This window comes from Nitratireductor sp. XY-223, from assembly GCF_004959855.1.
GTDB lineage: Bacteria > Pseudomonadota > Alphaproteobacteria > Rhizobiales > Rhizobiaceae > Hoeflea_A.
Window position 1 is genome coordinate 1 of record NZ_SPNT01000013.1, and the last position, 57671, is coordinate 57671.

The window sequence follows — 57671 nt, forward strand, 5'->3', positions numbered from 1 at the left end:
ACGGTCCGTCGTATCGCGGTCCGGGAGCATGAGGGCTCCCGGGCCGGCTCTGCCCTGGTCCGGCTGGCGCCGGGAGCCTCGCGTTGAACGGCGCCGGTTTCGTCCCGGCGCCGGCCGCGCAGACCGCAATCCCGTTCAATACAGGCGTGCCGGCGGCTTGATTCACACCCGGTTCGGCCCGCCATACGATGCCAGCGGGCTTTCAGCCTTCCAAAATATGCGCGGGGGAAACGCCCTCGCCCATCCGGTCGTTGCGCGCCATTGCCAGGGAAGTCCGTGGAGTTTCCGGCCGACTCGACCAACGAGCGAATGAACCGGGCTGACATCCACGTCGAACGCTCCGATCTGACCTGTGGATGCAACGGCGCTGTGGTTCGTCGATCCCAGATCCATGTAGCGGTACTCCAAACCGAAAATGGCCTGGCCCCGTGCATATTCGACGCCGGCTCCTACCGTGTAACCGTTGTGCCAGGCGCTGTTGCTCCAGGTTCCTGTATTGGGCGCGATATTGTCAACGACGCTCATGTCGATCTGGCTGCCGGCCCAGCCGCCGTTGGCGTAAAGCAGCCAGTTATCGGACGCATAACCAACCCGCGCGACCGCTGTCACAAGCAGATCGAGGCTCGTCGTAATGTTGTCATCCGCGGCGCCCTGGGTCGATACCGAACGCCCATCGACATCGCCACCCGCGATGGTGACTTCCGGCCCGAGTACGATATTGCCGTTCTGGAAGTTATAGCCGAGCTGGCCGCCGCCCAGAAAACCGTCCATATCGTGGCTGTCCGATTGGCCGACCGCGTAATCGAAGAAGGGCGGACTGCTGTTGGTGTTTGTCCAAATCGTATCACCGTTGAACGCATAGCCCGCATGGCCACCGATATAAAGACCCGTCCAGTCATACGATCGGATCAGCGCATCGACGGGTTCGACAATTGCGTCCGCGGAGTGAGCCGCCGTGAATGAAAGGGCGCCTGCCAGAATTGTAGGCCCGGCGCTGCGTCGTCTCCAATTAGAGCGAGTTGTGACCAGGTTGAATCATTTGACCGCGGCGATTTTGGTCTCTGGCTAGGTGGGTTGCGCGCCGTGGTGCCAACCCACCACAAGCGCAAGCCAACGACGCCAGGGGTCAAAATCGCCCGGCCCATTCAACGTTGGTTTTCAACATCATCTTCCTTTTCCAGGGTGGCGGCAAATCGGCCCATCGGCGTCGTTGCGCCGCTTGCCCGATGCCCCACATCGCGCTGCGCGACGCGCCTAGCCGAGTGGACCGATTTTCCGCCATCAAATGCTTCAAGCTGGCCACAACTCGCTCCAATGCCCGGTGTTGCCGGTCTCGACGTTCTCCCGGTGAAGCGTGAGGCGGTCGGGCGGAGCGGTGGCCGCCCTGGCGTCACCGCCGGCGTCCGGACATTCGCCAAAGGCCAGGTTCGTGGTGACGATGATCAAGGTGCGCTAGCAGGGCCTGCTGATGCTGAACGCGGTATAATATGCGGCGCTGCGCTTCACCTGTCCGTCAGTCTGATTGAAACGATAGTTCTCATTGTTTGTGGCGCGTGCCATGATGCGGTGGCGTTACGCGGATCGAAAGCAGTTCCACTTGTTGTAGGGTCTTGCCCTATTGTGAAAGTAACCACATAGCCTGTGTGTACTTCTTCAGATGCATGATCCGTTGTATCGCGGTCCGGGAGCCTTGTGCTCCTGGATCTCTTTTTTGGTGTTTCGGCTGGCCGGTTTACCCCGCACTTGTCCGCAGCTTGGCATTGTGTATGGATTGTCGTTCGGCACCCTTTTGCCCTTCCTGATGCCTTTTGTAAACACTATCGGCACAAATCCCGTGCAAGTCCACAGTTGAAGGAACAAACAAAACCGCGCCCGCCCTTGAAAATAAACACGATCACATCCAATCGAATCTACGGGTTCAGGAAAACCGACAGGTAAAACCGATCAGATCGACGAGAGAACATCCCCTGCCCCGCGGGGTTTCAGGCGTCCGTTTCAAACGGGTTTTCCAGCGCCACCCCTATCGGCGCGAAATCATCCACGTTGCGGGTGACCACCGTCGCCCCATGGTGCAGCGCCGTCGCGGCGATCATCAGATCCGCCCCTGTGTGGCCAATCTCGGCGCTCAGACGTCCCCAGATCCGCGCGTCTTTCGCACCAAACTCCAGAATCCGGTCACCAAAGACCAGAATGGTGTGATCGAGCCAGAGCTGCAAATCGCGCGTAAATCCGGGATCGCGCCGTTTTTGCTGTTGGATGCCCCGTTCGATCTCGCCCAGAGTGATCGCGCTCAGAAAGAGCGAGGTCTCCGGCTTGCCCTGAAGCCAGGCAGCGACCTGCGGCGCCCGCTCTGGTCGACGCGTGGCCGAAAGCACGTTGGTGTCGATTACATACATTCAGAAGTCCGCGTCACGCGGTTTGACCAGCGCGCGCTCCACCTTTAGTCCGGGAAAGGCCAACAGGTGTTCGGCAAAGCTCTCTCTGGTCTCAACCGCGCTCTGCACAAGTTGTTGGTAATCGGCGGCGCTGAGCACCACAACCGCCGGCTTGCCGCGGCGGCTGACCTCTTGTGGTGTGCCGGCCAATGCCGCATCCACCACGGCAGAGAACTTGTTCTTGGCATCCTGAAGCGTCCAGACCATATCTGACTCCTGCATTCATCTAGCTATATAACTAGCCAGCTACGGGAGTTCAAGTGATGGCGGCCCCCTCACCCCCTGCCCCGCCGTCCCTGGACGTCGAGGATCGGGAGGAACTGGGTGATGGCGCGTTTATTTGGCGCGCAGGTATTGCCAGACGTTTCCCATTGGGTGAGTTCCGGTGCATGGGGCGGCAGCTTAAGGGGCGTGATGTTATCCGGTAGCCTCAGGGTTTTTGCGCCATGCCATCACGCCCCGTCCACGATCAACAGGGCATGCGCACCTGTGGTCACGGTCCTGTCGGTCTCGGTACCTGTCGGCTTCAGGGACCGCATGGTGTTCACCCTGGGAGCGGCGACAAGATGTGGGGCTATGGCGGCGACGACACCATGAACGGCGGCAAGGGCAACGACACGATGCGCGGCGGCAGGGGTGACGACACCATGGACGGCTCGTGGGGCAACGACACGCTGCGCGGCGGAAGGGGCGAAGACAGGCTGATCGGCGGTCGCGGCGACGACACGCTGACTGGCGGTGCTTGGGATGCGGATACCTTCGTGTTCGGCGGCAACAGCAATGGCCACGACACGATCACGGACTTCGGGTCTATGAACATTTACGACATAAATAATGGGAACATTATCGAGACCGATCGCGACAAGATCGAGATCAGGGGCGGCACGACGTTCTCCGATTTGACCATCACGAACAACGCGGAGGGCGATGCGGTGATCACCGGCTACGCGGATGACAGCAGCATCACGCTGGAGGACGTGTCCGCGTCGGAACTGACCGAATCCGACTTCATCTTCGTTGCCTGAGAGGGCGATTCAGGCTCGGGAAAAGTCGATTCCGGGGGCACGCGTGCCCGGCCTTTGCTCAGCCTCTATCAAAGGAAGCGGTCAAGCCCCTGTCTTATAACTGCGTTGTTCGAGATCCGTCCGGGCATGCGCAAGAACGACCCGAACTGTTACACCTGTTGCCCGAACGCGGTACAATCAGTTTCTCATTGTAGCCGGCAGGTACAATGACAATTGGGGCAGTGCGACGACAATGATCAGGCAGATCAGCATTGCCAGCCAGAATGGCATGATACCCTGATAGATTTCATTCAGGGGAATATCCGAAACGCCTTTGACGACAAACACGTTCATGCCCACCGGCGGGCTGATCAGCGCCATTTCCAGAATGATCACCATGACCACGCCGAACCAGATTTTCAGATCCGAACCGCCCGTGATGCCCAGCGTCTCGCCGAGCCCGGATTGCTCGATGATCGGCAACACGATCGGCAGCACCAGAACCATCATGGCAAAGCCGTCGAGAAAGGTGCCGAGCAATATGAAGACGGCCAGTACCAGGAAAAGCAGAAGCAGAGGGTTGAGCTGCATCGCCTCCAAATGCCCCGCCAGGGCCGATGGCACTTGCGTCAATGCCAGAAAGGGAGAAAAGACGCTGGCGCCGATGATGATGAAATAGATCATCACCGTGGTGGAAACCGTCTTGAGCAACGCTTCGCGAAACCCGGCCAGCGTAAACCCTTTGCGCGGCAGGGCGAACAGGAATGCCAGCACCGCGCCGACGGCCGCGGCTTCCACCGGCGTGAAGATGCCCGCATAGATGCCGCCGATGGCAATGATAATGATGGCCAGAATTGCAGTGCTCCTGGCCAGGAACCGCAGGCGTTCGGCCAGATTGAACCGTTGACCGGCCGGACCGATTTGCGGGCGAAGCATGGTCAGCAACCAGATCGCCAGCATGAAACAGGCCGACAGCAGCAAACCCGGCACGACGCCGGCAAGAAACAGCCGGCCGACCGATTCCTCCGTCAGGATCGCATAGATGATGAAGCCGGTGGACGGGGGAATGAGAATGCCCAAGGTACCGCCTGCGGCGACGGAACCGGCAGCAAACCTCGAATCGTAGCCGAAGCGCCTCATCTCCGGCAGCGCGACCCGCCCAAGGGTCAGGGCCGAGGCGACGGAGGAGCCGGACAGCGCCGCAAACCCGGTGCATCCGAGGATTGTCGCGTGGGCAAGCCCGCCGCGAAAATGGCCGATCCAGGCATAGGCGGTATTGTACAGATCGCGGCTCATGCCGGAGGCTCCGGCAATGTTTCCCATCAGAACGAACAGCGGAATCACGGTCAGTTCGACATAGGTCAGTGTGCCCCATGTTTCGGTAAACAGCGTTGAAAAGGCCGCCGGCCAGGAATTCAGCAGCCCGATACCGATGACCCCGGCAATCATCATTGCGAAGGCGACCGGCATCCGCAGCGCCATGAGCGCAAGCAGAATCGCCAGGCCGAGAAATCCGGTCAAAGCGGGGCTCATTTCGACCCGCCCTTATCGTCTGAGGGCGAGGGATCAAGGAAGTATTCAAGGACAATCAACACGGCATGCAGCGCCGCCATTGCCATAATCGCCAGAATGAACGGCCGATGGGCGATGGCGATCATGTTGGTCGCCTCGTTGAACAGCGCGGCATCTTCGGCTGCCAGCCAGGCGCGCCACGCGATCAGGCAAAATACGCCCGCGACTGAAATTCTCATCAGCAATTCCCGGGCGCGCTCCAACGCAGGGAACGCCAATCCGGAGTAGAGATCCACGCTGATATGTCCGCCGATACGCCAGGTGTAGGGAGCGGCGAGCAGCACCGAAAGCACCATACCCATTTCAACGATATCCTGCCGGCCGCGAAGCGGATCGGAAAGAAAATAGCGCAGGATAACGTCCGTGAATGTAAGAACGACGAGCCCGGCCAAGACCAGCCCCGCCGCGATCGCCATCAACGCGGCCAATCTGTCCATCTGCCGCATCATTGGTCGATCCTCGGTGATGTGCCGTTACTGCTTCATGGCCGCGACCACTTCAAAGGCCGGCAGGCCGTCGCCATCGAGCTTCTTGAGCAGGCCATCGACGGCTTCGGCCGCCTTTGCGTCAAAGGCCGCGCGCGCCTCACCCGACAGGACGATGGTTTCGTTGCCGTCAATTTCGGCGAATTTGCCAAGCGCAATCTGACCGAATTTGGCCAGTCCCGCCGCGGAACGCTGCGAGATATCAAGGCCTGTCAGGTTGTCGAGCGCCTTGCGTTCGTCGTCGGAAAGCTCGTTATAGGCTTCCTCGTTGGCGACGAGGAAAATGGTCGTCGGCATTTCCGGGAGATTTGTGGTCACGTATTTCGTCGTCTCGATCAGTTTGAAGATCAGAAGCGAATCCGAACCCATCAGCGCACCATCCACGACTCCGGTATTCATTGCGGTGTAAACCTTATTGGCGGGCATGGGGACAGGGGTCGCGCCGTAGGCTTCAATTACCGCAGCCGCGGAAGAGGACGACACCCGGATCTTCAGACCGGCGAGATCTGCGAGGCTGCGGACCGGCTTGTCCCGCATCATAAGCACCGCCGGCGGCGTCACGAACAGGGCAAGCGGCACGGTTTTCTTGAATTCATCCCGCAGATGCTCGTCCATGACTTTCCACAATTTCGCGGTGGCGTCCTCGTGCCCGGCCGTCACACCCGGAAGTTCGATCAACAGCGTCTTCGGAAATACCGAAGACGTATAGCCCGGCAGGCCGTAGGAGATTTCCGCAATCCTGCTGACGGCCCGCTTGTACTGTTCAACCGGCCCCTTTCCGAGCTCGCCCGAGGGATAGATGTCGATCTTGACCGACCCGTCGGTCGCCGCTTCCAGATCGTTCGCCAGTTTCACGAAGATCGGCTCATGCAAAATGTATATGGGCGGAACGAAACTCGCCAGCTTCAATGTCCTTTCCGCCGCAATGCCCATGGCAGGTGTGGTGACCGCAAACAGCGCCGCAGCTCCGGCAACAAGGGTTCTACGCAAAATGTGCATGAATTGGATCCTCCAGATGGCGCCCTTTTGGTGAGCCAAAAACTATTCCATATTCTGGGACTATGCAATATATATTGGGATATGAGTGATCGATCGACTGAAATCCCGCAGACGGCCGGCGTCGGGCTTGTCCAGAAAACACTGCAGGTCCTCGATCTGTTTCAGCTCGACAGGCCGAACTGGTCGCAAAGCGAGCTGATGCAGGCGACCGGCATGCCAAGATCAACCATCAATCGGCTGGTCCGCTACCTTACCGATCGCGGATATCTTGCACTTCCGGAGGGCAGGAACAGGTATACCCTGGGACCGGCGGCCATCGATCTCGGAAGGCGTGCCTCGGCATTGTTCGATTTTCGCGAAATCTGCCAGCCGGCACTGGAACAGCTGGCGCGCCAAACCAAGGAGACCGTGCTGCTGACGTCTGTCGTGAGCGCCGGCAATGCGGTGCGGTGCGTCGATCAGATCGAAAGCACGCGCGAGGGTCTGCGTGTGTTCGAGCAGATCGGAGCCGTGTTTCCGCTGCATGCCGGCGCGGCGCCGAAAGCGGTTCTGGCGTTTTTGCCGGAAGAAGACCGCAAACGCTATCTGTCACGTCCCATGTCGGCGATCACCGGCGCAACCATCATCGATCCGGATCTTCTCGAGCGCGATCTGCGCAGCACGCGAAACCGGGGGTATTCGGTCTCCCGCGAGGAAACCTATGAAGGTGTCGCCGGTGTCGGGGCGCCGTTTTTCTGGAGCGATGGCCGGCCGGCCGGCAGCATGGCCGTGGCAATGCCCATTCAGCGGGCATCGGGCGAGGCCATCGCGTGGTGCGGAGATCTGTTGCAGCAGGTCTGCAGCAAGGTCGACGAACTGCACTCCACCCAGTGGCGCGGGCCGGAACGGAAAGCGGCGTCAAGATGAAGGCATGGATGTCCGGAAAAACGCCCGGTGTCGACGCTCTCGAGATGGCCGAGACAGGCAACCCGGAACCGGGTGACGGTGAACTTCTGGTCCGGGTCTGTCACGCCGCGCTCAACTTTTCCGATCTTCTGATGATCGATGAAAGGTACCAGGTACGTCCGCCACGGCCGTTCATTCCAGGCCAGGAAATCGCCGGGATTGTCGAGGAAGCCCCGTCCGGCGTTCCGTTTTCGGCGGGCGACCGGATCGCTAGCAAGGTGCTTTGGGGCGGCTTTGCGGATTATGTCTGCGCGCGCGCGGACATGGCGATCAAGGTTCCTGCCGGATTCAGCCTTTCGCATGCCGTGGCGCTGCCGGTCTCCTATGTGACCGCCCTTGTGGCGCTCGATCACTGCGCGCGGGTCAGGCCGGGCGATACGGTCCTGGTTCACGCCGCCGCTGGAGGGATCGGCCTGGCGGCCGTTGAAGTCGCGGCCGCGCGGGGCGCAAATGTCATCGCCACGGCGAGCGCGCCGGACCGGCTGGCGGTCGCGCAAGCGCATGGCGCCAGCCATTGCATAAATTATACGCAAGAAGGCTGGTACCGGCAGGTCAGGGACCTGACGGAGGGCGTCGGCGCCAATATCATAGTCGACCCTGTCGGAGGGCGCGTCGGCGAGGACAGCTTGCGCTGCATCGCGGTGGACGGATGCCTGCTGGTGGTGGGCTTCTCTTCAGGGACCATGCCGCAACTGGCGGCCAATCGCCTGCTTCTGAAACGGGCCTCGGCAAAGGGCGTTTACTGGAACCACGATACCGATGCGGATCTGTTGAAACAGGTTTATGCGGATCTCTTCGATCTTGTTTCATCCGGGAAGATCGATCCGGTGGTCGACACCGACCGCCAATTTGACGAACTGCCTGCGGCGCTTGGCGACCTCGCGAGCCGCAAGGTCACGGGCAAGATGGCGCTTCGCATCAGCGACGAGGGAGAAAGCCGATGAACGCGATGACAGCACGCGCGGGATTGCTTGAGGGCATTCGGGTGCTGGATCTGTCGCGCGTCATGTCCGGTCCGTTCTGCACGTCCATGCTCGCCGATCTGGGGGCCGAGGTCATCAAGGTCGAAATGCCCGGATCCGGTGACGAGGGGCGGTCGTTCGGGCCGTTTGTCGAGGGCGAGAGCAGCTATTTCATGCTGCTCAACCGCAACAAGAAGAGTGTCACCGTCGACATGAAATCCGAGGATGGCCGGGCGGTCATCCGGGCGCTGATCCCCAAATGCGACATATTGGTGGAGAACTTCCGTCCCGGTGTCATGGCCCGCCTGGGCCTGGATGAACCAACGGTCCGCCAGATCAATCCCGGCATCATCTATACAAGCATTTCCGGCTTTGGCCAGGACAGCCCCCTCAAGGCCTGGCCGGCCTTCGACCTTGTCATTCAGGCGATGAGCGGTCTGATGAGCCTGACCGGGCCGAGGGGCGGCCCGGCCACGGCGGTCGGCGAGTCCGTTGCCGATGTTTGCACCGGCATGTTTGCGGCGTTCGGGACGTTGGCCGCCCTGTTCGACCGTGAGCGCAGCGGCAGGGGACGGCATGTCGATGTCGCTATGCTGGACTCGATGATGGCAATGCAGCTTACCGGACTGGCGCGCCGGCTTTATATGAACGATACTCCGAAGCCGGCAGGCAACAGGCATCCGGTCACCTATCCGGTCGATTCCTTTGCGACCACAACCGGCGACGTCGTCATGGTGTGTTTTTCGGACAAGGCCTTTTCGGCGCTGGCCGAACTGATGGGTGAACCGGAATTGGCCGGCGATCCGAGGTTTTCGACAAACTCCGCCAGAAACGATCATGAAGACCTGCTGCGTTGCAGGATCGCGGCGTGGACCGGTGGTTTGACGCAGGATGCGGTCACAAAATCCCTGCTCGACGCCGGAATTCCGGCAGCTCCGGTCTGGGACATGAACCAGCTTGTCGGGTCGGACCATGTGGCACAACGCGGACTGGTCGAAACCGGACATCACCGCACGCTGGGCGACGTTCCCCTTGTTCCCCAGCCGGTCAGGTTTTCCGGTGACGATCCCCAGGATGCGCCGACCACACCCGAGCTCGGCGAGCATACGGAAGCGGTCCTGCGCGATGTGGCGGGTGCGGACGACACAATGATCAACCGCCTGAGGGACAACGGGACAATCTGAACATGTCTGCAAAATTCACCCGGACAAACAACCGGATTGTCCGCGCACCCACCGGCACGGAGCTGAGTGCAAAGAGCTGGCAGACCGAAGCGCCCTTGCGGCTGATGATGAACAACCTGGATCCCGATGTGGCGGAGCGGCCGGAGGAACTTGTCGTCTATGGCGGCATCGGCCGGGCCGCGCGCAACTGGGAATGTTTCGACGCGCTGGTCGATTCATTGCGGCAATTGGAGGATGATGAAACGATGCTCGTCCAGTCGGGCAAACCGGTCGGTATATTCAAGACCCACCGGATGGCGCCGCGTGTCCTGATCGCCAATGCCAACCTGGTGCCGAACTGGGCAAATTGGGAAAAATTCAACGAGCTCGACCGCCTCGGCCTGACAATGTACGGCCAGATGACCGCCGGTTCCTGGATCTATATCGGATCGCAGGGGATCGTCCAGGGAACCTATGAGACCTTCTCCGAGATCTGCCGGCGGCATTTCGACGGCCGCCCCGAGGGCAAACTGGTGGTCACCGGAGGCCTCGGCGGCATGGGCGGCGCGCAGCCGCTTGCCGCCACCATGGCCGGACTGAATGCCCTCGTGGTGGAGTGCCAGCGGGAAAAAACCGAATTCCGGATTCGCACCGGCTACCTCGACGGCGTGGCCGATGATCTTGATGAGGCCCTGGCGCGGATAGACCAAGCCAACAAGTCCGGCAAACCGGTTTCGGTCGGCCTGGTCGGCAATGTGGTGGATGTTCTGTGTGAACTCGACAGGCGCGGGATCGTGCCTGACGTGCTGACGGACCAGACTTCGGCGCACGATCCGGTCAATGGCTATCTGCCGGCAGGCTGGGATCTTGGCAAATGGGAAGAGCTGCGCGAGCGGGATCCCGCACAGGTCTCGTTGGCCGCGAAACAGACCATGGCACGGCATGTTGAACGGATGCTTGGCTTCAAGGAGCGCGGCGCCATTGTCCTCGAATACGGAAACAACTTGCGGGCGATGGCCGAAGAAGCCGGCGCACAAAACGCGTTCGGATTTCCCGGCTTCGTCGAGGCCTATGTCCGGCCCCTGTTTTGCCTGGGCAAGGGACCGTTCCGCTGGGTGGCGCTGTCCGGCGACCCAGAGGATATCTACAAAACCGATGCCAAGGTGCGCGAGCTGATGCCGGACGATGCATTCCTGCACCAATGGCTCGACAAGGCGCGCAAACATGTCAGGTTTCAGGGACTTCCCGCACGCATCTGCTGGGTCGGCCTCGGTGACCGACACCGGCTTGGACTGGCATTCAATGAAATGGTGCGAACGGGTGAGCTTCAGGCTCCCGTGGTGATCGGTCGCGATCACATGGATTCCGGATCCGTCGCCAGCCCCAATCGCGAGACCGAAGGCATGAAGGACGGTTCGGATGCCGTTTCGGATTGGCCGATCCTCAATGCAATGCTGAATTCGGCGAATGGCGCGACATGGGTTTCCTTTCACCATGGCGGCGGTATGGGCATGGGCTTTTCCCAGCACGCCGGCATTGCGATCCTCGCCGACGGGTCCCGGCAAGCGGACGAGATCATCGCACGCACACTCTGGAACGATCCGGCCACCGGCGTTATGCGTCATGCCGATGCCGGATATTCCAGTGCGCGCAAATGCGCATGGCGAAACGGCCTCAAATTGCCGATGGCGGAACAGCAACAACCATGATTGCCCGCGAAATTTGTCATGTCAGCGTCGCCATATGGCCGACCCGCAGAGACCCGACCGAACTTGGGTGTCGATGAAATCCGCAACGCGGTCGTCTAGCGACATTGAGTTGAAGCGCGGATTCCGGACGCAGCGCACCGTTTTGTGGATTGCGGAAGGAATTTTGTGCTGCTTCCGAGGGTCAATAACGGTTGCGCCATTAAGTTCGTTCGAGCGGTACGCAGGCGCCATTGCCCACATTCTCAAAGTGGTTTTTGACGTCATGGATTTGGCTTTGTCGAAAATGATCAGCGCCCGCCGGAGCGAGCGCCTTATCTGGTGCATATCTCTGTTCAGAGATCGCAGGCCAACCGCAACATGTGTCCCATGACAGCACCGTCCCGATCTTGTCTGTGCCCTTCATTCTGGACGCAGACACATTCGAAAGGTGATCTCCGGATTCTGTGCCCTTAATTGCTGGACATCCACAGGATGCTGGCGGGTCGTTTTAATGTCGCTTCTGCACACCTAAAGTAGATCACCACTGTCTGCAGTTTCACCAAGTTGATTGATCGCTTGCCTTGCCGCTGCGAGATATTCAGGCTGAGATGGGTTCGCCCCGAGCAGTGGTTGGCACGCGCAAGGCGAGCGATCCAACTCGACAACAGCTCATCATGAAACGGGGCCGGACGCCTCGGCGGGGGTCGGGTGCACCGCGCCCATGGTCGTCCCGGCCAGACGCTCGATATGGCCGCCATAGCGAACACGACCCGGCGGCCCATACTCGACCAAAATATCCTACTCCGCACAGGCCGCCTGGAAGGTATGGCTGCGGAAATCTCGCCCGTTGTCGACGTGAATGGCATGCGGGATTCCCGCCGACGGCCAATACAGCTCTTCCAGTGACTCTGGCATTCGGATCGACTTCGGCCGAACACAATGATCCAAACACAGGCCAATGGACAGAACCGATGGCGCGTCAAAGCTAACGTAGGCGCCCAGGACAACCCGGGTCACGACATCAATTGCAAGCGTCAGCCACGGCCGGGCCAAAGGTTTGCGCTCAACCTGATCGACCAGAATGATATCTGCAAAAGTGTGATCGATCTGGATTACCTCCAATGGGCGTTCCACGCCTAAACCTCCTGCCCTCGCCTCGAAACCTGCCTCGCCGCCTTCGACCCTTTCCGCAACCTATGCACCTCGCGCTGGTCCATTGCATCAAGACGGGCCTTGATCGTACGACGGGTTGGAAGTCGAAAACCTCGGGTGATGCACTCTGCCCGAATCTCGCCAACGACTCTCAGAAAACTTGGAGGTTCCGGCACCAGATTATGCTGGCGCAAACCCGCTCGATGATGCTCTCCAAAGCAACGGCAATGGCGCGCCTTCACCGACATGGTCGCGATCGATCCGGGAACTCTGGTGCCGGTTCTTGAGGACCTGTCCGCCTTTTTGATGCCGCATGCCCATCTCGCAGAGGAATTGAATCCATAGCGGCCAGGCCATGACAAACGTGTAGAATACTTCCGTGGTAGCCTGAGCGTGCATGGTTTCGAGCAGCCTGCGTTGTTCGATATCGAGGACGTTTGAGCTATGCGCCGGCCGACGGTGCTGGCAGTGAGTTGCGGTTGGAACGGCATGAGAATAGCAGCGATTGCGGCGGCCCTGCTGGCCGCCACGCCCGTGTGGAGCGAAGACAAACCCGAAGAAACCTGCGACTACGCCAACTATTCAGACTATTCAGAGCTATCCTTTCCCTTGGGCAGTTTGGTTCTTGTTAAGGCACGGCTTTGCGGCGATACCCGCTACAGCTATCTGGAAAAGAAAATGATCGCGTTGGGCGGCTGGCGGGAATGGCGCTGTAAAGATATCCTTAGCCTGGGCAAAGTCGACGATCATAACCTGATCCTTAAAAGCCTGGGCAAAACCGGGTTGGCTGAGATAACTGGGCAGAAGCGAAAAATTGTTGCGATATACCTTGAAGAGGGCCTGTCCCATCTATTCGGGTGGGATCTAACGGAAAAAGGCTACGTAAATTACTCTCTCAAAATTTATCCTGATCAGTCCGTCTATTACAGCAGTTACAAAAACGCACCGATAGACGAAGAAACCAAAACACGAACGTCCCAATCACAACAGCTGCTCGGCACTTGCGCACTGGTGAAGGGCGGGGACTGAGAAGCTGTGTGAGCGGATTGGAAGACCTGAAACCTGGGGCCCGCGTGAGCGGTATAGCACCAGGCTCTCCTGTCGAAATCGTTTCCGTTGACCCGATCGGAGAGCAGGCGGTGAATGTTGTCTACCGTTCGCCTGCCGGCGAACCGGCGGAAACGACCCTGTACCGGGACGACGAATACCGGCTCAAGGTCGAAGAGCCCGGCAGGATGTGGTCGTTCGACGCCGACGGGGCGATGCTCCGGCTGGTCACCGAAGCCAACCGGATAAGGCTGGCGCACTGTTTCGATCCCTATCTCGCCATCCATACCAGCCTGGTCGACCCGCTGCCGCATCAGATTTCCGCGGTGTACGGGGAAATGCTGCCGCGCCAGCCGCTTCGCTTCCTGCTCGCCGACGATCCGGGTGCCGGCAAAACTATCATGGCCGGGCTCCTGATCAAGGAACTGATGGCGAGAAGCGATCTTGACCGGTGTCTGGTGGTCGCACCGGGAAGCCTTGTCGAGCAATGGCAGGACGAGCTTGGCGAGAAATTCTCGCTGGAGTTCGACATTCTGACCCGGGACATGATCGAAACCTCGCGGTCGGGCAATGCCTTCAACGATCGCAATCGCCTGATCGCCCGTCTCGATGTGCTGGCGAGGAATGAAGACCTTCAGGAAAAGCTCGCCTCTTCCACCGAGTGGGATTTGATCATCTGCGACGAAGCCCACAGGATGTCGGCCGGCTATTTCGGCGGCGAAGTCAGATACACCCGGCGCTATCAGCTCGGTCAGGCGCTCGGGCGTCTGTGCCGTCATTTTCTCCTGATGACCGCGACGCCACACAATGGCAAGGAGGAAGACTTCCAGCTGTTCATGGCGCTTCTGGACGGCGACCGCTTCGAAGGCCGTTTCAGGGACGGCGTCCACTTCGCCGACAGCGCCGATATGATGCGGCGCCTGACAAAGGAAGAGCTTCTCAGGTTCGATGGCCGTCCGCTGTTCCCGGAGCGCCGCGCCTATACCGTCAAATATGAACTCTCGCCCGGGGAAGCCGCGCTTTACGGCGCCGTCACCGGATATGTCCGCAACGAGATGAACCGCGTCCAGCGGTTTGCCGAGGCGGACGGCAGGAAGAGGAACAATGTCGGCTTCGCGCTTCAGATCCTGCAACGGCGCCTCGCATCGTCGCCGGCCGCGATCCATCAATCGCTCAAGCGTCGGCGCGAGCGTCTCGACAACGATCTTGCAGAGGCGCGGCTCGCACGCAGGGGCGCTCGCGCGGGACCCGGTCCGCACGACGTCACGGATGAAGTGCTCAACAACATCGAGGAACTCGGCCAGGACGAAATCGATGAACTCGAAGACCGGATCTCCACGGGCGCCACGACGGCGGAAACGATCGAGCAACTCGAACGCGAAGTCGCAACGCTCAAGGATCTTGAATCCATGGCGCTTGGAGTTCTGCGGTCAGGCAAGGACACCAAGTGGACACAGCTCGACCGCATCCTCGACGACGCATTGATGATCGACAGCGACGGCAATCGCCGCAAGCTGATCATATTCACCGAGCCGAAGGACACGCTTTCCTATCTGGCGCAAAAGGTCCGCGCCCGTCTTGGACGCCAGGATGCGGTCGAGGTGATCCATGGCGGGGTCACCCGTGAAGAGCGCCGCAAGGTGGTCGAGCGGTTCATGCAGGACCGTGACATGCTTGTGCTGATTGCCAATGACGCGGCCGGCGAAGGCGTCAACCTGCAGCGCGGGCACCTGATGGTCAATTACGACCTGCCCTGGAACCCGAACAGGATCGAACAGCGGTTCGGCCGGATACACCGGATCGGGCAGATGGAAGTCTGTCACCTCTGGAACCTCGTTGCGGCGGACACGCGAGAGGGCGAAGTCTATGCCCGCCTCCTCGACAAGCTTGAAGCCGCGCGCGAGGCGCTCGGCGGAAGGGTCTATGACGTTCTGGGCGAGCTGTTCGAGGGCACCGCGCTGCGCGATCTCCTTTTCGAGGCGATCCGCTACGGCGAGCAGGACGATGTCAGAGCCAGGCTGTTCGAGGCCGTCGATGGAGCGGTTGACCAGCAGCATCTCATGGATCTGCTGCGGGAACGGCAACTGACCGAAGATACGATGCCTGCCGCGAAAGTTCAGGAATTGCGGCTGGAAATGGAACGGGCGGAGGCCCAGCGGCTTCAGCCCCATCACGTTCAGAGCTTCTTCGTCGCGGCGTTCGGGGAACTCGGCGGGCGGATCAGGAAGCGCGAGGAAAGCCGTTACGAGATCACCCACGTGCCCATGCGTATTCGCGAGCGCGACCGGCAGATCGGAGCCGGTACGCCGGTCCAGAAAAAATACGAACGCATCTGTTTCGACAAAAGACACATCAATCAGCAGCCCGTGGCGGCATTCGTCTGTCCAGGTCACCCGCTTCTGGATGCCGTCATCAGTCTCGTCCGGGAACGCTTCGACCACCTCATGAAACAGGGCGCCGTTCTTGTCGACGATACCGATCCCGGCGACGAGACCGGCGCGCTGTTCCTGCTTGAACACAGCGTGCGGGACGGGCGCACCACTGCAACGGGCAAGGCGCATGTCATCTCCGAGCGGATGCAGTTCACGTTTATCGACCGGAGCGGCCGGGCCGTGAATGCCGGCATCGCGCCGCATCTCGATCTTCGCCCGGCGGAAGCGGCGGAGATCGACGCGGTTCGCGACCTTCTCGACGAAGACTGGCTGCGCGGCGACCTGGAAAGGACCGCGATCGAATTCGCGACGATGGAACTCGCCCAGGCTCATGTCGGCGAGGTCCGGGCGCGCCGTCTGCCCGAGATCGACAAGGTGGAACGGGAAGTCAAGGCACGCCTCGGCAAGGAAATCAATTACTGGGATGCCCGCGCATTTGAACTGAAAGAGGAAGAACGCGCCGGCAGGAAGACCCGTTTGAATTGGCAGAATGCCGGGCGCCGGGCCGAGGATCTCGCCGAACGCCTGAAGCGCCGCATGATCGTGCTGGAACAGGAACGGTTCATTTCCGCCCGGCCGCCTCGCGTGCGCGGCGGCATGATCGTCATCCCGCGCGGCCTGCTGGAGACCCGCACGCCAGCAGCAGGCCAGGGCAAACCGTCCGGCTTTGCCGAAGACCCGGTTGCCCGGCGCGGGATCGAATGCAAGGCCATGGACGCCGTCATGGCCGCCGAACGCGCACTCGGCAACACGCCGACGGACGTATCTGCCCGGAAGGTCGGCTATGACATCGCGTCCTATGATCCGAAGACAGGGCACTTGCGCTTCATCGAGGTGAAGGGCCGCATCGACAGCGCCGACACGGTGATGGTGACGCGCCAGGAAGTGATCACCGCGCTGCACGAACCGGACAAGTTCATCCTCGCCATCGTGCAGGTCGAAGACGGTTTTGCCCGCGAACCGCGTTATGTCCGCCGCCCCTTCGGCCAGGAACCGGAGTTCGGCGTCACGGCCATTCAGATCCGATTGAAGAGTCTTCTCGAAAGAGCGGAGGCGCCGGCATGAAATTTCCAAACGAACCCTCCGGACAAGCCGATTTCGAGAACAGGATCTTTGTCTGGCTTTCCTCGCAAGTCTCTTTGGAGGTGAGCGGAGAGAATATTTTCCGAACGCTTCAGGAGCGCATTCTGAAATGGGCTTTCGATCCGCAGCGAAACCTGAAGGGGATTCCCGACGGCGCATGGGAAGGAAAATCGTTCGAGATCGATGCGGACAACTCTGAAGGGGCTGCCGCGGTCGCTCTGGACGACCTAAAATATTATGCGTTCAGATTGCGCGAACGGCTAAAGGACCGGAACCGGATTTGGACAACGGAGGTGGGTCTTGCCGAGCGTTCGGCGGATGAAGCGATCTTTGGATGCCGCCTGATCTGCTCCCAGCGTGGTGACTCGGAGCCGGCTCCGCGGTCAATACCGCGTTTCGTCCGGGGAATGGCGTTCAAGCAAAACGCTCGACTCGATGGGCGTCGGACGTCGCCGGATCCCTGGATCGTCAATCGCGAAAACGACGTAAGCGAACTGATTTCATTCCTGGAATCGCCTCGGCGCAAGCACCCGGTCGTGGTCTTCGCGCTTCCGGAGGAGAGTGGTGACGTCGACCAGACGATCGTTCCGGTAAGACCATTCATTCGGCGCACGGTCGGGTTCGTGCACACGGCCGTTCTGACCTCGGAAGCGTCCTTCGCCTTGACGGATAAGCTGGGGCGCGAATTCTCCGTCTTTCGTCAGGCCGTTCGAACCTACAATCCGGGATTTGACCCGGAAAGCGGCCTCTTTTCCGACCACCCAATGGCGACTGCGGCCAGAGTCCGGGAATGGGAGAACACGGAAGAAGGCGCTTTTGTCGAGTTTCTGGTGCATCAGACGCTGCGCCTCATGCGACCAAGGTCCGACCTGGAACGGGAACATCCGCCTTTTCAGCAGGTCAAGCGCTTGTCAGTGGAAAGAGCGAGACGTGCCGCCAAGGCAGCGGGCCAAAGCGATACCGAATTGCTCGCTCTTGCGGAAGAGGAAGTCAGCACTGCAAGAGCGGAAGCTCAGGAGAGTTTGGATCTCGCAGTTAACGCCGTCGCCGAAAAAGAACAGGCACTCACCGATCTTCGGGAAATGAAAGCCAGATACATGGCGCTCCAGTCTCGTGTCGATGCCCTGCAGGCGCAAAGCGCCGGCGGCAATCGCCAGGAGACGGAAATTCCCGACAGCCTGGATGAACTCCAGGTCTGGGCCGAAAACAACCTCTCCGGTTCCGTGGAACTCCATAGCCGCGCCCTTCGGGGCGCCAAAGACGCCGAGTATGAAGACGTTTCCCTCATCTACAAGGCGCTTCTACTGCTCAGGGATTTCTATGTTCCGATGCGTCGCAATGGCGGCGCCGAATTGAAGTCGGCTTTCGATAACCGTTGCCGGGAACTCGGCATTGAAGAACAGCCCGCTTTCGCAGGCACGCGCGCCGCAGAACAGGGTGACGCATATTTTGTTCGTTTCGGTCAGCGACGCATTGAACTGGACCGGCACCTCAAAAAGGGGACCAGCCGCGAACCGCGTCATTGTTTCCGATTGTACTTTTTCTGGGATGAAACAACGAGACAGGCCGTTGTCGGCTGGCTTCCATCTCACCTTGCGACGAGAGCCAGTTGAGACCCATGCCCATCCCCCGCAAGAAGAAACTCATCGAAGTCGCCCTGCCGCTGGAGGCGATCAATGCTGCGTCGGCGCGGGAGAAGTCGATCCGGCACGGGCACCCGTCGACGCTGCACCTTTGGTGGGCGCGGCGGCCGCTGGCGGCGTGCCGGGCGGTGCTGTTCGCGCAACTGGTGGACGATCCGTCGGGTTATGTCGAAACGCTGCTGAAAAACCCCGAGTTCCGGAAACCGGCCGAGGAAGAGCTGGAAGGGAAGCTTGCATCTCATGAAGACCGGCTGGGCGAACGCGGGGCCGATTCCGGGACGGCGCCCATGCCGACCCTGGAGGGCTGCGCCGCCGATCTGGAGCGCAAACGCCTGTTCGCGATCATCGAGGACCTGGTAAGGTGGGAGAACTCGACCAATGAAGAGGTGCTGGAATGCGCGCGGGTCGAAATCCGCAAGAGCTGCGCCCGCCGGCCCGACGGCTCTCTGCCTCAGGGCGACCTGAAAGACGTCGAATTGCCGCCGGTCTACGACCCGTTCTCGGGCGGCGGGTCGATCCCGCTGGAGGCGCAGCGCCTCGGCCTGCCGGCTCACGGCTCGGACCTCAATCCCGTGGCGGTGATGATCGGCAAGGCCATGATCGAGATACCGCCGAAGTTCAGGGACATGGAACCGATCCATCCCGAAGGAAAGCAACGCGCCTTTTACCGCAATGCGGAAGGCCTGGCCGAGGATGTGAAGCATTACGGTGAATGGATGCTCGACCGCGCCGCCGAACAGATCGGGCATCTCTATCCGAAGGTCGATCTTCCGAAAGAGTATGTAAGAAGCATGGATCAGAAACAGGCAACCGTGATTGCCTGGATCTGGGCGCGGACTGTCCCCAGCCCGGACCCGGCTTTTGCGGACGTGCAGGTGCCGATCGCGTCAAGCTTTCTGTTGAGTTCGAAGGCCGCGAGGACGGCGTGGGTTGAACCGCTTGTCGACCGACAAGCCAGAACGATCACCTATCGCATCAGGCATGGCGGGACGACCGAGGAAATTGCAATGGCGCGACAGGGCACAAAGGCAGGGCGCGGCGCGAATTTCCGTTGTATTCTTTCCGATACTGCCATCACACCGGATTACGTAAAGCGGATGGGCCGCAATGGGGAGATGGGCCAGACTCTTATTGCAATCGTTGCCGAAGGTAAGCGCGGCAGAGTTTATTCTGCGCCATCGGAACACCATGCTCAAGCCGCTATGACTGCTGTGCCAGAATGGAAACCGGAAACGGATTTACCAAATGATCCTCGGAATTTTTGGACAGTAGACTACGGCCTGACCACCTTCGGCGATTTGTTCACCGACCGCCAGCTTGTAGCGCTGAACACGTTTTCGGGTTTGGTTCACGAGGCGCGGGCGCAGATCGAGCAGAACGCTCTGGCGGCAGGTATGAGCGGCGATGAAACCCCGCTTCGCAAGGGCGGAATTGGCGCCAAAGCCTACGCCGAAGCCGTGAGCGTGTATCTGGCGTTTGCGATTAATAGATCCGTTGATCGAGGATCGTCTATTTGCACTTGGGATTCTTCTCCCAAGATGCAGGCCCTCCGAAATACGTTTTCTCGTCAGGCCATCCCGATGACGTGGGATTTTGCAGAAGGTAACCCATTTTCTTCAGCAAGTGGAAATATACTAAACAATGTAGATTGGGTAGCAAAAGCTGTTGGCCTTTTTGTACCCGTTGGCAAAGGCCAAGAAAAAAACCGCGACGCTCAAACGGTCGATTACCCGGATCGAACCGTCATTTCCACCGATCCGCCCTACTACGACAATATCGGCTATGCGGACCTGTCAGACTTCTTCTTCACATGGATGAAACCTGCCATTCGACCGGTTTACCCGGAGCTTTTTGGCGTTCTGGCAACCCCGAAGGCCGAGGAACTGGTCGCCACACCCTATCGGCATGGAGGCCGTGAGGCGGCTGAAGAGTTCTTTATGACCGGAATGAGCCGCGCGGTTGCAAACATGGCGGATCAGTCGTCGCCGGACTTTCCGGCCACGATCTACTATGCGTTCAAGCAGTCCGAGATCGATCAGGACGGGATCAGTTCGACCGGCTGGGCCACTTTCCTGCAAGCGGTCATCGAAGCCGGATACGCGGTGGTGGGCACCTGGCCGATGCGAACCGAGATGGCGAACCGCATGATTGCATCCGGCACCAACGCCCTCGCAAACTCGGTGGTTCTTGTCTGCCGCAAGAAGGAAACCGACGCCGACACCATCACCCGCGCCGAGTTCATCCGTGCCCTGAAACGCGAACTGCCCCCGGCCATCGCCGAACTCCAGGCCGCCAACGTCTCCCCCGCCGACATGCCGCAATCGGCCATCGGCCCCGGCATGGGCGTGTTCTCGCGCCATGCGGCGGTGCTCGAATCCGATGACAGCCCGATGAGCGTGAAGACCGCCCTGCAACTCATCAACAAGGAGCTCGATGCATTCCTCAACGATGTGCAGGGCGAGTTCGACGCCGACACGCGTTTCGCCATCACCTGGTACGAACAGAACGGCATGAAGCCCGGCGATTATGGCATCGCCGACAGCCTCGCCCGCGCCCGCGGCATCTCGGTCGAGAGCGTCAAGCATGCGGGCATCGTCGAGAGCGCGGCGGGCAAGGTGCGCATCCTCAGGCGCGACGAACTCGATGCCGGCTGGACGCCGGAAACCGACAGGCACCTCACCGTCTGGGAAATGCTGCAATACCTCATCCGCCAGCATGAGGGAAGCGGCCTCGGCGAGGACGCCGCGGCGCTGCTCAAGCGCTATGGCGCGCAGGCCGGTGCGGTGAAGGACCTTGCCTATTGCCTTTATGACATCGCCGCCAACAAGCGCCGCGAGGCGGGCGAAGCAACGCCTTACAATGCGCTGATCGCGGACTGGACCGAGCTCAGCCGCATGGCCGCCAGCGTCTCGACCGGCAATGCCGGCCGTCAACTCGGATTGGAACTCTAGGGGGAAAGATCATGGCGAAAAGTACACGCCAGCACATCTTTGACGGCATGGAACTGCTCCCCGAGGGACTGACGCCGTTCGTGGAAAAGCGGCTTGAAAGCGCACTGAAAGGCCATTGGCAGGTTGAGTTGGCGGATCGGGTTCAGGGCCTGCGCGCCACGGCGGATGGCGGCATCAACTGGGATCAGCAGGGCTTGCTGAAGACCATGATGTTTCTGTGGAAGGAGGCTTTCGGCACTGCGCTCGGACATCAGGAACGCTCCTATGTGTCGGAACTGCTGGAGGTCCGTAACCGCCTTTCGCACAACGAGACATTCACCTATGACGATGCCGAGCGCGCGCTCGACACGATGCGTCGGCTCCTGGAGGCGGTCAGCGCAAGGGAGATTGCGGAAAGGATCGGCCATGCCCGCGATACGGTTCTGCGCGTCAAGTATGCGGAACTTGCCCGCAATGAGGAGCGTCGAAAGACGCAGCGCTCGGACATCAATGTCGAAACCGTGTCCGGCCTGCTGCCCTGGCGGGATGTCGTCGAGCCGCACCAGGATGTCGCCACCGGCGAGTTCCGGCAGGCCGAGTTCGCCGCCGACCTCGCCAAGGTGCACAACGGCAGCGCGCCGTCGGAGTACAGGAACCCGACGGAGTTCTTCGCTCGCACCTATCTGACGGAGGGGCTGAGCAACCTTCTCGTCAGCGCGGCCAGGCGCCTGAATGACAGCGGCGGCGATCCCGTCGTCGAGTTGCAGACCAATTTCGGCGGCGGCAAGACCCACTCCATGCTGGCCCTCTATCACATGGCAAGCGACACGCCGGTGCAGGACTTGCCGGGTCTCGACCAGTTGCTCTCCCGGCACGAACTGAGCGTGCCTGAAAGGATCAACCGCGCCGTGCTGGTGGGCACCTCGCGCGGGCCGCTGGATGTCATCGAACTCGAAGGCGGGCGGAGCATCCGCACGACCTGGGGCGAGCTTGCCTGGCAACTGGGCGGCACGGCCGGTCTTGAGATGGTTGCCGAGAACGATGCGAACGGCATCGCGCCCGGTTCGAACCTCCTCGAAGCACTGTTCGGGAAATTCTCGCCAACGCTGATCCTGATCGATGAATGGGTCGCCTATCTGCGGCAAATCTACAAGGTGGACGGCCTGCCGTCGGGATCGTTCGATGCGAACCTTTCCTTCGTGCAATCGCTGACCGAAGCGGTAAAGGCGAGCCCCGGCACGCTGCTTGTCGCATCTCTCCCCGCGTCGCAGATCGAAGTGGGCGGCGAAGGCGGCCAGGAGGCGCTCGCCAGGCTGAAACAGACCTTCAGCCGCGTGGAATCCTCGTGGCGGCCGGCGAGCCAGGAAGAGAGCTACGAGATCGTCCGGCGCCGCCTCTTCAAGGACATTCCGGGCGACAGGTTCCGTCACCGCGACAATACGCTGAAACAGTTCGTCAGGCTCTACCGGGAAAACGCCGATGATTTCCCGCGGGGCTGTTCGGACGAGGAATACCGCCGCAAGCTGGAAAGGGCGTATCCGGTGCATCCCGAACTGTTCGATCAGCTCTATACAAGTTGGGGATCGCTCGAAAAATTCCAGCGCACGCGCGGCGTGCTGCGCCTGATGGCGCAGGTCATCCATGAACTGTGGATGGGCGGCGACCCGTCCGTGATGATCATGCCGGCAAGCGTGACGGTCGGTTCGGCGCGGGTCGAACCGGAACTCCTGCATTATCTCGACGCGAACTGGCAGTCGATCATCGCCGGCGACGTGGATGGCGTCACCTCGACACCCTACAAGGTCGATCAGTCCGCCCCGAACCTGAACCGCTACTCCGCCGCGCGGCGTGTGGCGCGCGCCGTCTTCATGGGAACGGCGCCGACGCATGGCCAGGAGAACAGGGGCCTTGATGACAAGCAGATCAATCTCGGCGTCGTCCAGCCCGGTGAAAGGCCGGCTATCTTCGGAGATGCGCTGCGCAGGCTGACCAACCAGGCCAGGTTCATGCACAGCGATCTCGGCCGCTACTGGTATTCGACATCGGCCAGCCTCAACCGGATCGCGGCGGATCGCGCCGGACAGTTCGAGGAAGCGCTTGTTCTGATGGAAATCGACAAGGCATTGTCGGCCTACATCAACGGGCTTGCCGACCGCGGGCACTTTGACGCCGTGCAGGTTGCGCCGGGAAGTTCGTCCGATGTGCCGGACGAGCCCGGCGGCGTTCGCGCCGTGGTGCTGGGTGTCGCACACCCGCATACCGGGCGGGACGGATCCGAAGCGCTGACCGAAGCCGCGGACATCCTGATGCGGCGCGGAACAACCCCCCGTGTCTACCGCAACATGATGGTCTTCCTCGCCGCCGAGCAAAGACAGCTTGACGATCTCAAGGCCGCGCAGCGCTCGGTGCTGGCCTGGACCGAGATTGTGGCGCACACGGACAGGCTCGATCTCAAGCAAAGCGACATCGCCCTTGCCGGAGCCAGGTCGAGAGAATCGATGGATACTCTGAACACCCGGCTCCGGGAAAGCTGGTGCCATCTGCTCTATCCTGTCCAGGAGACAGCGCAGTCGGACCTTGAATGGATGTGGTCCAGGGTGCCGGCCCAGAACGGGTTGCTGTCGCGAGCGAGCAAGGAGCTGGTGAGCGATGAGGAATTGTTGCCGGAACTCGGGCCATCGCGTCTGGACAGGGAACTGCAGAAATACATCTGGAACGGGAAACCGCATCTGAGCCTCAGGGACCTGTGGGAGTTCCTGAACAGATTCACCTATCTGCCGCGCCTGAAGAACAGATCCGTACTGACCCGATCGGTGCATTCGGCCATAAGCGGCATGTTGCCGGGGCCGTTTGCCTATGCCGAAGGCTGGGATGAAGCCAAGGAGGCTTATCAGGGGCTGGTGGTTTCAGGGGGCATGAGCGCGAACGTCGTTATCGACGGCAATTCCCTGATCGTGAAGCCTGACATAGCTGCGGCGCATACGTCTGAAGCGGACGTTCCGGAGACGGAAAACCGGCTCACCGGAGAAACCGCCGGCGCGGAGAAGGCAACGCAGGCAACCGGTACTGGCGATCCCGGAACCGGGGAAGGCAAGAATCCCACCAGGTTTCAAGGGGCCGTGATGATCTCGGCCGACCGTCCTGCGCGGGAAATCCATAAGGTTGTCGAAGCCGTCGTCGAACAGTTGACGACGCTTCCGGGCGCCGATGTATCCCTGAAACTCGAAATCGATGCGGAAGTCTCCGGCGGGCTGGACAGCGGCAAAGTGCGCACGCTGATGGAAAATGCGGCAACGCTCGGGTTCATAGACAAGAAGATCGAATAGTTCCGGAATCCGCACTGTCAGCCGGTATGGCGTTGCATGACCGCTTGCGCCGCCTTTGGGCGCTGCTGTCATGGTAACGTTATTCGCCGGACTGCTTCGTTTTGGAGGCATCCTTTGTGTGTTTGGTAACGCTCTTCATGAGACATCCACAGGCTGTTGCCGGACGGATTTCAGGATGGTTTCGGCGCATTGTAGCAGTTCACCGCGGTCCGCGGTTGCGCCAAGTTGATTGATCGCTTTCCTTGCCGCCGCGAGATATTCGAGCTGAGGTGTAGTTATACTGGTTGTGCGCTGCCTCCGTGACCGATCCGTGCGCTTCCCTCCGTTCCCTTTTCCAAGGCATGGCAAATCGCCAGCAACGCTGGCCAGCCGATCCAGCAGTTTCCGTTTGTGTGGAAAGGCCAAACGAAGCCGTGTTTCGGCAGCAGGATATCCTCCCAAAGCCACTGCCAAGGCGAGTAAAGGTCGCGTCATCCCCGGCGGCAAGCATGAAATACCGGTCGTGGAGGTTCTGCGAGTAGAACGCCCCATGACGGTGTTCTGGCTCGAGAACCCCAGCATGACAAAGTCCACGCGCCGACCGGCATGATGGTTCCCTACACGGTAGGCCTGCTTCAACTGCCCTGCCCCTGGGCAGCGCGGTTAAGAAGCCGAGAAGGAAGCTGACTACTTGCCTTTGGATCAGACCGCAAGGGCAACAGCAGATCTCACAGAGAATGGACCACGCGTATCGCCAATGGCGCAATGTGCCGGCCAAGGCCGCCGGGCGGAATCGTTGCGCGGACACGTACTGGAAAGGCCCGTTCATCGAGCTTCCTTTGTGGCGTTGATCGTCGAACCATCGTAAGCATTCGCGGAAGGCCGCCTTGTTGCACCGTTTTATTTGATGTCTGACTGGCTCATGGAACTCGATGGCATCAATCAAGCGGAACCCTTCGGGGCGGCGCGCGTATCAGCGAAGCCGCGCAGGCGTTCCCGGCAGTGGACGGAAGCTGAGAAACTGGCAATCGTTGAAGAAAGTTATTCGTCTTCCGGCCCGGTTACGGCAACGGCGCGGCGTCACGGGGTTTCGACCTCGGCGCTTTCCAGATGGCGCCAGGCCTATCGTGAAAGCCAATTCGGCGGGGATCAGGCTTCAGCAGGTTTCGTGCCTGCGGAGGTCGTTGCTGATGTGTCCGAGACTTTCGGTCGCATGGAGATCGTGAGTGCGAACGGCCGTCGTGTTCTGGTTGGGAATGACTTTGACGCCGCGGCTTTGTCGCGCCTTCTGAACACCAAACCGTGTCGCCGCGCCAGATCCGTACGTGCCCGATTAAGGCATACGGCTCCTACCGCTGGTGTTTGACGAGAAAGCGTTGTTCCGGCCATGGGTGCATCACGCGCGGCATCGGCAACCACCTTTTGGCAATCACGTTCATGCGTCGCCATTTGAACCGGCGGCCGCGTTGGCTGCGTCTGCATAGAGACAGATACCAACGCACCTTGATCGCATGGCGAACGTTACGAACTGCGCTGATGTTGGTCGGTACCGCAAAGTAGGCATAATGCCCCTGCAGTACCCTGGCCAACCATCGGCCCTGATCGTCAATCGGCTGGTGCCGCATGCTTTCAGTTCCCGCGTGACCTTGTTGATGAAGGTCTGCTTGGCGTGCCGCCGCGTCTTGCGATGAAGTTGGAAACCACGTCCGTTGCGCTTGACGCCACAAATGTGGGTGAAGCCAAGGAAGTCGAACGTCTGCGGCCTCTTCTCTCCCCGCCGCTTGCGCCCTTCGGCCACAAAACGGCCAAAGGCGATGAGACGGGTCTTCTCACCATTCAACGACAGCCCGAACCGGGCAAGACGCTCGTCAAGCGCGCGCCGGAACCGATCAGCCTCGTCCTTGTGCTGGAAACCGACTACCGTATCGTCGGCATAGCGCACGACAATCATGGCGCCGGTGGCGTGATGCTTGCGCCACGCCTCAACCCACAGATCATACACATAGTGAAGGGTAATGTTCGCAAGCAATGGCGAAATCACCGCGCCTTGCGGCGTGCCCTTCAGTGTCTCGACCCGTGTGCCGTTTCGAAACGGATCAGCCAGTCATGGCTGATTGTGTCGAAGAATGCACGGATATCGGCATCCAGGATCCAGGCGATACTGCGTGATTTGAGTCCGTACCCAAGGGCGTCCAGCGCATCGTGCTGACCGCGCCCCGGCCGGAACCCATAGCTGAAACCCAGGAACTGCGCCTCGTAGACAGGCGTCAGAACCATGACCACCGCCATCTGGACGATCTTGTCCTCAATGGCTGCAATGCCGAGCGGCCGTTGCCTGCCGTCCGGCTTCGGGATCATCACCCGCCGTGATGGCAACGCCCGATACGCTCCCCGGTGCAGGCGGGCATGCAGGTCGTGAAGCCGGGGCTCCATGTCCCGTGCATAATCCGCCCACACCTCATCATCAATGCCCGCGGCGGCCCGCTTCTTCAGTGCGAAGAACGCACCGCGCAAAACATCGACGCCGGGATGATGGAAAAGCGCCGTCATTCGTTCCTGTTTGTTCCTGTTGACTGCTTCTCGTATGCGGTGCTGCGCCTGTGACACGGCTGCCCGGCTCTGCGTCCGGACCGTGCTTTGCATCACCGCATTCCCTTCGGTCCGGCCCCTTTCCTCCATCGGCTCCGCAGAAGAATAGTCCGCCTTGTTCGCCGGTTTCACGGGTAATATGGGCCGGTCTGACTTCTCTATCCCGTGCATCATGGTCGACGGCTCCCAGCCTTCACCATGCGGCCCGCATTACGGCGATTGCGGACAGGACAGAGATCTCTTGCTTCCCGAGGAGAGACGTACGCACATGCCAGGGTCTAACGACGGCGCGGGGCCGGACCGGCACTTGCATAGCGCACCGCTCCGTATTGCCTTCTGCAGACTGGAAAGCATCGGCACCCCGAATTTGAAGTCTTTCGCCACTCAATGGCTGGCCTATGCGCATCCCTGTCAACGCTTCACGAATGGCCTCGCGGCCAGCCGCGCATGACTCGGGGCCGGTGTGGTTTGCCAAACCTTCACCGTAAAGGACTTCCACCTTCTGTCTCCTCCTCAGTTAGAGCAACGCACCCAGTCAAGACCCTCGAACAACGCCGAGAACTGCGCCGGCGACAGTCCGATCACCCCGTCCGAGGGGCGCGGCCACTGGAAGCCGCCGCCCTCCAGGCGCTTGTAGACCATCACCAGCCCGGTGCGGTCCCAGACCAGGATCTTCATCCTGTCGCCTCGCCTGGAGCGGAAGGCGAAGACCGCGCCGCTATAGGGGTCGTGACCCAGCACCGTCTGCACCACCGCCGACAGCCCGTCATGTCCCTTGCGGAAGTCGACGGGGCGGGTCGCCAGCCAGACCCGGATCTTCTCCCCGGTCCGCCGATGATGACATCGACCCGTCATTAACGAGTCGACGCTTCCCGCCATTGGCTTTCTCGGCAGTCGTAAGCGGACGTGAAGTCGCGATGGTCTTGACGACCCTGTTGTTGCGGACAAGAACGGATGTCATTTACTCTCTTTCATCCCATTACCCGACAAAAATGAAATCAGACGCGGTCAGTTCCGATGCATCCACGCCTTCCAGTGTGACGCTGCTACGGAGTTCGATGAACTGACCCCCGATAACTTCGCTAATGTCGCCATAGCCGGTTATCACCGCATGGCCGTCCGCGTTGTTCTTGATGGTGAGGTCCTCGAACGTCGTAGTGCCTACTTTACTCCCTAAAAGGGTAAAGTAGTGGAACTCCAGTTTGTCTTTCCCCACCTCGAAGTCCGTAATGATGTCATCACCTTCATTACCAAGAAAGGGGTTGACAGTGGTCCTGAACATAAACTTGTCCCTACCCGCTCCTCCGGTCATGGTGTCATCGCCGAAGCTGCCCCAGATGTAGTCATCCCCTCTTCCCCCATAGAGAACGTCATCACCAGTCCAGGCGTTCAGATTGTCATCTCCGTGGCCTCCACGCAGAACGTCATTGCCGCTGTCACCGCAGAGTATGTCGTCACCTTTACCACCATAGAGCTCATCATCTCCGGCGTGACTCCAAAGGTAGTCATTACCATCACCACCATAGAGCTTGTCATCACCCTTGCCACCGTAGAGACGATCGTCTCCCTTGTTTCCATGGAGCGTGTCATCACCGTCCCCGGCGACAAGCCAGTCATCACCCTTCTTGCCTGAAATAGTGATGGGGTCGGACCCCTTGTCAATAATTACATCATTGCCATTGCCGCCATTTACTTCACCCTCGTCTGGATTGTAAATCAGTTTACCCTTCTGTTCGATAATGACAGAACGGTAAAAGGAGTCCTCATCTATTGAGGAGGCATCGGTGTCAGGCAGAATTTTACGGTAGAGGTCATTATTAACCGGGTGGTAATAATAAATGTGCGTATCGTTATCGACTTGAAAGATGCGTACTACGCCGTCTTGAACAATACGTATTACACTGCTCATCTTTTATCCCCTATTATTTTTTCCTCATGCAGCTGATTTTGCGAATGACGAGGGGTGGCGGAAGCGCGGAAGCTGGCGATCTGAATGAAGCGCATGAGCCGCCGTCGCCGCCCCAAATCCTGTCGTTGCCGTCGCCGCCGTGAATGGTATCGCCGCCGCCGCGACCGGTTATGTGATCAACGCCGGGCAGGCCATTCGGGTTCCCCCACGGAAGCGTGTCGTCGCCTTCGGTGCCCCATGTCTGACGTATTGTCATGTTATACTCCCCCCGGGGTGGATGTGGCTATGGAATGAATAGGCAAACGCGCCGGACCGGACCCGCGAAAGGGCGGAACGAAAGCGGCCGCACGGCAACGCAAGACGCGCCCTGCTGTGCTGCACGGCGCTGCTGTCGCTCGACCTCGCCGCCTGCAACACCACCGGCGGCGGCCAGGGCGGAACCGGCAATGGCGGCGCGCCCGCGACAACCGAGCTCGGCACTGCGCAGGCGGCCGCGAAGACGGCCCATGAGACGGCGCAGGCGGCATCGGCCAGGGCGGCGGCCGCGACCACGGCCACGACGGCGGTGGAGCAGCGCCTGGCGGCCGAGGCGGCACTGGAGACGGCGCAGGCCCAGGCGAAGATCGCCGAGGAGAAGGCCGCCGCGGCGGTGGAGGCGGCCGGGCTGGAGGTGAAGGTCGCCTACGACGAGGACGGCAAGGCGACCTACAGGGTCGGCGACGTGACGATCGTTGCGGCCGCGCCGAAGATGGAGAAGACCGAGGACGGCAAGGAGGTCGTGACCGGGCGGCTCGGGGACTTCATCACGGTCGGGAACACCGGCCGGGCGGCCGTCGCCTACCGCGAGACCCCGGAGCGCCTGGCCCAGCCGGCGTTTGCGGCGCGCAGCATTGGCATCGGCAGCTTCACCGACTCCGCCGATGACAGCGCGCGCCTGTTACTCGTCGACAAGTACGTGACCCCCGACACCGACACGACGGCCGGGATCTACACGATCGCAGACACTCCTGCGGAAGATATTGCGGGAGAGTCCGTGATAACCGACACCACGCCCTACGGCACGGTGAGCCGGGGAGGCGGCAACTTTGTGATCAGGCGGGCGCAGGGCGTGTTCTACCTGGCGACCGGCCCCGATCTGGCCCTGCAAGCGAAGCCCGGCAACTCTCGATCGGCGAACGCCAACCGGTTCACCATCGCGGGCAATGTGCGCGCCGCGGCCGCGGACGGCGATGGCGCGGTCGCGGCCTGGTCGAATACCATGACGGCAACGGCCGACTTCGAAGACAACACCCTCACGACCACGCTGACCGGCCTGGCCACGCTGGAGGGCGATATCGACGGCAACGGGTTCTCGGGCACCGATGTCAGCGGCGTCGGCACCACAGGCGGGCTGACCGGCGGCGACCGGTACACCGGCAACTTCTTCGGCCCGGAGTTCGAGGAGGTCGAGGCCGAGGCGGCGTTTGCATGATGCGTCAGTTGCCGGTGAGGTTGTCACCTGTCACCGACGAACTCCTGTCGTCCTGGATAATCCGTCATGCCGCGTTCTACGCGGTGCCACCGTTGGCCATGCTGCGGCATTGTCTGCCGGAGGCATCCTCATTACGGACAACCGACCTCCTTCTGAGCGATGATCAGGAAAGTCGTCTTGCCAGCATGTTCGCTATCGAGCCGGCCATCGTGCATCGAATGACCTTCGCAAATGTCGCGCAATCATCGCATCGGCTCATTGCCACGCGTCCGATACAGGTCTGCACGAACTGCCGCAAAGGACATACGGAGCCGACGCCTATATTGCGAAGCCAACTGCTGGGGTGGTACATCACGTGCCCTCTATGCGGGAACCAACTCAGCGACGTCGACGGTCGCAAACTCCCCTCTCCCTTCCGGCAGTATCGCGGCGCCGCTCTGCGCGATGAAAAGCTGCTCGACGATGAAGCCAAATGTGGTATCGGAAGCTAGACATCGCCAACCGATATTGCTCGGCTTCTGCTGATGCGACGCATTCCAAGACCTATACTGCACGAACACGACCTCTGGCTCTTCCGGGTTCTCGGCGCCATCATCCCGGATATCGACAGTGTCGTTGCCGCGCAACAGGAGAACCTGCCCACGCCTGCAAAGCAGATCATGCCACTTTACATGAGATCCGCCCTGCTGGCGGGGATCGCAATAGTCTAGCGCGCTGGACCGGAGATGCTCCGAATGCTTCGTGGTCACATGATGAGTGAAAACAAGGTCCGGTTCACTGACGCAGCCGAGAGTATGATAGCCCGATCTCGTAGGTCGAAGGCTTCCGCGCAAATGCACTTAATTTGAGAAACAGATCATAATTGTTCTCAAATAAACTGCCCAATCGAACCTAAAGCCGCGCATTATTGCATTTAACTGCCAAGCGACAATTGGCGATGACGGTGGCGTCGCCGAGGCGTAGATCCTGGCGGGTGAAGCGGCCGACGAACTGGATGGTGACGGCGATGCTCTTGTGCGGATCGTGCAGGGCGGCGATCTTCAGTTCCGGCAGATCGAACCCTTCGCCGAGCATGTCCACGCAGATGATGATCCGGCTCTCGAAGCGCCGAAGAGCGGCGAGGTTTGGGCGGCGTTCACGGATCGACTGCTGGCTATGGACGATGACCGGACGAAGTTCCGGGTACAGCTCGCTGTAAAGCTGGTGGAGGGTTCTGGCGCGGTCGATAGTCTGGCAGCGCGCCATGGCGAGATGGTTGAGGCCGGCGTCCAAATCACCCTGGAGGACTTCGCCGAGCTTCTCCGCGATCGCGAGATCGGCGTCCGCCTGATCGAGCCCGAAGACGGCCTCGAAGCGGATCGGTTTGAAACGGTGTGGCGGTGAACTGGACGATCGTAAGCGGCGGCTCGCGATCGACGAAGAGGCCCCGAAAGCGCGCCCAGGTCGGGGCGCCGATGTGATGAGCCTCGTCGATAAACAGCGCCGAGGCACGTGCTGCCATCTGCTCACGGACCGCTGCTTCGGCGCGGCTGGCGATCTGCATTGTGGTGACGATGACATTGGCGCTGTCGAAGATCTCGGCCACCTCGGCTACGGTCGTCGGAATGTGCGAAAGGCGCATCACCACGGGAAATGCTGCCTTGTCTTCCAGGCCTTGCTGTTGCCTCAGCGCGCCGAAGGTCTCGAACTTGCCCGCGATCTGCTCGCGCTGGGCGTCTGTCGGCACCACTACCGGTAGTCTCTCGAAGCGCTGGTGGGCGTTGAGCGCGAGCATGGTTTCCGTCTTGCCGGTGCCCGTCGGCATGACGATGGTAGCCGGATCGGTTGATCGCGTCGCATGAGCCAAAGCCGCATACAACGCGCCGATTTGAGGACGTCGCAGTCCGGGCCGGGCTGGCCGCTCGTTTTCGGCTGCTCGTCCCTCCCGGAGATGAAAGGCGCCCGACCAGGATGCCGAAACCGTTGCCAGCCGTTCGACCCGCGCCTGGCGGTTCAACGTGTCGACGTGGATCGGCAACGCAGTCATCCACCGGCCTTCACCGGCATCGCGCGCTTCGACGATCTGCGCCGGCTCCCGTGCGCCGGGAACCAGCAGAATGAGATCTCTGCCTCCAGCGACGTGGCGGCCTTCGCACTGATGATCCTGAGTGTCTCGCCGGACGGCAGCGTGGTTTCATGCCCCGTCACACGGCGGACCGAAAAGGGCCGCAACCGGCAACGCACGCGCAGCGTCGGAACCGCCAACTGGCGTATCGGACTTCCCAGGACCTTCCCCTCGACCGCAAGCTTGCCGGCAGCAGCAGTTCGACCTCCGGATTGAAGAGATCGTCCCGGGCGGGTTCGGTGCGCTTGCGGGAGGCCGGTCGCGTCCTCGGCTACGCCACAATCGTCTGGGGCGAAGGCGGGACGGTGATCACCGTCCCGCTCGTCATCAGAACGATCAGGCCCCGTTCGGCGCCGGTCATATCGAGATAGGCACGCACCTGAGCCCGATAGTGATCGAGTGTCTCCCGGGTGGGATTCACGTCGCTCTTCCAGTCGATCACGACGGCTGGCCGACCTTCCGGATCAACCGTAAGCGCGTCCGCGATGCCGGCCGTCGCAACCAGCTCGGCATCCCCTTGTTGAAGGGCATAGACCGGAAATTCAGCGAGCAATGAGGGACGCAAGGCCGCCACCTCCGACAAGGCCAGCGTTCGCGTCACGCAACCGGCCAGTTCCTCAGGCGAAAGCCCGTTCGCCGGATCGGAGGAGGGCTCCTCGCCGAGCGCACGGATGAGGTCAGCGGCGCGCGCGGTGAGCGCCTCGCCGGCCTCGTCGCATTCCCCTGTCAGAATTTCTTCCATGAGCTTGTGAAGGATCAGTCCACGCTCGCGCCCGCCCTGGACAGAGGCGGACGCTTCGGCGTCTGGTGACGGACCGTCATCCGACCCGGCCCAGATGTCCGGTTCTTCTTCCTGAAAGACCGAACCGGTCGCCGTCTCGTCGCGGCTCGGCGCAAGCCAGGTCAGGTGCATCAGCCTTTCGGCAATCGTTCCTGCCTCAGCGGCGAAACTCTCCCGTGTCTGGTCGTTTGCGGTATCGCCGGTCACCGCGATCGGATCGAGCGGAAGATGCGACACGTCAAGGACAGGAAGACCGGTGAGCGACAGGTCCACAAGGCCGATCCAGGCCGACGTCGAAGGCGTTACGTCGAGCCGCGGCAAGACCAAGAGCTCCCGGGCGCGGGTTGCCGCGACATACCAGAGCCGGACACGCTCGCGGTCCAGTTCATCCTTCTCGGCCTGACGCGCCGCGTCGTAACCGGCCGGAGGGACGCCCAGAACCGGGCAGTAGATGGTATCGGTCTGCCGATCGGTCACGGCGCTATCGGGCGCCATCACCCCTGTCATGGTGTTGATGGGGATAACGACCGGCCATTCAAGACCCTTCGCGGCATGCATCGTGTATAGGGCGACGGCTTCTTCCTGCGCATCGGGCCGGCCTTCCACCGCACGGGCCTCATCGGTCCATGCCGCCGTCATAGTCTCGGAAAAGGCCCGCAGGCCGCGTACTGCATAGCCGGTGGCGAGGCTGAGATAGAGATCGACATTGGCGAGCGCACGTTCTGCCTGACCGCGATGCCGCTCCAGAAGAACCGGGCGTACCCGAAGGACATCGACGGCCTGCGAAAGAAGGTCGTGCGGTGTCGTGCTGTTGGAGCGTTTCTGGAGCGCCTGCAGCCGCTCAATAACATCGCGCGCCAGCGGATGCATTATTGCCGCCGGGTCGATACCAAGGTCGAGCCGTGGGATCCGGTCGGATTCCTCTTCCGAACGCGGAAGCGCCCAGACGATGTCCAGGAGTTCCTCTTCGCTGAGCCCGACAAGCGGCCCGCGCAGCAATGCGCCGAGCGCCAGCGTATCACGACGATCGGCGAGAACCCGCGTGATCGCGATGAGGTCCTGCACTTCCTGCCGGCGAAACAGCCCTTTGCCGGCCTGGGTTGCGACCGGAATGCCCAGGCGCTCAAGGGCCTCTTCATAACACCAGAGCTCCGCGCCGGTCGGTGCAAGTAAGGCGATGTCGCCCGGCTGGCAGGGGCGTTGTGCACCGGCTTTGCGATCCTGGACCGGATGGCTGCCGATCAAGCGGGCGCAAAGTTCAGCCACCGCTTCGGCTTCCGCGTCGCGTCGCTGTTCGGCGCTGGCCTTGCCGTTCTCATCAGCGACCGCGATATCGATTGCGGCGACGCAGACGCCGTCGTCCGGATCGTCGTGGAAGGGATTGAGCGCAGTGAATCCGGGTTGCCCATCAGCCGACAGAACAGCCTCGAACCGTTCGTTGACGAAAGTGAGGATCGAGGCACAGGAACGGAAATTGGTCGAGATCGAGACGAGGCCATCCGCGGCCTGCGTCGAGAAGGCGGCGCGGGCCTGGACATAAGCGCCGACATCCGCGCCGCGGAAACGATAGATTGCCTGCTTGGGGTCGCCAACCAAGAAGAGTGCGCCCGGCCGAATCCGGAAGCTCGTCCAGTCCTTCGGGTCATCACCGGGATCACCGCATAGACGCCAGAAGATTTCGGCCTGGAGCGGGTCGGTATCCTGAAACTCGTCGACGAGGACCTTTGAATACCGTTGGCCGAGCGCCTGTCGCACGGATTCATGATCGCGCAACAGGTCGCGCGCGGCGTAAATGAGATCGCCGAAATCGAGGTGAGCGCTGGCGCGCTTGCTCTCGCGATAGCGCGCAAGGATTGTGCGTGCTTCGTCCATCAATGTCGTAAGGACCTGGCCGGAAACCGCCTGGCGCAGCGCGGTCCACGCGACGCAGCACGCCTCGTACAGGCAGCTGGCCGTATCGTTCAGTCTGTCGCCGTCTGCCCTGGAGAGCCCTGCCTGCTTGGCCGCCGCCGCCCATTTGCCCTTCTTGCGGTAGGCGGAAAAGCGGCCCGTCCCGGTCGTAAGATCGGGATGCGGGCGCGCAACCAGCAGCCCGACGAGCCCGGCGGGCGTGGAACCATCCGCAACCGATGGCAGGGCGGCCGCCATTTCAGTAAGACGCATGGTGATGACCTCCGTTTCCGGCTCATCGACGCCGACGCCCTGCATAAAGGCCGAAAGTTCGTCGGCCGCCTGCCGGAAGGCTTGCAGGTGACCTGCAAAAGGCATCGCGTTCGGTGCGACCAGATTCCTGGACCGCCTGAGGGCTTCGGCGATCTTGTGCATCAGAGCGACGGTCTCTCCCGGGCCGTGCAGCACCATCTCGGCCAGGACACCGCCTTGATCGCCCGACAGGCGCTCGCGCAGCCAGCCATCGACGATTTCGAGGAAATTGAGATCGGCCTGATTGCGATCAATGACCGCTGCGCCCGGATCGATATCTGCTTCAGCCGGGTACGGCTTGATCAATCTCTGGCAGAAGCCGTGGATCGTCGAGCAGGTGATTTCGTCGATCGCCGTGCTGGCCGAAATCAGATTGTCGCGCTGAGCCGCAGATAGTCCCTCCGGCAGTCCGGCACGGAGCTCCGGTGCGATATGGCCGGCGGCGAGATCTTCGACGAAATCCCGGACGCGCAGGAGGAGCTCGCTGGCCGCCAGTTCGGTAAACGTGACCGCCGCGATGGAACTTGGCGCGACACCCTGTGCCAGCATGACAGCGATTCTGCCGGCCATGACGGCGGTCTTGCCCGATCCCGCGCCGGCCTCAACCAGGATGGACCGGTCGTGACGGCTGATAGCGTCATGCCGGGCACCATCATCCTTGAGAACTCTCGCGCTGCTCATCATTCCGCCTCCCAGATCGGCGCGACATTGCTGAGCCGCTCGGCCGCGGCGGCTTGCTTGCGTTTGCAGTAGGTGGCGCCTGCGTTTGCCGGCAGGGCGAGGGCGAGATCGTCATAGTCGCCTCCCGTATCCGGTCCGGGCAGTGCTGCGCCGCTGGCCAACGCGGTTCTCGCTGCCTGCAGATATGCCTTGATCTCCGCCAGGACGGTGTCCGGATCGTCGAGTTGGAGGTCCATCGGCTCACGCGGGTAGAGCAGCGAGGCGCTGATCGCGATGTGGTCGCCCAGGAGCGCCCTGACGGCGAAGGCATAGAGACAACGCTGAAGCTCGCGGCCGCCGTTCACGCGGATGTCGCCTTTGGGCGGCTTGCCGGTTTTATAGTCGCGCACGAGCGCACGGCTTCTGTCATCAGCGATGTCGAGCCGGTCGATATAGCCGGCAATCTGAAATCCGGTGTCCGGGATGATCACCGGCACACTGGGGTCCCAGGGCAATGCCGCCTCCGACTTGGGCTCGGACCCGCCGAACGGGACTTCGCCAAAGGATCGGCTGCCCGGCAAATGATCATTGCCATAGGCAAGCGCCTGTCCGGCAAGGGCGCGCGCATCCCCGAGCGTGCGGCCCCAGATAACAGCGGGCGGAACGGACCGCTCGCTTTCCCATTCGGCAGCCACCGCACCGGCAGCTTCGTTCACCGCAGCCTGAATGGCAGCCTCGTCGGCCGACGCCAGACCGCCCTCCGCTTCGAGGATTCGGAGGGCGCGGTCGAGCACGAGATGGACAAGGTCGCCGGTTTGCAGGGCGTCAAGCACGAGCGGCTCGGCACTGCCTTGCGGGGATTTCCAACCGAGAGCATAGCGCCAGAGGAAGTTGAGGGGGCTGCGCAGCAGTGTTTTGAGCGAACTCGCCGACTGGATCCGCGCAAGGATCGCGAGAACCAAAGGATGATCGGACCTGATCAGACCATCGTGAGCTGTCACATCGGCCAGACGCCAATCGCGCCAGCAGGAACGCGCACTCAATGCCTGGGGACCGGCGGCGAATTCCTGCGGTCGTGCCATCAGCCGGTCGGTTTCACTGAAGGCATGGGCGGGAACGGCGTTGCGCCGCAGATAGGCTTCCTCGTCATAGGTGGCGAGGAGGGGGCTGCGACCCGGCAGCCGGCCGTCGCTGTCGCGTCGGGCGCGGGAGAGGACAACTTCGCTGCCCGTGGTGGCGAGGATCGTATCAAAGTCGCGGCGATCTGCCAGATTGACGGGAAGCGGGTCGAGGTCGTCAGTCGGAATGATGTGGTCCGGAATCAGCCGATCTTCGGCGATCCCACGTGGCCAGCGGGAGGAATTGAGACCGATCAGCCGAGCGAAGCGTCGCGGGGACGCGGCCAGGGCACTGGCCGGCATCCAGGCCACGGAGACGCAGGCCTCGAGTCCGTCATCCTGTTTCAGTGATTCCAGCGTGCTGTCGATCGCACCGGCGGGCCCTGCCAGAAGGGCTTTGCGCCAGATGGACAATGCCCGGCCCTTAAGGAAGGCTTCACCGATCTCTTGTGCCGCGTGCGGTCCCTTTGCCAGCAGGTCGACCGCAGCACGCAGTACCGCGGCGTGATCCATGCTGTCGGGCCAGTCGTCCGGCGCGAGGCGCGCCAGCAGTTTGTTCCAGGCGGACGGTGTCGACAAGGGTGCATCGCTTGGAAGGACGCGCATCCAGCCATCGGGAAGGGACGCCAGGGGCGCGGAATCCCGGCAAAGGGCGACGAGACGGCGCAGGCGCGACTGTGAGAGCCCGCGCACGACGATGTCGGCGAGTGCCGCTGCCGCTTGTCCGTCACGTGTGGTGACGGCCGGGACGCCATGAACGAAATGCAGATCGATATTGGCATCGGCGCGCAGCGCGAGAAAGTTATCGTCGTAATCGGCCGGCGACGCCGTGGCGATGGCGATGTCGGCGGGCGATACGCCGGACGCGAGTAGCGACCGCACCCAACGCAGCGTCTCGATTGCCTCATGGTAAGCCGTCGCGGCGCTGACGGAGCGGATTGCCGGCGCCTCGGCATCGCCTCGAGCGACAGCGACGCCGCTTTCCCTGAGCCAGGCCGGGACAGGGCGAGGGCCTGACGTCCATTGCATGGATATGCGCTGGGCGAGCGCTTTTACCAGAGGCCGCCAGCAGGGGGACAGTTCGGTCAGTCCGGAGATTTCCATCGAGCCGAATATGGCTGGCGCATGCGCGATCCGGCTGATGGCTGCGGCAACAATATCGACCGGACGCATCATTCCGCCCGGGAGTTCGGCGAGGACAGCGGCCTCCAAGCGAGCGATGGCTTCAAGCCTTGGATGATCAGCTGACCGGGAGGCGAGATCGACACCGGCCCGCCACGCCTTGTGCAGTGTGTCGGCGGCCGCGCCGATCATGCCCGGCAGCATCTTGATATCTTCCAGTTCGCCCATCGGTGTTTCGGGGAGGACCGTCTGGATCGCCGAGCGCAGGCTTTCTTCATCGATCGCGCGGGTGAAGCCGCCCGCGAGCCGCACCGCGGCTTGTTCGAATGACATGATCTGGAGACCATGTTGACCGTTGCGGGCCGCCGCAAGGCGGGCCTCCCGCATTGCCAGGCGACCATACACGACAAGGGTGGATCGCTTCGCGGCCGTCATCGCTGCCCCCTTTCCGGGTTACTTCTTGCTCGGACGCTGGGTGAGCGCCGACGCTGCCGCGCTCTTGGCGGCCTTGCTGCTCTTCGGGTCCCGCAAGACTTTCGCGGATGCGCTCGCCGCCTTCTTGCTGGTTACCTTACGATTTGTACGACGCTTCGGCATTTCGCCTTTCCTCCGAATCCCCCTATCGCCAGTGCGCCCCTGCGGGTGGACACTTAGGGTCTTGGGATTTCCCCCATCCGGGGCCTTCGTTAAGGAGGCCCCATGAGTAAGAGACATCGACGCCACAGCATAGCCAAGAAGCGGGGAATCGTGGAAGCGTATCTGAACGGAGAGCCAACCGGTCCACATGCCTTTGCTGTATCTGCGCAGCAGTGAGCGAAGTTGATTCCGCCGTCCACTTTCCTTGTGAATGTACGTATTCTCACGAAGGCAAATGTAAATGGAACATTGTTTTCATGAGGAATTCCAACCCTTTATTACCGATGAACTCTCGGCCGGCAAGCAAAACCTCAATGGATGAAACACCAAACACGCGGAGATACCGATGTACCACCACATCTTCATCAAGGCGGATATGCTGGAATAAGCGTTGCAGGCGACGGTAGTTGGAGGCGTGGAGCGCCGTGCCCGGGAACTGGCTCGCCAGATGACTGAGGTTCACAGTTCTGGCATTCGCCAACCCGACCACACTTGTCGTTCGGCATGTTCATTCCATCTGGTCCAAGAGAGCTGCGGAGACACGTTTTGCCATCCCCTCAAGATCCCACTCGAAGTCACTCCTTAAAAGAGCAGAGATGTCCGCATTGAAATCCGGGTCCTCCAGTTTTGCGGTCAGGTTGTCTTGAAGCTGCTGTCGCGTGACCGCATGACCGCCATGATCCATATAGGCCCTGAAGGCCGCTATGATCTCTTGCGAGTTGGCATCTTTGTGCTGGAGCGCAACATCAAGATCGAATAGATCACGACCCTTCTTTCTTTGATAGAGCGCACGAAGCTTCGTTCCTAACAACTCATTGAGCCCATAGCTCGGAATATCGCACCCACCTTCGAACCAACGAGATTGGACCCCAAAGGGGATCAAACGGGTGCCATAAACAGAGAAGTGCTCTCGCGTGTTGATCTCCACCTTCAGCTTCAATTGTACGGGCGGGGTTTCCTCTGATCCAAATCGGTATGTAAAGGTAACGCGCCCTTCCGTTTGCTTGTAGCGCGGTTTTCCGAGCCAGGGATCGAGGACAGCATGAAAGCGATCCATGAGATCACCTGCGGGATCTGCCTCAATCTGCACGAGATCGATGTCTTCGGAGTATCGTGCGGCTGGCCTGAGGAAGAGCTTGTAGAGGGCAGTGCCCCCACGAAATGCAAGCTGGCTGCGCAGAAGTTCGTCAGAGAATATCTCGACCAGGGCGCGGCTAATGACCAGATCCTGCTCGACTTGACGGTCGTCGATCCATGGCGCTTCAACTCGCCACTCAGTGATAAAATCGCGTGGGATCATTCATCGATCTCCACCGAGGCGTTCACATAGATCTTCCAGCGGTCATCTTTGGCCGAGCTTTCATGCGATCGACTCGGCGCAAGTGGCGTGTAATCACGCGCTTTCTCCGCGACGATGACCAACAGAGGCTGCGAAACATCGAATTGATCGACATGATCGAGCAAGTGCCCCAGTCGCTGCACTCTAGAGATCGGTGCGGCCCAAGAGAGACGTGCAAGCTCATCGGGTTCCACTTCTTCAGCCAGACCGGCGATTACAGTGGCGATCATATCCAGCCCACCCGCTCTTCCACTGTACTCGATGAGATCGAGCAAAGTTGCTTCTGGCGTGGATACTTTGAGTGTGCCCCGCGGCGTGTTGAAAAGGCGCGTCGGGACTGTATCGACTGACTTGTTTGCTATGAATGTGACCTTGACGCTACCGCACTTGATGTCTTTGCGCGACTTTCCAACGACGACCTGGAATGCTTGTGGTCTTTGGTGTGCGGCTCCGTAGTATTGTGCGGCCGTCAGAAGGCCAGCGTAGTAGGGTTCCGCCTTTCGATCAAAGAGTGCGGGAATAAACTGCTCTGCCGGGAGACATCCAAGCGAGCGGTATTCCGGCGGCACGATGACGTAGAAGCCTTTTGCCGGGGATGCTATCAAGCCTTGATGCGCTAGTCGCGACAGCGCGTTGTTGGTTGAAGCTGCCGAGACCCCTAGGCTTTGACGCATGTCGGACGCATCGAAATGATAGCGCCCGCGCGCGGCGCGGTCGTCGATGAAGTCTTTGGGTCTTCGCTGTTTGTTTTCCGACATTGCGGTCAGAAAATAACACTTTTCGTTAGATAAGAGAAGTGACCTCGGATTTCTTCGACCAACTGAAACTCAGCGGGCGACCGATTGAAAGGGCATACGCTCTACAGCGAGCAATGACCAAAGCCAGATTCAAACCCCAAAAAATCGCCCGTTCAGCGGGAAAAAAGCGTCAAACCCGCAGGGTTTTGCAAGAGGCTCGAAGAGGTGCCGAGAAGGCGCAGGAAGCCGCAAACGCGCTGGATGCCGCCTGCAAGATCGCGCGGGATGTCGGGCAAAAAGCCCTTGACGCGGAAAAGGCTGGGCGTAAGGCCCTTGATTCCGTTGATCCGTTGGACATGTCGAATGATGCCTGGAATGCCGTGTATGAAGCCGAGGACGCGGCTGCGTTGGCCGCTGTCGCTGCGTTAGACGAAGCGCTGGTCCTTTTTCCGCGAAGCGGTGGCACAATAACCATGAGCGTACACGACTTCGAGATCATCAACTAAACCCGCACCAGGGCGGCCACCGTTCCTCTCAGCCCTACATCGGGTGTAACGGCATAAAGGTACCGAATCCACCGTAGGACTTTAGTATCCTGTTGAAACGGCGTCTGCATCATCGATTAAGCCGAAAACGCTGTTCCCGGCTCGCAGATGCGGCCCACCGGGCCTTCCGGCTCGGGAACAGGGCGCGCGCAGCTGCACCAGCTGGCCATGCGGGCCGGACCCGACGGCAACGGGGCGACCTGCCATGAAGGAGGAGAGGCGGGAGGGTCGTGATGCTTTGATAGTGGGCTTGATGTAGCGTCCTTTGCGAGCTTACCAAGATCGGCTTGTACCTGTCCCAACATCAACTCTGTGGCGCATTTTCCTTCGCTGGTCTGGACTAGGGACGAATTTGGCGCTGATTGGTTCAAAAGGGCAGAGATACGTTCCAATTCAGCATCGGATGCGAGGTCTTGTTTGTTTAGAACGATCAAATCGGTCGCTGCGGCGTCGTCAATGATCGTTTCAGTGTCTTCAAAATCAACTCTGTGGAACTGATCCGCATCGACGAGATAGATACGATTGTCGAACCTGACGGCATCGGTCAAGCGCACGAGTATCTGCTATGCCGCTGGCTTCAATGACAAGTGCATCCGGCCTTTCATCCTCATCCAAGAAGCTCTTCAGATCCGTTATTGGGCCCATGTGTCGGGCATGGCGGTCCGGTCCGGCGCGTTTGCCTATTCATTCCATAGCCACATTCCCCGAGGGGGGGGTACACTTCCCGGGACGCGAGCGCGGCGCTGCCGTCGCTCGGCCTTGCCGCCTGCAACAGCACGGGCACGCTGAAGTCGGAAGGCGGACGATCCCGGACGGGTGCTTTACAGGGCGATAGATATGGCAGGTTTCCTTCGCCAATGCCGTCCGCCGGGCGGCTTCGATAACGGATAGGAGGAAGAATCATGGCTGCGATCAATGGTGATGACGGCAACAACACCCGGCACGGAGGCTCCGCCACGAACGTGATGTACGGACGCGGCGGCGACGACACGATGTACGGACACGGCGGTGCCGACTGGATGTCCGGCGGCGACGGCGAAGACACGCTGGACGGCGGCGACGGCGACGACACGATGTACGGAGACAAGCATCACGACAAGATGTACGGTGGTGACGGCAACGACACGATGAAGGGAAACGGGGGGCAGGACTGGATGTATGGCGGGCGCGGCGACGACACCATGTGGGGCGGCGACGGCGACGACACGATGTACGGCCAGGACGGCATCGACACGATGGTAGGCGGCGCCGGCAACGACACGCTGACTGGTGGCGCGGGCGACGACACGCTTTACGGCGGCACGGGCCTAGACAAGATGTTGGGCGGCGGCGGCGTTGACACGATGCACGGCGGCGACGACGACGACGAGATGTGGGGCGGCGGCGGAAACGACAAGATGTGGGGTGACGCTGGCGATGACAAGATATGGGGCGAGGCCGACAATGACTCTCTGTATGGCGGTTTCGGCAATGACAAACTATACGGCGGCGCCGGCACCGACACGCTGCACGGCGGCGCCGGCGACGACACGCTGACTGGAGGCGATGACGTGGACTATTTCGTTTTCGACAAGGACGTGCCCAATGGCCATGACACGATCACGGACTTTAATCTCGGCACGGACAAGATAGTGATAAGGATCAATGTCGCTGAAACCATGAAGTCCGGCTTGACCATCGAAGACAACGATGACGGCGACGCGGTGATCACGGGTTTTGGGGGAGCTGGCTCCAGCATCACGGTCGAAGGCGTGACGGCGGCGGAACTGGAAGCGGAAGGAAACGACTTTCTTTTGTGAAGAAGAGAACCGGGGAAGTGCTGGACTAGAACCTGTAAACCAAGCTTGGAGGTAATCATGTCTCACGATAACGATTACGATTATACATTGGGGAAGTTAATCGCTTCGCGCACGCCCCCCAAAACGCTGAACGGTGGCGAGGATGACGACACGCTGGAAGGTGGCATGGGCCACGACACGCTGGACGGCGGGAATGGCGACGACACGCTGGACGGCGGGAATGGCGACGACACGCTTTCCGGCAGTCGCGGCGACGACACGCTGAAAGGCGGACGCGGCGACGACACGCTGGACGGCGGCGACGGCGATGACACGCTGGATGGTGGCATGGGCCACGACACGCTGGACGGCGGGAATGGCGACGACACGCTGGACGGCAGTCTCGACGACGACACGCTTCACGGCGGACGCGGCGACGACACGCTTCACGGCGGAAGCGGCGACGACACGCTTTACGGCGGACGCGGCGACGACACGCTTTCCGGCAGTCGCGGCGACGACACGCTGAAAGGCGGACGCGGCGACGACACGCTGGACGGCGGTTGGGGCGACGACACGCTTTACGGCGGACGCGGCGACGACACGCTTTCCGGCAGACACGGCGACGACCGCTTCGTGTTCGGCAGGAAGACCGGCCATGACACGATCACGGACTTTGGCGGTCCGTCCTTCGCGCCGCAAGCCGACGTGATCGTGATCAAGGGCGGCGCGAAATTCGCCAACCTGACCATCAAGGATGACGCCGACGGCAACGCGGTCATAACCGGTTACGGCCAAGACGCGAGCATCACGCTGGAAGGCGTGTCGGCTTCGGCGCTGACGGAAACCGACTTCGACTTCATCGGCTAAACTGGACGCGGGGCCGGGCGGCCTCGTTGAAGGCCCGCCGGGTCAATCCTTACCGATGCCGATTTCGACTTCATCGCCTGACCGGCCGGCTGGACCTTCGGGGAGGATTACGGGCGCCGGTGCCGCCGGCCCATGCGCTTCATTTTGCGGGTTGCGGCGGCAGCGAAGGTCCGGCCGGAAGCGGTGAAGGCGCGAATTGTGGCGCGCGGCATATGAAGGGCATAAAGAGCCGGGGGCCGGCGACCTTCTTCCGGCGGCGGTTCCCCGGGCTTTGCCCGCGCCCCGAGCCTGATGCGGTATCCGCAGGGCCGCCGTCATGGCGAAAGACACGGCTAGTGCGCAGGCGGATGCCGCGCAAGAATCAAAACGATAGCCCGGCGAATGCGCTGCGTGTGTCATCAACGAACCACGGTATGCGGATCGCAGGCGACACGCACATCGTCCGCGGGAAACCCCTAACATTCTCGAACGCCCGCGGATGAAGAGGTCAACATCGCCTGGGTTGCGCCCCTGTGCAATGGCCTGACGGTCCGGCGTATCGCGGTCCGGGAGCATGAGGGCTCCCGGGCCGGCTCTGCCCTGGTCCGGCTGGCACCGGGAGCCTCGCGTTGAACGGCGCCGGTTTCGTCCCGGCGCCGGCCGCGCAGACCGCAATCCCGTTCAATAGAGGCGTGCCGGCAATACAGGCGTGCCGGCGGCTTGATCCACACCCGGTTCGGCCCGCCATACGATGCCGTATAGTCTGCCGTGAAGGCACGATCCCCGTCAGGTTGTACGGTCTGGGAATTGCGGAACGTCTTGTCTTATCGGCTACACAATACAATGCCGACAACCAGCGGACGCGTGACGGCCAGTTGAAGTAACCCGCTGAAGGCAGCCCGTCAGGCGGAGCCACGATCCATCAGCACCAGTGGCATTTCCCGCCGATGCGGATTTGGTGTAACGCCGTTTTCATTCATGTCCACGATCATCGTGGCAGCGGCTTCACCAATACGGCGAGCGGGAATCCGCACCGTGGTCAGGGGTGGCTCCATGTGCTCGGAGCCTCGAAAATCCCCAACGCCGACGATGCCGATATCGTGCGGGACTCGCATCCCCGCCTTACCGATGGCAAACATCGCCCCCTGGGCAATGATGTCGTTGCCGCAAATCACCGCCTCTGGCGGATGGCTGTCCAGCAGCGCGCCCATCAACGTCTTGGCGGCCCCAATATCGTAGGGGCAGCGCAGAATGCGTTCCTTGGGAAGGTTGACGCCATGATCCTCGAGCTCCGCCCGGGCACCCAACAGGCGCCCCCTGGCGCGATCATTATTTTCCGTGTCCGGAAACAGCAAGACTATGTCCCGGTAGCCGCTCTGCACCGCGCGGCTCGCGGCCAGTTTCCCGGCCTTGAAATTGTCGACACCAATGCACGGCATGGCGCTGTCGGCCCGGTAGTTCCACACCGATATCACCGGCACGTCCCTCTGCATCAGCATGTTCATCGAAACGGCCTCGTGATCGAGACCAACAAGCACGACGCCATCGGTGCGTCGCTCGAGGAGCGAGCGGATGATCGACACTTCCTTGCCAAGATCATAGCCGTGGGACGCCACCAGCATGGTGCGATCGTGATCCTGCAGGCCAACGGAGAAGGCCTCGATCAATTCGGCAAAGATGGCGTTATCGATGGTCGGCACCACCAGGCCGATCGTGCCGGAGAACCGGTTGAGCAGAGCGCCCGCCATGCGGTCGCGAATGTAGCCCAGATCCTCAGCGGCGCGGCGGATACGCAGCCGCGTCGGCTCCCGGACCATGTCCGGCTCGTTAAAGGCGCGGGAGACCGTAGCCGGCGACACGCCAGCGCGGGCAGCCACGTCAACAATGCCAGGTGCACCCTTTCTCGAGCGCGGTCTTTTGGCCATCGAAGCTTCAAAATGAAAACGTTTGCATTTTTATTTTCATAAAATAGCCTATTCGGGCAGGAAGCAACCGGCCGATGCGGAAGGAACGCAAAAAGTGGAGTTTATCGCCTATTTTTCCGGCGTTTTTGAACCCGTCGCCTTCACGCTTCTGATCCTCGGCACGGTGGGCGGGCTGATCCTCGGCGCGACGCCCGGCCTTTCGCCAACCATGGCGGTCGCGCTGCTCATTCCCTTTACCTTCCACCTGTCCCCGACCCAGGGGCTGGTGCTACTGGGCGCGGCCTACACCTCAACCGTTGCCGGTGGTGCCGTCAGCGCCATCCTGCTGAAAATTCCCGGTGCCCCGGCCAACATCGCAACGGCGCTCGACGGCCACGAAATGGCCCGCCAGGGCCATGGCGCGCGGGCCCTGCAACTGTCTTTCCTGTCCTCCGGCATCGGCGGCGTGTTCGGGGTGCTGCTGCTGATTTTCCTGACCCCGGTGCTGGCCAAGTGGGCACTCGTCTTCGGGCCCTCACACCTTTTCTGGCTGGCCATCCTCGGCGTCACCGTCATCGGCTCGCTGGATTCAAAGTCCTTCGTCAAGGGATTGCTGTCGGGATGCCTCGGACTGTGGCTGGCCATGATCGGCTATGACGACATCCAGGGCGCGCCGCGCTTTATCTTCCACGATTCTCTGACCGGCGGCATCAACATCATCGCCGCACTGATCGGCCTGTTCGCCATCCCGCAGGTGATCAACATGCTGGCCAAGGGCCGCACCCGGGCGAACATCGAATCGCTGAAGGTGGAGCGACGGAGCCTTGCGGCGTCTGTGCGCGAGGTTGGCTCGAACAAGCGCGCGCTGTCGATCGGCATCATCGTCGGCTCGATCATCGGCCTCATCCCCGGTGTCGGCGGCCAGATCGCCGGCCTCGTGGCCTACGACCAGACCCGCAAGCTGTCGCCCGAGAAGGACAGATTCGGCAAGGGCCACCCGGAGGGCGTCATCGCCGCCGAGTCGGCCAACAACGCCATGGTCGGCCCCTCCCTGGTGCCGCTCCTGACGCTGTCGATCCCGGGCAGCCCGACCGCGGCCGTGCTGCTCGGCGGGCTACTGATCCACGGCATCTTCCCCGGTTCCGACCTGTTCGAGCGGCACCCGGATGTCATCTGGACCTTCGTCAATTCCATGCTGATCGGGCAAATCCTGATGGTCATATTCGGCATCTACACAGCCCTGTGGGCCGCCCGCGTCGCCAAGGCACCGATGCCGATCATGGCGGCCGCCGTCAGCGTGCTCGCGGTCTTCGGCTCCTACTCGGTCTCGCAGTCGATGGGTGACGTCTACATAATGTTCGTGCTGGGACTCGGTATGTGGATCCTCGAGCGGTTCGGCTTTTCCGCCGCGCCACTGGTGCTCGGTCTGATCCTCGGCCCCATCGCCGAAGCGAATTTTGTCCAGGGCAACATGATCGCCACCGCCCAGGACGCGCAGTGGAGCTACTTCCTGACCGGGCCGCTCAACCTGCTCCTGATCGCCCTGATCATCGCCTCCATCGGTTACAGCTTCTGGAGCAACATGCTGGCCCGTGGTTCCGCCACGGATTCCGGGGCAACCGGCCAGGAAGAAGGGGCCGCAGAATGACCGCAAGAGCCTGGCAACACGTCATCCCGTCCCTCGCCGTCCTGGTGATCGCCCTGGCGGTCGGCTGGTTGAGCTTCACACAGGAGCCCGCCGCCGCGTTCCTGTTTCCGCGCATCATCTCGGTCGTCTTCATCATCCTTGCCGTGTGGAATTTTGCCCGCGCGGCGCTTGGCCTGGCGCGGGTGGGAACCGGCATTGACCGGGCAACCCTGATCAACCTTTTGCCGGGCGTGGCGGTGATCGGCCTCTACGTGCTGCTCGGCGCCAGGAATCTCGGCTTCTACACGGCCGGCACCCTGACATTCCTGGTGCTCTACACGCTCTACGACCCGGCGCCGCCGAACAGTGTCCAGGACTGGGGCAAGCGCATTCTTGTCACCGCCATCTTCATGCTCGTCATCTACGGATTGTTCGCTCTTGTTCTACAGGTGCAAACGCCGCGCGGGAGTTTCATGTGATTCAACAACGGCGCACTCATCAAAATGGGAGGAAACCATGAAAACACTGTTCACCAAACTGGCCCTGGGAGCCGCGGCGCTCGTCGTGGCTGCTGGCGGCGCGCTCGCGCAGGACTTTCCGGACCGCCCGATCGGCGTTTCGGTGTCCTATGGCGCCGGTGGCGCAACCGATTTCCAGGCGCGCATCGTCACCATGGCGGCCGGCAACGAGGATCTGCTGGGCCAGCCGATCTACATCATCAACAAGCCGGGTGCCGGCGGCCGCGTGGGCTGGAACTGGTTTGCCTCGGAGGCCGACAAGGACGGCTACACCCTGGCTGCATACAACATCCCGCATTTCATCGCTCAGTCGATCAAGGGCGGTGTCCAGTACAGCGCCGATTCCTTCGAACCCATCGCCAACTGGGGCGAGGACCCGGCGGTCGTGGTTGTCGGCAATGACAGCGACTTCAATTCCATGGAGGACTTCATTGCCTTCGCCAAGGAAAATCCGGGCAGGCTGACCACCTCGGGCGCCGGCCTGTTTGTCGGCCACCACATCGCGGCCCTGCAGATCGAGAACGCCTGCGACTGCAAGCTGGCCTACATTCCGACGAAGGGCGGGGGCGCCGCGGCCATGAAGGCCGTCATTGCCGGTGATGTCCTGGCGGGCATAAACAACCTGTCCGATGCCTTCCGCGCCCGCGAGGCCGGCAATGTCAAGATTCTGGGTGTGGCCGATCTGAAGCGCAACGAGGAGTTCCTTCCCGATGTTCCCACGTTGATGGAAGCCGGGCTGGACGTGCACAATTCATCGGTCAACTACCGCGGCATCATGGCGCCGGCCGGCACGCCGCCGCAAGTCATCGAAGTGCTTGCCGCCAAGGTGCCGGAGATGTTCAAGCACAAGCGCGTGGCGCAACGCATGAAGGCCGGCGGTTCGCCGATGAACATTATGACCCGCGAAGAGGTTCAGAAAATGTGGGCCGAAAGACAGGAATACCTGTCCGAACTGCTGCAGGGGCTGTAACAGGTTCCCCAGAACAATGCGGCCGGGCCCCGACCCGGCCGCGCCAACACAGAACGGGTTTTGAGCAATGGCCGTGAATGTGCAAATGGCTGAACCGACTGCCGAGGAAGCGATCGTGGACGCACTTGTCGAACGCGCCCGTGCCGCCCAGCGTCGGTTCGAGCGCAACGCCACGCAGGAACGCTACGACGCGGCGGCCCTTGCCGCGGGCTGGGCCCTGATGGAACCGACACGCAACCGGGAGCTCTCGGAACTGGCCGTCGAAACCACCGGCCTTGGCAACGTGCCAGACAAGATCACCAAGAACCACCGCAAGACGCTCGGCCTGCTGCGCGATATCAAGGGAGCGGTCACCTGCGGCATCGTGCGGGATGACCCCGAAAGCGGTATCACCGAAGTCGCGCGGGCCGTCGGTGTGGTGGGCGCCGTGGTCCCGTCGACCAACCCGGTCGCCACGCCGACCAACAACGTGATCAACGCCCTCAAATGCGGCAATGCCATCATTCTGTCGCCGTCGCCAAAGGGCGTGGCCGCCTGCGAGCGGCTGCTCGGCTGCATGCACGCGGAATTTGCAAAGCTCGGCATTGACCGTGACCTGGTCCAGATGATCCCCGCCCCCGTTTCGAAGGCCAAGGCGCAGCGGCTGATGGAACGGGTCGACCGGCTGATCGTCACCGGTAGCCAGGACAATGTGCGCCGGGCCTATTCTTCCGGCACACCCGCCATTGGCGTGGGCGCCGGCAACGTCACCGTGATCGTCGACGAAACGGCAGACCTGAAGGACGCGGCCGCCAAGATCACGGTATCCAAGGCCTTTGACAATGCGACGTCCTGCTCGTCCGAAAACGCCGTCGTCGTGCTCGACGCCGTCCATGACGCCTTCATGACCGAGTTGCACGCAGCCGGCGGCCGCCTGCTGACGGGGGACGCCGGGGCAAAGCTGAAACAGGCCCTTTTTGCCGGCGGACACCTCAACCGGGCCATGCTGGCCAAGGACATCGACCGGGTCATCGCCGTGGCGGACGTGCCCGTGGAGGACGCGGACACCGCCCGATTCCTGCTGATCGAGGGTGAGGGAATCGGTCGCGACTATCCGGAATCGGGCGAGAAGCTCTCACTGGTCGCCACGCTCTACCGGGCCCGTGATTTCCATCATGCCCGGCAGCTGACCCATGAATTGTTCCGCAATGTCGGCGCCGGCCACTCCGTCGGCATCCATACGAGCGACGCGGAAAGGCCCCTGGTGCTGGCGCGTACGCTGCCGACCTGCCGGGTCATCGTCAACCAGGCCCACTGTTTTGCCACCGGCGGGTCTTTCGACAATGGCGCGCCGTTTTCGCTGTCCATGGGCTGCGGCTCCTGGGGCGGCAACTCGATCGACGAGAATTTCAGCCACAAGCACCTGGTGAACATCACACGAATTGTCCGCACCATCGCGCCCAACGAGCCTGCGCTGGACGATATTTTTGGCCCCCATTGGGAAAAGGCCGGGAAATGACCGCGGCCGAGTTCGACGGATCGATACGGGACCTTGTCGACCGGCGCGCCGACGGGGCACCCGACCACATTTTCCTGATCGATCCGGACAGCGGGGAGACCACCACATTTGCCGAACTGGCGGATCGTTGTCGGTTCGTGGCCGGCCAAGCGGGTGCCCAGGGCGTGAAACCGGGTGAGGCCGTTGGCTACGCCATGGTCAACGGCACCGACACGGCAACGGTCATCCTCGGCCTGCTCTATGGCGGCTATCTGGCGACCGCCATCAATCTCGTGGCCGGCCGCCAGACCATCGACTACGTGCTGGCCGACAGCGGCGCGAAGCTGGTTTTCTGCCACGAGCACACGCGCGATCTGCTGGGAGACAGCCCGCCCTGCAGGACGCTGGTGGTCGCCGGCGAAATGGCGGGAACAGGCCGCCAGCCCAGTGCCACGCGACCGGCCGCCTCCGATCCGGGCCTGTTGATGTACACCTCGGGCACCACCGGCACGCCGAAGGGCGTGCTGCTGACCCACCAGAATCTCATCGCCGGCGGCACCAACACGGCGATCGCCCACGAACTGACACCGCAGGACCGGGGATTGTGCGTCCTGCCGCTCTACCACATCAATGGCCTGTGCGTCACGCTGATTGGCGCGCTGGTCTCCGGCTCCGGCCTGATCCTGCCGCAGAGGTTCTCGGTCGGAAAATTCTGGGACCAGTTGCGCCGGCATCGCGGCACCTGGTTTTCTGTGGTCCCCACCCAGATTTCCTATCTGCTCAACGAGGCCGCTGCCAACGGACACGACCCGAAGGACCTTGACCAACTGCGCTTCGGCCGGTCGGCCTCCGCACCATTGTCACCCGACGTCCAGCGAACCTTCGAGGCACAGTTCAACGTGCCGGTCATCGAGACCATGGGCCTGACCGAGACGGCGGCGCAGATCCTGTCCAACCCGATGCACGGAACCCGCAAGATCGGCTCGCCCGGCATCGCTTTCGGCAATGAGGTCATAATAGCCGACGCTGAACACAAGGAACTGCCGCGCGGCGAGGAAGGCGAGGTCCTTGTGCGTGGCCGCAACATAATGCTGGGCTACCTGAACAACCCGGACGCCACACGCGCCGCCCTTGCGCCGGGGGGTTGGCTGCGGACCGGTGATCTTGGCCGCATGGACCCGCAGGGATACGTGACCATCACCGGCCGGCTGAAGGAATTGATCATCAAAGGCGGAGAAAACATCGCACCCCGCGAAGTCGACGAGGCGCTCTACTCGCACCCCGATGTCATTGAAGCGGCAGCTTTTGGTCGCAGTTGCGACCAGTATGGCCAGAGGGTGGAGGCAGCGGTCCGCCTGCGCGATGGCACCACCGTCCAGCCGGCTGACCTCATCAATCTGTGCCGTGACAAGCTTGGTGCCTTCAAGGCGCCCGACCGGCTGCACGTGCTGCCCGAACTACCAAAGGGCCCATCCGGAAAGATCCAGCGGGCCCGTCTGTCCGACCTGACCGAATAGGCTCGAGCCGTCATTCGGCCGCACCACCTGTTGCAAAGTAAGAGCATCCGGCCAAGACCGCAGGGGTGCTCAGTGTTGTTTCTGGCGACGAGACGGTGGATTCTTACCGTGATTGTCGTGCAAGATTACGTGGATGCAGAGCTGCGGCCTATGCGGCCTGATCAAGCTTCTGCGCCGCCCGGTGCACGGAGATTTTCTTTGAGACCTACCCGGAGGAACCGCTCATCCTCCGGGTAAATATATCCGGTTTTATTTTAGTGATTCTTGCATACGACGATCATCCTACAAAGGGGTCGAATCTATCAACTAGCCGATCAAATGGCGAACGAAAGATAAAGTTCACTTTGCTCGTATCGAGAAAGGGTAAAATGGGGCGCCTTTGCTTATGCTCCGACCTTCGCCAGACATGCCCAGTGAACATATTTCATACACCAGATACACGTTGAAAATGTTTTACGATTAGTCGGACGACATGTATCTACATCACGGCACCCATCTGCTAGGGCACGAATTCGGCACCGCCGAAGCCGAGTTCCTCGCTCTTGGTCTGCTCGCCGGAAGCGACGCGGATGAAGGCCTCGAAAATCTCCTGGCCCTTTTCCTCGATGCCGATGCCGCCGGAGACGATATCACCGCAATTGATGTCCATGTCCTCGGACATGCGCTGGTACATTTCGGTGTTGGTGGCAAGTTTGATGCACGGCGTCGGCTTGTAACCCGACACCGACCCGCGCCCGGTGGTAAAGACGATCAGGTTCGAGCCCGAGGCCACCTGCCCGGTCACCGAACAGGGGTCGTATCCGGGACTGTCCATGAAGACAAAGCCCTTCGCATCGACCGGTTCGGCAAATTTGTAGATCCCGGCCAGAGGTGCCGTGCCGCACTTGGCCACGGCGCCAAGCGACTTTTCCAGAATGGTCGTCAGGCCGCCGCGCTTGTTGCCAGGTGAAGGATTGTTGTTCATTTCGCCGCCATTTCGGGCGGTGTAGTCCTCCCACCATCTGATCCGCTCGACGAGTTTTTGCGCCACTTCCGGGGTTTGCGAGCGGCGGGTCAACAGGTGCTCCGCACCGTAAATCTCCGGCGTCTCCGACAATATGGTCGTGCCGCCATGGCGCACAAGCAGATCTGACGCGAATCCGAGCGCCGGATTGGCGGTCATGCCCGAGTAACCGTCCGATCCGCCGCACTGCATTCCGACCGTCAGTTCGGAAACGGGCGCGGGCTCGCGGACGGCCCGGTTGGCGATGAGGGCCATTTCCCGCAGTTCCGCAAGACCTGCTTCAATGGTGCGCCTGGTGCCGCCGGTCTGCTGGATGGTCATATAGCGGTAATTTCCGTCGGAGCGGATCTTCCGCTCGCCGACAAGATCCGGGATCTGCATGACCTCGCAGCCGAGACCAATGAGCAGGACACCAGCAAAATTGGGATGCTGCGCATAGCCCGAAAGGGTGCGGAACAAAGTGGCGTAGCCTTCGTCCCGCCCGGACATGCCGCAGCCGGTGCCATGGACGATCGGCACGATGCCGTCGACATTGGCAAATTCATCCAGCAGGTCGGCGCGATCCGCGGCTTCGGCGATGAAACGGGCAACCGAGCCGGAACAGTTCACCGTTGTCAGGATGCCAAGGTAATTGCGCGTGCCGACACGACCGTCCTCGCGGTGGAATCCCATGAATGTTCGGTCGCTTGAAACTGCCGGCAGGGGCGTGTTGGAAGATGCAAATGCGTAGTCCTGCGTGTGCTCGGCCATGCCGAGATTGTGGACATGCACGTGTTCTCCCGGCGCAATATCGGACTTTGCCTGGCCGATGATCTGGCCATAGCGCACCACATTGCTGCCGGCGGCAATGGGCGCCAGAGCGATCTTGTGACCGCGGGCAATATCGGAAAGAAGCGGCGCGGAAACATTGGCCGGCGTTTCACCGCGGGCGATGTCGCGCAATGCAATCACCACATTATCGGCATCGTTCAGGAGAATGGTTTCAGGCATTGGGCGGTTCATGCTTGCGCGGGCTCCGGACGGTTCCTGTGTCAGACATCTGGCTGTGACTCTGTTTTGGGCTTGACGCCACTGAAATGTCAACTAACATGTTAGCATTCTAGCGAAGTAAAGATGGATCCAAGCGAAACCAGCGATCAAATGAAGACCCGGAGCATCGAGGATTTTTCCGGTTCACTCGCAAATCGTGTCCATCTGTTCCTCAAGGATGCGATCATGTCGCTCGACTACGCGCCCGGGGACATTCTGCGCAAAAACGACATCGCAGCAGAACTCGGTGTATCGCGCTCGCCGGTTTCAGAAGCCTTTGCGAAACTCGCCAGCGAGGGTCTCGTCGAAATCATCCCGCAATCGGGCACCTATGTGTCGCGGTTTTCGATGGACGAAATCCGCGAGGGCACCTTCATCCGCGCCGCGCTGGAACTCGCCGCCGTCGAGAAGATCACAGCGGAACGAACCGACGAGCAGCTCACCCTGCTCAACCGGAATCTGCGCATGCAGGAGATCTTGCTGCAGGATGGCGACATTCCGGGATTCTACCGGGCGGATGAGGAAATGCACGCGCTGATCCTGTCCTTTACCGGTTACCGGCGGCTGGCGAAGCTCGCCGAAAGCACATGGCTGCTGGTCAACCGCGCCAGGCAGCTGATCCTGCCCACACCCGGCCGGGTCCAGGAAACACTCAAGGAACATACGGCGATCGTCCAGGCCATTCGCGACGGCGATCCGGCGACGGCGCGGATAACGACAGCAGACCATCTCGGACAACTGATAAAGAGGCTGGAGCCACTGGAACGCGACCGGCCGGAACTCTTCGACAACACATAATCTGCCAATCAGGTAGAATGAAATGGCAAAATCACCAACCAAACTCAAACTGAGCGTGTTGCTACTTGCAGGCGCAACGTCGCTGGCGTTCACAACTCCGGCTCTCAGCGCCGGAAAGTTCGACGGAGTCACGGTCAACGTCATGACCTTCACCGGCCCACAGATCGCCGAGCCGCTGCAGCGCCGCGCGCCGGATTTCGAAAGAGCCACCGGCGCCAAGATCAACGTGATTACGGTGCCGTTCTCCGATCTTCATTCGAAACTGCTGACCGACTGGGCAACCGGCACCAACTCGATCGACGCAGCGGTCCTCGCGCCCCAATGGGCGGTCGACTATGTGGGTCCAGGTTTTCTTGAGAAACTGACCGAGCGCGTCGCGGCAGACCCGGATCTGAAAGAAGACGACATCGCGCCCTTCTTCCGCGAATTCTCGCGGAAATATAGCGGCGACACCTACATGCTGACGCTCGATGGCGATTTCCAGATGGCCTATTACCGGTCCGATATCTTTAAGGATAACGGCACAACGGCGCCGGAAACCTGGGACGACTACATCGCCGCGGCCAAGGCGCTTCACGGCAAGGACCTTAACGGTGACGGTTCGCCCGATTACGTTCCTGCATCTCCAAGAAGCGCGGCGCGCAGGCTTACTGGGCGATCTATTCGATCGCCGGTGCGTTCCTGCAGTCGCACGGCGCGGTGCTGGCGGCCGCCACCAAGGTGCACTCGAGGACTACCTGGCGCGCATGCCGCGGCAGCTTTCTGGTGGCCAGCGGCAGCGCGTGGCACTGGCCCGCGCCATCGTGCGCACGCCGTCAGTGTTTTTGATGGATGAGCCGTTGTCCAATCTCGACGCCAAGCTGCGCGGCGCGATGCGCGCGGAACTCAAGCGCCTTCAGGCGGAACTCGGCATTACGACGGTCTATGTCACGCACGATCAGATCGAGGCGATGACGCTGGCGCACCGGGTCGCGGTCATGGATGCCGGCGTGCTGCAGCAGGTCGCGCCGCCCAAGGAAATCTATGACAATCCGGCGGCGCGCTTTGTCGCCCGGTTCATCGGCTCGCCGGCCATGAATATAATATCGTGACAGGCGGCATCGCCAACGGCAGCGTGGCGGTCGAGGAAGGGTCCGTGCCGCTCGAGGGCTTCGCACCGCGCGAGCGGGTCTCCTTCGGCTTCCGGCCGGAAGACTGCACGCTGGTTCCGCCGGAAAGCAGCATGCTGAAGGCGCGCATCTTTTCGACCGAGATGACCGGCAACGAGACCATCGTGACCTGCGAAATCGGCACGAAACACGTGGTCGTGCGCATGGACAAGGATTTTGACATGCAACCGGACGAATGGGTCGGTATTGATATCATGCCCGACAAGGCACGGCTTTTTGATTTTGACAGCGGCGAGAGAGTACACCAATGAAAGTTTCGGATACGGTCTTTTTGAACAACCGCACGGCCCGGCCGGTGCCGATGACCCGCATGGGTTTCGGAGGCGCGCCGCTCGGCAACCTCTATCGCAAGGTCGAGGAAAGCGACGCACAGGCCACGCTGCAGGCCGCCTATGATGCAGGCATTCGCTATTTCGACACCGCGCCGCAATACGGGCTGGGCACCTCGGAAATGCGCTTCAGAAGAGCCATCAAGCGGTTCGGGCGGGACAATATCCAGCTTTCGACAAAGATCGGCCGCCTGCTTGTCGATTGCGAGCCGCACGAGGTGACGCCGGAAGCCTTTGTCGACGTGCCGCAAAAACGCATCGTGTACGACTATACCTATGATGGCGTCATGCGCAGCTACGAAGCGAGCCGCGAGCGAATCGGTATCGCCAATGCCGAAATTCTGCTGGTCCACGATGTCGACGTTTTCTCTCAGGGCTCGCAGGAAGCTAGCGACGCAAAGGTGCGCGAGCTTTTCGACGGTGGCGGCTACCGCGCACTCAGTGAATTGCGCGATGCCGGCGAGGTGGCGGCGATCGGTGCCGGTGTCAATGAGTGGCAGGTCTGCGAGAAACTGATGGGACTCGGCGACTTCGACGGATTCCTGCTGGCGGGCCGCTATACACTGCTGGAACAGGAAGCGCTGGACAGTTTCCTGCCGCTGTGCGCCGAGCGCGACGTCGGCATCATTCTCGGTGGGCCTTACA

The 57671-nt window shown here is 61.3% G+C and carries 47 protein-coding genes and 3 pseudogenes (1 of these 50 running past the window's edge); 27 read left to right on the forward strand and 23 right to left on the reverse strand.

Annotated elements, in window-relative coordinates; genetic code table 11:
• Positions 1–162: 162 nt before the first annotated feature.
• The 4 genes and pseudogenes from E4M07_RS25375 to E4M07_RS30025 form a co-directional block, all read right to left on the reverse strand.
• On the reverse strand, positions 163–771 hold the full coding sequence (locus E4M07_RS25375; RefSeq protein WP_136661227.1) for an outer membrane beta-barrel protein: 609 nt from the start codon (positions 769–771) through the stop codon (positions 163–165).
• Positions 772–1982: 1211 nt separating this feature from the next.
• On the reverse strand, positions 1983–2396 hold the full coding sequence (locus E4M07_RS25380; protein WP_136661228.1) for a type II toxin-antitoxin system VapC family toxin: 414 nt from the start codon (positions 2394–2396) through the stop codon (positions 1983–1985).
• The gene (locus tag E4M07_RS25385; RefSeq protein WP_169054384.1) at positions 2397–2642 is read right to left on the reverse strand and encodes a type II toxin-antitoxin system Phd/YefM family antitoxin; all 246 of its coding nucleotides are present in this window, start codon (positions 2640–2642) and stop codon (positions 2397–2399) included.
• A 141-nt stretch (positions 2643–2783) separates the two neighbouring features.
• Positions 2784–2923: pseudogene (locus E4M07_RS30025) on the reverse strand (IS630 family transposase); the annotation flags it as partial.
• 78 nt (positions 2924–3001) lie between these two features.
• Here E4M07_RS30025 and E4M07_RS25390 point away from each other — a divergent pair.
• Entirely contained in the window at positions 3002–3460 is a 459-nt protein-coding gene (locus E4M07_RS25390) for a hypothetical protein (RefSeq protein ID WP_348640537.1), read from the forward strand.
• Between the two features lie 177 nt (positions 3461–3637).
• Here the strand turns inward: E4M07_RS25390 and E4M07_RS25395 are convergent, their stop codons facing one another.
• From E4M07_RS25395 to E4M07_RS25405, 3 genes are read right to left on the reverse strand one after another with little or no spacing between them, the layout of a single operon-like run.
• Positions 3638–4972, reverse strand: a complete 1335-nt coding sequence (locus E4M07_RS25395; RefSeq protein WP_136661231.1) for a TRAP transporter large permease — start codon at positions 4970–4972, stop codon at positions 3638–3640.
• Positions 4969–5439: a TRAP transporter small permease gene (locus E4M07_RS25400; protein WP_169054385.1), complete on the reverse strand. Its 471-nt coding sequence runs from the start codon at positions 5437–5439 to the stop codon at positions 4969–4971. The genes E4M07_RS25395 and E4M07_RS25400 overlap by 4 nt, the downstream gene beginning before the upstream one ends.
• A gap of 45 nt (positions 5440–5484) precedes the next feature.
• Positions 5485–6495, reverse strand: coding sequence for a TRAP transporter substrate-binding protein (locus E4M07_RS25405; RefSeq protein WP_136661233.1), 1011 nt, complete (start codon positions 6493–6495; stop codon positions 5485–5487).
• Positions 6496–6576: 81 nt separating this feature from the next.
• Here E4M07_RS25405 and E4M07_RS25410 point away from each other — a divergent pair, with 81 nt between their 5' ends.
• From E4M07_RS25410 to hutU, 4 genes are read left to right on the forward strand one after another with little or no spacing between them, the layout of a single operon-like run.
• Positions 6577–7401 (forward strand): IclR family transcriptional regulator, encoded by an 825-nt coding sequence (locus tag E4M07_RS25410; RefSeq protein ID WP_169054386.1) that lies wholly within the window; start codon positions 6577–6579, stop codon positions 7399–7401.
• 8 nt (positions 7402–7409) lie between these two features.
• Positions 7410–8384 (forward strand): NADPH:quinone oxidoreductase family protein, encoded by a 975-nt coding sequence (locus tag E4M07_RS25415; protein ID WP_169054387.1) that lies wholly within the window; start codon positions 7410–7412, stop codon positions 8382–8384.
• A complete protein-coding gene (locus E4M07_RS25420; protein WP_246660603.1) occupies positions 8381–9586 on the forward strand; it encodes a CoA transferase in 1206 nt (401 codons plus the stop codon). The genes E4M07_RS25415 and E4M07_RS25420 overlap by 4 nt, the downstream gene beginning before the upstream one ends.
• Before the next feature lie 2 nt (positions 9587–9588).
• The gene (hutU, locus tag E4M07_RS25425) at positions 9589–11274 is read left to right on the forward strand and encodes a urocanate hydratase (protein ID WP_136661236.1); all 1686 of its coding nucleotides are present in this window, start codon (positions 9589–9591) and stop codon (positions 11272–11274) included.
• Between the two features lie 777 nt (positions 11275–12051).
• Here the strand turns inward: hutU and E4M07_RS25435 are convergent.
• Positions 12052–12387, reverse strand: a complete 336-nt coding sequence (locus E4M07_RS25435) for a DDE-type integrase/transposase/recombinase (protein WP_136661238.1) — start codon at positions 12385–12387, stop codon at positions 12052–12054.
• Positions 12388–12849: 462 nt separating this feature from the next.
• Here E4M07_RS25435 and E4M07_RS25440 point away from each other — a divergent pair, with 462 nt between their 5' ends.
• The 6 genes from E4M07_RS25440 to E4M07_RS25465 all read left to right on the forward strand — a co-directional run bounded on the left by E4M07_RS25440 (position 12850) and on the right by E4M07_RS25465 (position 26211).
• On the forward strand, positions 12850–13434 hold the full coding sequence (locus E4M07_RS25440) for a hypothetical protein (protein WP_136661239.1): 585 nt from the start codon (positions 12850–12852) through the stop codon (positions 13432–13434).
• Positions 13435–13544: 110 nt separating this feature from the next.
• Entirely contained in the window at positions 13545–16949 is a 3405-nt protein-coding gene (locus E4M07_RS25445) for a helicase-related protein (protein ID WP_348640538.1), read from the forward strand.
• A complete protein-coding gene (locus E4M07_RS25450; RefSeq protein ID WP_136661241.1) occupies positions 16946–18580 on the forward strand; it encodes a hypothetical protein in 1635 nt (544 codons plus the stop codon). The genes E4M07_RS25445 and E4M07_RS25450 overlap by 4 nt, the downstream gene beginning before the upstream one ends.
• A 5-nt stretch (positions 18581–18585) precedes the next feature.
• Positions 18586–21561, forward strand: a complete 2976-nt coding sequence (locus E4M07_RS25455; RefSeq protein WP_136661242.1) for a DUF1156 domain-containing protein — start codon at positions 18586–18588, stop codon at positions 21559–21561.
• An 11-nt stretch (positions 21562–21572) separates the two neighbouring features.
• Complete coding sequence (locus E4M07_RS25460; protein ID WP_136661243.1) at positions 21573–24866, forward strand: DUF499 domain-containing protein; 3294 nt, start codon at positions 21573–21575, stop codon at positions 24864–24866.
• A gap of 901 nt (positions 24867–25767) precedes the next feature.
• Positions 25768–26211: a transposase gene (locus tag E4M07_RS25465; RefSeq protein ID WP_136661244.1), complete on the forward strand. Its 444-nt coding sequence runs from the start codon at positions 25768–25770 to the stop codon at positions 26209–26211.
• Positions 26212–26280: 69 nt separating this feature from the next.
• Here E4M07_RS25465 and E4M07_RS25470 read toward each other — a convergent pair.
• From E4M07_RS25470 to E4M07_RS29905, 4 genes and pseudogenes are all read right to left on the reverse strand, one after another.
• Positions 26281–27608, reverse strand: a pseudogene (locus E4M07_RS25470) (reverse transcriptase domain-containing protein).
• A gap of 339 nt (positions 27609–27947) precedes the next feature.
• Positions 27948–28289: an IS66 family insertion sequence element accessory protein TnpB gene (tnpB, locus tag E4M07_RS25475; RefSeq protein WP_136661245.1), complete on the reverse strand. Its 342-nt coding sequence runs from the start codon at positions 28287–28289 to the stop codon at positions 27948–27950.
• 124 nt (positions 28290–28413) lie between these two features.
• On the reverse strand, positions 28414–29343 hold the full coding sequence (locus tag E4M07_RS25480; RefSeq protein ID WP_136661246.1) for a calcium-binding protein: 930 nt from the start codon (positions 29341–29343) through the stop codon (positions 28414–28416).
• Between the two features lie 13 nt (positions 29344–29356).
• A complete protein-coding gene (locus tag E4M07_RS29905) occupies positions 29357–29599 on the reverse strand; it encodes a hypothetical protein (protein ID WP_169054389.1) in 243 nt (80 codons plus the stop codon).
• Positions 29600–29908: 309 nt separating this feature from the next.
• Here E4M07_RS29905 and E4M07_RS25485 point away from each other — a divergent pair, with 309 nt between their 5' ends.
• Genes E4M07_RS25485 through E4M07_RS29615 form a run of 3 tightly spaced genes read left to right on the forward strand, consistent with a single transcriptional unit; the run spans position 29909 to position 31524 of the window.
• The gene (locus tag E4M07_RS25485) at positions 29909–30814 is read left to right on the forward strand and encodes a transferrin-binding protein-like solute binding protein (RefSeq protein ID WP_136661247.1); all 906 of its coding nucleotides are present in this window, start codon (positions 29909–29911) and stop codon (positions 30812–30814) included.
• Entirely contained in the window at positions 30811–31305 is a 495-nt protein-coding gene (locus E4M07_RS29610) for a TniQ family protein (RefSeq protein WP_246660604.1), read from the forward strand. The genes E4M07_RS25485 and E4M07_RS29610 overlap by 4 nt, the downstream gene beginning before the upstream one ends.
• Before the next feature lie 33 nt (positions 31306–31338).
• Positions 31339–31524: a hypothetical protein gene (locus tag E4M07_RS29615; protein ID WP_246660605.1), complete on the forward strand. Its 186-nt coding sequence runs from the start codon at positions 31339–31341 to the stop codon at positions 31522–31524.
• Positions 31525–31705: 181 nt separating this feature from the next.
• Here E4M07_RS29615 and E4M07_RS29620 read toward each other — a convergent pair whose 3' ends face one another.
• The 8 genes from E4M07_RS29620 to E4M07_RS25520 form a co-directional block, all read right to left on the reverse strand.
• On the reverse strand, positions 31706–32086 hold the full coding sequence (locus E4M07_RS29620) for a helicase-related protein (RefSeq protein ID WP_246660606.1): 381 nt from the start codon (positions 32084–32086) through the stop codon (positions 31706–31708).
• 1 nt (position 32087) lies between these two features.
• A complete protein-coding gene (locus tag E4M07_RS29625; protein WP_246660607.1) occupies positions 32088–32840 on the reverse strand; it encodes a DEAD/DEAH box helicase family protein in 753 nt (250 codons plus the stop codon).
• On the reverse strand, positions 32837–33058 hold the full coding sequence (locus E4M07_RS29630; protein ID WP_246660608.1) for a hypothetical protein: 222 nt from the start codon (positions 33056–33058) through the stop codon (positions 32837–32839). Before E4M07_RS29630 ends, E4M07_RS29625 begins: the two co-directional genes overlap by 4 nt.
• A gap of 131 nt (positions 33059–33189) precedes the next feature.
• The gene (locus E4M07_RS25500) at positions 33190–36585 is read right to left on the reverse strand and encodes a UvrD-helicase domain-containing protein (protein WP_136661248.1); all 3396 of its coding nucleotides are present in this window, start codon (positions 36583–36585) and stop codon (positions 33190–33192) included.
• Positions 36582–39236 (reverse strand): PD-(D/E)XK nuclease family protein, encoded by a 2655-nt coding sequence (locus tag E4M07_RS25505; RefSeq protein ID WP_136661249.1) that lies wholly within the window; start codon positions 39234–39236, stop codon positions 36582–36584. The genes E4M07_RS25500 and E4M07_RS25505 overlap by 4 nt, the downstream gene beginning before the upstream one ends.
• A 424-nt stretch (positions 39237–39660) precedes the next feature.
• The gene (locus E4M07_RS25510; protein ID WP_136661250.1) at positions 39661–39918 is read right to left on the reverse strand and encodes a hypothetical protein; all 258 of its coding nucleotides are present in this window, start codon (positions 39916–39918) and stop codon (positions 39661–39663) included.
• A gap of 27 nt (positions 39919–39945) precedes the next feature.
• Positions 39946–40737, reverse strand: coding sequence for a nucleotidyl transferase AbiEii/AbiGii toxin family protein (locus E4M07_RS25515; RefSeq protein WP_136661251.1), 792 nt, complete (start codon positions 40735–40737; stop codon positions 39946–39948).
• Positions 40734–41534, reverse strand: a complete 801-nt coding sequence (locus tag E4M07_RS25520) for a type IV toxin-antitoxin system AbiEi family antitoxin (protein WP_136661252.1) — start codon at positions 41532–41534, stop codon at positions 40734–40736. Before E4M07_RS25520 ends, E4M07_RS25515 begins: the two co-directional genes overlap by 4 nt.
• Before the next feature lie 38 nt (positions 41535–41572).
• On the opposite strand from E4M07_RS25520, the gene E4M07_RS25525 reads away from it, so the two are divergent.
• Positions 41573–42019, forward strand: coding sequence for a hypothetical protein (locus tag E4M07_RS25525; protein ID WP_136661253.1), 447 nt, complete (start codon positions 41573–41575; stop codon positions 42017–42019).
• 116 nt (positions 42020–42135) lie between these two features.
• Here E4M07_RS25525 and E4M07_RS25530 read toward each other — a convergent pair whose 3' ends face one another.
• Positions 42136–42606: a GTP-binding protein gene (locus E4M07_RS25530; RefSeq protein WP_169054390.1), complete on the reverse strand. Its 471-nt coding sequence runs from the start codon at positions 42604–42606 to the stop codon at positions 42136–42138.
• A gap of 354 nt (positions 42607–42960) precedes the next feature.
• On the opposite strand from E4M07_RS25530, the gene E4M07_RS25535 reads away from it, so the two are divergent.
• Both E4M07_RS25535 and E4M07_RS25540 read left to right on the forward strand, forming a co-directional pair.
• The gene (locus tag E4M07_RS25535; RefSeq protein WP_136661255.1) at positions 42961–43857 is read left to right on the forward strand and encodes a calcium-binding protein; all 897 of its coding nucleotides are present in this window, start codon (positions 42961–42963) and stop codon (positions 43855–43857) included.
• A gap of 57 nt (positions 43858–43914) precedes the next feature.
• Positions 43915–44706, forward strand: coding sequence for a calcium-binding protein (locus E4M07_RS25540; protein WP_136661256.1), 792 nt, complete (start codon positions 43915–43917; stop codon positions 44704–44706).
• A gap of 881 nt (positions 44707–45587) precedes the next feature.
• Here the strand turns inward: E4M07_RS25540 and E4M07_RS25545 are convergent.
• Entirely contained in the window at positions 45588–46610 is a 1023-nt protein-coding gene (locus tag E4M07_RS25545) for a LacI family DNA-binding transcriptional regulator (RefSeq protein WP_136661257.1), read from the reverse strand.
• Positions 46611–46704: 94 nt separating this feature from the next.
• Between E4M07_RS25545 and E4M07_RS25550 the strand changes: the two genes are divergently transcribed.
• The 5 genes from E4M07_RS25550 (at position 46705) to E4M07_RS25570 (ending at position 52698) form a co-directional block, all read left to right on the forward strand.
• Complete coding sequence (locus E4M07_RS25550; RefSeq protein ID WP_136661258.1) at positions 46705–48237, forward strand: tripartite tricarboxylate transporter permease; 1533 nt, start codon at positions 46705–46707, stop codon at positions 48235–48237.
• A complete protein-coding gene (locus tag E4M07_RS25555) occupies positions 48234–48695 on the forward strand; it encodes a tripartite tricarboxylate transporter TctB family protein (protein WP_136661259.1) in 462 nt (153 codons plus the stop codon). The genes E4M07_RS25550 and E4M07_RS25555 overlap by 4 nt, the downstream gene beginning before the upstream one ends.
• 37 nt (positions 48696–48732) lie before the next feature.
• Entirely contained in the window at positions 48733–49704 is a 972-nt protein-coding gene (locus E4M07_RS25560) for a tripartite tricarboxylate transporter substrate binding protein (RefSeq protein WP_136661260.1), read from the forward strand.
• Between the two features lie 85 nt (positions 49705–49789).
• Complete coding sequence (locus E4M07_RS25565; protein WP_246660609.1) at positions 49790–51202, forward strand: aldehyde dehydrogenase family protein; 1413 nt, start codon at positions 49790–49792, stop codon at positions 51200–51202.
• Positions 51199–52698, forward strand: coding sequence for an AMP-binding protein (locus tag E4M07_RS25570; RefSeq protein ID WP_136661262.1), 1500 nt, complete (start codon positions 51199–51201; stop codon positions 52696–52698). The genes E4M07_RS25565 and E4M07_RS25570 overlap by 4 nt, the downstream gene beginning before the upstream one ends.
• A gap of 499 nt (positions 52699–53197) precedes the next feature.
• On the opposite strand, the gene E4M07_RS25575 is transcribed toward E4M07_RS25570, so the two are convergent.
• On the reverse strand, positions 53198–54691 hold the full coding sequence (locus E4M07_RS25575) for an altronate dehydratase family protein (protein ID WP_246660610.1): 1494 nt from the start codon (positions 54689–54691) through the stop codon (positions 53198–53200).
• Between the two features lie 123 nt (positions 54692–54814).
• On the opposite strand from E4M07_RS25575, the gene E4M07_RS25580 reads away from it, so the two are divergent.
• From E4M07_RS25580 to E4M07_RS25600, 5 genes and pseudogenes are all read left to right on the forward strand, one after another.
• On the forward strand, positions 54815–55528 hold the full coding sequence (locus tag E4M07_RS25580; protein ID WP_246660611.1) for a GntR family transcriptional regulator: 714 nt from the start codon (positions 54815–54817) through the stop codon (positions 55526–55528).
• Positions 55529–55670: 142 nt separating this feature from the next.
• Positions 55671–56363: an extracellular solute-binding protein gene (locus tag E4M07_RS25585; protein WP_246660613.1), complete on the forward strand. Its 693-nt coding sequence runs from the start codon at positions 55671–55673 to the stop codon at positions 56361–56363.
• Positions 56254–56616: pseudogene (locus E4M07_RS25590) on the forward strand (ATP-binding cassette domain-containing protein); the annotation flags it as partial. The gene E4M07_RS25585 and the pseudogene E4M07_RS25590, both read left to right, overlap by 110 nt.
• Entirely contained in the window at positions 56616–56948 is a 333-nt protein-coding gene (locus tag E4M07_RS25595; RefSeq protein ID WP_136661265.1) for a TOBE domain-containing protein, read from the forward strand. The pseudogene E4M07_RS25590 and the gene E4M07_RS25595, both read left to right, overlap by 1 nt.
• Positions 56945–57671 carry the 5' portion of an aldo/keto reductase gene (locus E4M07_RS25600; protein WP_136661266.1) on the forward strand. Its footprint extends 314 nt past the window's final position, so only the first 727 of its 1041 coding nucleotides appear in the window; its start codon is at positions 56945–56947; the stop codon falls past the right edge of the window. The genes E4M07_RS25595 and E4M07_RS25600 overlap by 4 nt, the downstream gene beginning before the upstream one ends.

Excerpts from the sequence above, each read along its gene's own strand:
- E4M07_RS25585 (WP_246660613.1), top strand. The coding sequence starts at position 55,671 with ATGACCTTCACCGGCCCACAGATCGCCGAGCCGCTGCAGCGCCGCGCG.
- E4M07_RS29610 (WP_246660604.1), top strand. The coding sequence starts at position 30,811 with ATGATGCGTCAGTTGCCGGTGAGGTTGTCACCTGTCACCGACGAACTC.
- E4M07_RS25500 (WP_136661248.1), bottom strand. The coding sequence starts at position 36,585 with ATGATGAGCAGCGCGAGAGTTCTCAAGGATGATGGTGCCCGGCATGAC.
- E4M07_RS29625 (WP_246660607.1), bottom strand. The coding sequence starts at position 32,840 with ATGACTGCGTTGCCGATCCACGTCGACACGTTGAACCGCCAGGCGCGG.
- E4M07_RS25420 (WP_246660603.1), top strand. The coding sequence starts at position 8,381 with ATGAACGCGATGACAGCACGCGCGGGATTGCTTGAGGGCATTCGGGTG.
- E4M07_RS25415 (WP_169054387.1), top strand. The coding sequence starts at position 7,410 with ATGTCCGGAAAAACGCCCGGTGTCGACGCTCTCGAGATGGCCGAGACA.
- E4M07_RS25385 (WP_169054384.1), bottom strand. The coding sequence starts at position 2,642 with ATGGTCTGGACGCTTCAGGATGCCAAGAACAAGTTCTCTGCCGTGGTG.
- E4M07_RS29615 (WP_246660605.1), top strand. The coding sequence starts at position 31,339 with ATGCGACGCATTCCAAGACCTATACTGCACGAACACGACCTCTGGCTC.
- E4M07_RS25460 (WP_136661243.1), top strand. The coding sequence starts at position 21,573 with ATGGCGAAAAGTACACGCCAGCACATCTTTGACGGCATGGAACTGCTC.
- E4M07_RS25515 (WP_136661251.1), bottom strand. The coding sequence starts at position 40,737 with ATGATCCCACGCGATTTTATCACTGAGTGGCGAGTTGAAGCGCCATGG.
- tnpB (WP_136661245.1), bottom strand. The coding sequence starts at position 28,289 with ATGACGGGTCGATGTCATCATCGGCGGACCGGGGAGAAGATCCGGGTC.
- E4M07_RS25465 (WP_136661244.1), top strand. The coding sequence starts at position 25,768 with ATGGAACTCGATGGCATCAATCAAGCGGAACCCTTCGGGGCGGCGCGC.
- E4M07_RS25560 (WP_136661260.1), top strand. The coding sequence starts at position 48,733 with ATGAAAACACTGTTCACCAAACTGGCCCTGGGAGCCGCGGCGCTCGTC.
- E4M07_RS25570 (WP_136661262.1), top strand. The coding sequence starts at position 51,199 with ATGACCGCGGCCGAGTTCGACGGATCGATACGGGACCTTGTCGACCGG.
- E4M07_RS25450 (WP_136661241.1), top strand. The coding sequence starts at position 16,946 with ATGAAATTTCCAAACGAACCCTCCGGACAAGCCGATTTCGAGAACAGG.
- E4M07_RS25520 (WP_136661252.1), bottom strand. The coding sequence starts at position 41,534 with ATGTCGGAAAACAAACAGCGAAGACCCAAAGACTTCATCGACGACCGC.
- E4M07_RS25440 (WP_136661239.1), top strand. The coding sequence starts at position 12,850 with ATGCGCCGGCCGACGGTGCTGGCAGTGAGTTGCGGTTGGAACGGCATG.
- E4M07_RS25575 (WP_246660610.1), bottom strand. The coding sequence starts at position 54,691 with ATGCCTGAAACCATTCTCCTGAACGATGCCGATAATGTGGTGATTGCA.
- E4M07_RS25580 (WP_246660611.1), top strand. The coding sequence starts at position 54,815 with ATGGATCCAAGCGAAACCAGCGATCAAATGAAGACCCGGAGCATCGAG.
- E4M07_RS25555 (WP_136661259.1), top strand. The coding sequence starts at position 48,234 with ATGACCGCAAGAGCCTGGCAACACGTCATCCCGTCCCTCGCCGTCCTG.
- E4M07_RS25455 (WP_136661242.1), top strand. The coding sequence starts at position 18,586 with ATGCCCATCCCCCGCAAGAAGAAACTCATCGAAGTCGCCCTGCCGCTG.
- E4M07_RS25375 (WP_136661227.1), bottom strand. The coding sequence starts at position 771 with ATGGACGGTTTTCTGGGCGGCGGCCAGCTCGGCTATAACTTCCAGAAC.
- E4M07_RS25405 (WP_136661233.1), bottom strand. The coding sequence starts at position 6,495 with ATGCACATTTTGCGTAGAACCCTTGTTGCCGGAGCTGCGGCGCTGTTT.
- hutU (WP_136661236.1), top strand. The coding sequence starts at position 9,589 with ATGTCTGCAAAATTCACCCGGACAAACAACCGGATTGTCCGCGCACCC.
- E4M07_RS25410 (WP_169054386.1), top strand. The coding sequence starts at position 6,577 with ATGAGTGATCGATCGACTGAAATCCCGCAGACGGCCGGCGTCGGGCTT.
- E4M07_RS25535 (WP_136661255.1), top strand. The coding sequence starts at position 42,961 with ATGGCTGCGATCAATGGTGATGACGGCAACAACACCCGGCACGGAGGC.
- E4M07_RS25380 (WP_136661228.1), bottom strand. The coding sequence starts at position 2,396 with ATGTATGTAATCGACACCAACGTGCTTTCGGCCACGCGTCGACCAGAG.
- E4M07_RS25390 (WP_348640537.1), top strand. The coding sequence starts at position 3,002 with ATGTGGGGCTATGGCGGCGACGACACCATGAACGGCGGCAAGGGCAAC.
- E4M07_RS29905 (WP_169054389.1), bottom strand. The coding sequence starts at position 29,599 with ATGACAATACGTCAGACATGGGGCACCGAAGGCGACGACACGCTTCCG.
- E4M07_RS25480 (WP_136661246.1), bottom strand. The coding sequence starts at position 29,343 with ATGAGCAGTGTAATACGTATTGTTCAAGACGGCGTAGTACGCATCTTT.
- E4M07_RS25565 (WP_246660609.1), top strand. The coding sequence starts at position 49,790 with ATGGCTGAACCGACTGCCGAGGAAGCGATCGTGGACGCACTTGTCGAA.
- E4M07_RS25540 (WP_136661256.1), top strand. The coding sequence starts at position 43,915 with ATGTCTCACGATAACGATTACGATTATACATTGGGGAAGTTAATCGCT.
- E4M07_RS25395 (WP_136661231.1), bottom strand. The coding sequence starts at position 4,972 with ATGAGCCCCGCTTTGACCGGATTTCTCGGCCTGGCGATTCTGCTTGCG.
- E4M07_RS25505 (WP_136661249.1), bottom strand. The coding sequence starts at position 39,236 with ATGACGGCCGCGAAGCGATCCACCCTTGTCGTGTATGGTCGCCTGGCA.
- E4M07_RS25545 (WP_136661257.1), bottom strand. The coding sequence starts at position 46,610 with ATGGCCAAAAGACCGCGCTCGAGAAAGGGTGCACCTGGCATTGTTGAC.